This is a genomic window from Thiomicrorhabdus arctica DSM 13458, assembly GCF_000381085.1.
Classification (GTDB): Bacteria; Pseudomonadota; Gammaproteobacteria; order Thiomicrospirales; family Thiomicrospiraceae; genus Thiomicrorhabdus; species Thiomicrorhabdus arctica.
This window is the reverse complement of the sequence record NZ_KB905900.1, coordinates 1-57,671: the sequence shown is the minus strand read 5'-3', so window position 1 is coordinate 57,671 and position 57,671 is coordinate 1. Positions and strand designations below refer to the sequence as shown.

At 43.1% G+C, this 57,671-nt stretch carries 45 protein-coding genes and 2 riboswitches (1 of these 47 running past the window's edge); of the genes, 22 read left to right on the top strand and 23 right to left on the bottom strand.

Features of this window, described 5'->3' with window-relative positions:
* The 4 genes from F612_RS0108765 to trxA all read right to left on the bottom strand — a co-directional run.
* Positions 1-44, bottom strand: partial view of a thermonuclease family protein gene (locus F612_RS0108765; RefSeq protein WP_019557392.1) — the start only. Its footprint begins 766 nt before the window's first position; only the first 44 of its 810 coding nucleotides appear in the window; the start codon lies at positions 42-44; the stop codon falls past the left edge of the window.
* Positions 45-271: 227 nt separating this feature from the next.
* Entirely contained in the window at positions 272-520 is a 249-nt protein-coding gene (locus F612_RS0108760) for a type B 50S ribosomal protein L31 (protein WP_019557391.1), read from the bottom strand.
* A gap of 173 nt (positions 521-693) precedes the next feature.
* Positions 694-1,950 carry a transcription termination factor Rho gene (gene rho, locus F612_RS0108755; protein WP_019557390.1) on the bottom strand — a complete coding sequence of 419 codons (1,257 nt, stop codon included), beginning with the start codon at positions 1,948-1,950 and terminating at the stop codon, positions 694-696.
* A 156-nt stretch (positions 1,951-2,106) separates the two neighbouring features.
* Entirely contained in the window at positions 2,107-2,421 is a 315-nt protein-coding gene (gene trxA / locus F612_RS0108750; protein WP_019557389.1) for a thioredoxin TrxA, read from the bottom strand.
* Between the two features lie 515 nt (positions 2,422-2,936).
* Between trxA and uvrD the strand changes: the two genes are divergently transcribed.
* The 3 genes from uvrD (at position 2,937) to F612_RS0108735 (ending at position 6,767) form a co-directional block, all read left to right on the top strand.
* A complete protein-coding gene (gene uvrD, locus F612_RS0108745) occupies positions 2,937-5,213 on the top strand; it encodes a DNA helicase II (protein ID WP_019557388.1) in 2,277 nt (758 codons plus the stop codon).
* An 8-nt stretch (positions 5,214-5,221) separates the two neighbouring features.
* Positions 5,222-5,911 carry an ABC transporter ATP-binding protein gene (locus F612_RS0108740; protein WP_019557387.1) on the top strand — a complete coding sequence of 230 codons (690 nt, stop codon included), beginning with the start codon at positions 5,222-5,224 and terminating at the stop codon, positions 5,909-5,911.
* A 64-nt stretch (positions 5,912-5,975) separates the two neighbouring features.
* The gene (locus F612_RS0108735) at positions 5,976-6,767 is read left to right on the top strand and encodes an ABC transporter permease (protein WP_019557386.1); all 792 of its coding nucleotides are present in this window, start codon (positions 5,976-5,978) and stop codon (positions 6,765-6,767) included.
* A 37-nt stretch (positions 6,768-6,804) separates the two neighbouring features.
* Here the strand turns inward: F612_RS0108735 and F612_RS0108730 are convergent, their stop codons facing one another.
* Entirely contained in the window at positions 6,805-7,467 is a 663-nt protein-coding gene (locus tag F612_RS0108730; protein ID WP_019557385.1) for a rhodanese-like domain-containing protein, read from the bottom strand.
* 515 nt (positions 7,468-7,982) lie between these two features.
* Between F612_RS0108730 and F612_RS12485 the strand changes: the two genes are divergently transcribed.
* Positions 7,983-9,443 carry a TlpA disulfide reductase family protein gene (locus F612_RS12485; protein ID WP_019557384.1) on the top strand — a complete coding sequence of 487 codons (1,461 nt, stop codon included), beginning with the start codon at positions 7,983-7,985 and terminating at the stop codon, positions 9,441-9,443.
* Positions 9,444-9,589: 146 nt separating this feature from the next.
* Here F612_RS12485 and efpL read toward each other — a convergent pair whose 3' ends face one another.
* From efpL to pgm, 3 genes are all read right to left on the bottom strand, one after another.
* Positions 9,590-10,153, bottom strand: a complete 564-nt coding sequence (gene efpL / locus F612_RS0108720) for an elongation factor P-like protein EfpL (protein ID WP_019557383.1) — start codon at positions 10,151-10,153, stop codon at positions 9,590-9,592.
* 193 nt (positions 10,154-10,346) lie between these two features.
* On the bottom strand, positions 10,347-11,261 hold the full coding sequence (locus F612_RS0108715; protein ID WP_019557382.1) for a patatin-like phospholipase family protein: 915 nt from the start codon (positions 11,259-11,261) through the stop codon (positions 10,347-10,349).
* Between the two features lie 23 nt (positions 11,262-11,284).
* Positions 11,285-12,925, bottom strand: a complete 1,641-nt coding sequence (gene pgm, locus F612_RS0108710; RefSeq protein ID WP_019557381.1) for a phosphoglucomutase (alpha-D-glucose-1,6-bisphosphate-dependent) — start codon at positions 12,923-12,925, stop codon at positions 11,285-11,287.
* A gap of 199 nt (positions 12,926-13,124) precedes the next feature.
* Here pgm and F612_RS0108705 point away from each other — a divergent pair, with 199 nt between their 5' ends.
* The 5 genes from F612_RS0108705 to F612_RS0108680 all read left to right on the top strand — a co-directional run bounded on the left by F612_RS0108705 (position 13,125) and on the right by F612_RS0108680 (position 19,158).
* Positions 13,125-13,433 carry a hypothetical protein gene (locus F612_RS0108705; RefSeq protein ID WP_211209492.1) on the top strand — a complete coding sequence of 103 codons (309 nt, stop codon included), beginning with the start codon at positions 13,125-13,127 and terminating at the stop codon, positions 13,431-13,433.
* 47 nt (positions 13,434-13,480) lie between these two features.
* Positions 13,481-15,628 (top strand): TonB-dependent receptor, encoded by a 2,148-nt coding sequence (locus tag F612_RS0108700; RefSeq protein WP_019557379.1) that lies wholly within the window; start codon positions 13,481-13,483, stop codon positions 15,626-15,628.
* Between the two features lie 142 nt (positions 15,629-15,770).
* Entirely contained in the window at positions 15,771-16,667 is an 897-nt protein-coding gene (locus F612_RS0108695; RefSeq protein ID WP_019557378.1) for a DnaJ C-terminal domain-containing protein, read from the top strand.
* A gap of 186 nt (positions 16,668-16,853) precedes the next feature.
* On the top strand, positions 16,854-17,957 hold the full coding sequence (locus tag F612_RS0108685; protein WP_019557376.1) for a TRAP transporter substrate-binding protein: 1,104 nt from the start codon (positions 16,854-16,856) through the stop codon (positions 17,955-17,957).
* Between the two features lie 208 nt (positions 17,958-18,165).
* On the top strand, positions 18,166-19,158 hold the full coding sequence (locus tag F612_RS0108680) for a 2-hydroxyacid dehydrogenase (RefSeq protein ID WP_019557375.1): 993 nt from the start codon (positions 18,166-18,168) through the stop codon (positions 19,156-19,158).
* 72 nt (positions 19,159-19,230) lie between these two features.
* On the opposite strand, the gene F612_RS0108675 is transcribed toward F612_RS0108680, so the two are convergent.
* Together F612_RS0108675 and F612_RS0108670 are read right to left on the bottom strand one after the other, a co-directional pair.
* Positions 19,231-20,184 carry a ChaN family lipoprotein gene (locus F612_RS0108675; RefSeq protein ID WP_245539532.1) on the bottom strand — a complete coding sequence of 318 codons (954 nt, stop codon included), beginning with the start codon at positions 20,182-20,184 and terminating at the stop codon, positions 19,231-19,233.
* A gap of 187 nt (positions 20,185-20,371) precedes the next feature.
* Positions 20,372-21,598, bottom strand: coding sequence for a malic enzyme-like NAD(P)-binding protein (locus tag F612_RS0108670; protein WP_019557373.1), 1,227 nt, complete (start codon positions 21,596-21,598; stop codon positions 20,372-20,374).
* 309 nt (positions 21,599-21,907) lie between these two features.
* Positions 21,908-21,995, top strand: a riboswitch (cyclic di-GMP riboswitch).
* Positions 21,996-22,040: 45 nt separating this feature from the next.
* On the opposite strand from F612_RS0108670, the gene F612_RS13015 reads away from it, so the two are divergent.
* The 3 genes from F612_RS13015 to F612_RS0108655 all read left to right on the top strand — a co-directional run bounded on the left by F612_RS13015 (position 22,041) and on the right by F612_RS0108655 (position 25,529).
* On the top strand, positions 22,041-22,625 hold the full coding sequence (locus F612_RS13015; protein WP_245539531.1) for an FxDxF family PEP-CTERM protein: 585 nt from the start codon (positions 22,041-22,043) through the stop codon (positions 22,623-22,625).
* A 490-nt stretch (positions 22,626-23,115) separates the two neighbouring features.
* Positions 23,116-23,205, top strand: a riboswitch (cyclic di-GMP riboswitch).
* 42 nt (positions 23,206-23,247) lie between these two features.
* Positions 23,248-23,844, top strand: a complete 597-nt coding sequence (locus tag F612_RS13010; protein WP_019557371.1) for an FxDxF family PEP-CTERM protein — start codon at positions 23,248-23,250, stop codon at positions 23,842-23,844.
* A 494-nt stretch (positions 23,845-24,338) separates the two neighbouring features.
* Positions 24,339-25,529, top strand: coding sequence for an EAL and HDOD domain-containing protein (locus F612_RS0108655; protein WP_019557370.1), 1,191 nt, complete (start codon positions 24,339-24,341; stop codon positions 25,527-25,529).
* A gap of 114 nt (positions 25,530-25,643) precedes the next feature.
* On the opposite strand, the gene F612_RS0108650 is transcribed toward F612_RS0108655, so the two are convergent.
* The 3 genes from F612_RS0108650 to F612_RS0108640 all read right to left on the bottom strand — a co-directional run bounded on the left by F612_RS0108650 (position 25,644) and on the right by F612_RS0108640 (position 32,047).
* Positions 25,644-26,354 (bottom strand): SDR family oxidoreductase, encoded by a 711-nt coding sequence (locus F612_RS0108650; RefSeq protein WP_019557369.1) that lies wholly within the window; start codon positions 26,352-26,354, stop codon positions 25,644-25,646.
* A gap of 120 nt (positions 26,355-26,474) precedes the next feature.
* Complete coding sequence (locus tag F612_RS0108645; protein WP_019557368.1) at positions 26,475-30,236, bottom strand: translocation/assembly module TamB domain-containing protein; 3,762 nt, start codon at positions 30,234-30,236, stop codon at positions 26,475-26,477.
* Complete coding sequence (locus F612_RS0108640) at positions 30,233-32,047, bottom strand: autotransporter assembly complex protein TamA (RefSeq protein ID WP_019557367.1); 1,815 nt, start codon at positions 32,045-32,047, stop codon at positions 30,233-30,235. The genes F612_RS0108645 and F612_RS0108640 overlap by 4 nt, the downstream gene beginning before the upstream one ends.
* Before the next feature lie 408 nt (positions 32,048-32,455).
* On the opposite strand from F612_RS0108640, the gene trhO reads away from it, so the two are divergent.
* Positions 32,456-33,454: an oxygen-dependent tRNA uridine(34) hydroxylase TrhO gene (trhO, locus tag F612_RS0108630; protein WP_019557365.1), complete on the top strand. Its 999-nt coding sequence runs from the start codon at positions 32,456-32,458 to the stop codon at positions 33,452-33,454.
* Between the two features lie 46 nt (positions 33,455-33,500).
* Here the strand turns inward: trhO and F612_RS0108625 are convergent, their stop codons facing one another.
* On the bottom strand, positions 33,501-33,836 hold the full coding sequence (locus tag F612_RS0108625; protein ID WP_019557364.1) for a TfoX/Sxy family protein: 336 nt from the start codon (positions 33,834-33,836) through the stop codon (positions 33,501-33,503).
* 555 nt (positions 33,837-34,391) lie between these two features.
* Complete coding sequence (locus tag F612_RS0108620) at positions 34,392-35,303, bottom strand: LysR family transcriptional regulator (RefSeq protein ID WP_019557363.1); 912 nt, start codon at positions 35,301-35,303, stop codon at positions 34,392-34,394.
* A gap of 140 nt (positions 35,304-35,443) precedes the next feature.
* Here F612_RS0108620 and F612_RS0108615 point away from each other — a divergent pair, with 140 nt between their 5' ends.
* Together F612_RS0108615 and F612_RS12470 are read left to right on the top strand one after the other, a co-directional pair.
* Positions 35,444-36,394: an NADP-dependent oxidoreductase gene (locus F612_RS0108615; RefSeq protein ID WP_019557362.1), complete on the top strand. Its 951-nt coding sequence runs from the start codon at positions 35,444-35,446 to the stop codon at positions 36,392-36,394.
* A gap of 173 nt (positions 36,395-36,567) precedes the next feature.
* On the top strand, positions 36,568-37,479 hold the full coding sequence (locus F612_RS12470; RefSeq protein ID WP_019557361.1) for an SDR family oxidoreductase: 912 nt from the start codon (positions 36,568-36,570) through the stop codon (positions 37,477-37,479).
* Between the two features lie 984 nt (positions 37,480-38,463).
* Here F612_RS12470 and F612_RS0108605 read toward each other — a convergent pair.
* Together F612_RS0108605 and F612_RS0108600 are read right to left on the bottom strand one after the other, a co-directional pair.
* The gene (locus tag F612_RS0108605) at positions 38,464-39,333 is read right to left on the bottom strand and encodes a cupin-like domain-containing protein (protein WP_019557360.1); all 870 of its coding nucleotides are present in this window, start codon (positions 39,331-39,333) and stop codon (positions 38,464-38,466) included.
* Between the two features lie 145 nt (positions 39,334-39,478).
* Positions 39,479-40,411, bottom strand: a complete 933-nt coding sequence (locus F612_RS0108600) for a DUF4145 domain-containing protein (protein ID WP_019557359.1) — start codon at positions 40,409-40,411, stop codon at positions 39,479-39,481.
* Between the two features lie 605 nt (positions 40,412-41,016).
* Here F612_RS0108600 and F612_RS0108585 point away from each other — a divergent pair.
* Positions 41,017-41,940 (top strand): hypothetical protein, encoded by a 924-nt coding sequence (locus F612_RS0108585; protein ID WP_019557357.1) that lies wholly within the window; start codon positions 41,017-41,019, stop codon positions 41,938-41,940.
* Positions 41,941-42,292: 352 nt separating this feature from the next.
* Here F612_RS0108585 and F612_RS0108575 read toward each other — a convergent pair whose 3' ends face one another.
* From F612_RS0108575 to gpmI, 5 genes are all read right to left on the bottom strand, one after another.
* Entirely contained in the window at positions 42,293-43,702 is a 1,410-nt protein-coding gene (locus F612_RS0108575) for an FAD-dependent oxidoreductase (RefSeq protein ID WP_019557355.1), read from the bottom strand.
* A 23-nt stretch (positions 43,703-43,725) separates the two neighbouring features.
* Positions 43,726-48,216, bottom strand: coding sequence for a glutamate synthase large subunit (gene gltB, locus F612_RS0108570; protein ID WP_019557354.1), 4,491 nt, complete (start codon positions 48,214-48,216; stop codon positions 43,726-43,728).
* A 178-nt stretch (positions 48,217-48,394) separates the two neighbouring features.
* On the bottom strand, positions 48,395-49,138 hold the full coding sequence (locus F612_RS0108565) for an endonuclease/exonuclease/phosphatase family protein (protein WP_019557353.1): 744 nt from the start codon (positions 49,136-49,138) through the stop codon (positions 48,395-48,397).
* A gap of 24 nt (positions 49,139-49,162) precedes the next feature.
* On the bottom strand, positions 49,163-50,575 hold the full coding sequence (gene cls / locus F612_RS0108560; protein ID WP_019557352.1) for a cardiolipin synthase: 1,413 nt from the start codon (positions 50,573-50,575) through the stop codon (positions 49,163-49,165).
* A 146-nt stretch (positions 50,576-50,721) separates the two neighbouring features.
* Positions 50,722-52,299: a 2,3-bisphosphoglycerate-independent phosphoglycerate mutase gene (gpmI, locus tag F612_RS0108555; RefSeq protein ID WP_033394639.1), complete on the bottom strand. Its 1,578-nt coding sequence runs from the start codon at positions 52,297-52,299 to the stop codon at positions 50,722-50,724.
* 98 nt (positions 52,300-52,397) lie between these two features.
* On the opposite strand from gpmI, the gene F612_RS0108550 reads away from it, so the two are divergent.
* From F612_RS0108550 to F612_RS0108535, 4 genes are read left to right on the top strand one after another with little or no spacing between them, the layout of a single operon-like run.
* Positions 52,398-52,838, top strand: coding sequence for a rhodanese-like domain-containing protein (locus tag F612_RS0108550; protein ID WP_019557350.1), 441 nt, complete (start codon positions 52,398-52,400; stop codon positions 52,836-52,838).
* A gap of 47 nt (positions 52,839-52,885) precedes the next feature.
* On the top strand, positions 52,886-53,140 hold the full coding sequence (gene grxC / locus F612_RS0108545) for a glutaredoxin 3 (protein ID WP_019557349.1): 255 nt from the start codon (positions 52,886-52,888) through the stop codon (positions 53,138-53,140).
* Positions 53,141-53,162: 22 nt separating this feature from the next.
* Positions 53,163-53,621 (top strand): protein-export chaperone SecB, encoded by a 459-nt coding sequence (secB, locus tag F612_RS0108540; protein WP_019557348.1) that lies wholly within the window; start codon positions 53,163-53,165, stop codon positions 53,619-53,621.
* A 29-nt stretch (positions 53,622-53,650) separates the two neighbouring features.
* Entirely contained in the window at positions 53,651-54,685 is a 1,035-nt protein-coding gene (locus F612_RS0108535) for an NAD(P)H-dependent glycerol-3-phosphate dehydrogenase (protein ID WP_019557347.1), read from the top strand.
* A 100-nt stretch (positions 54,686-54,785) separates the two neighbouring features.
* On the opposite strand, the gene F612_RS0108530 is transcribed toward F612_RS0108535, so the two are convergent.
* Positions 54,786-55,250 (bottom strand): tRNA (cytidine(34)-2'-O)-methyltransferase, encoded by a 465-nt coding sequence (locus F612_RS0108530; protein WP_019557346.1) that lies wholly within the window; start codon positions 55,248-55,250, stop codon positions 54,786-54,788.
* Positions 55,251-55,289: 39 nt separating this feature from the next.
* Between F612_RS0108530 and F612_RS0108525 the strand changes: the two genes are divergently transcribed.
* Both F612_RS0108525 and tyrS read left to right on the top strand, forming a co-directional pair.
* The gene (locus tag F612_RS0108525) at positions 55,290-56,243 is read left to right on the top strand and encodes a dihydroorotate dehydrogenase (RefSeq protein WP_026329694.1); all 954 of its coding nucleotides are present in this window, start codon (positions 55,290-55,292) and stop codon (positions 56,241-56,243) included.
* 54 nt (positions 56,244-56,297) lie between these two features.
* Positions 56,298-57,488, top strand: a complete 1,191-nt coding sequence (tyrS, locus tag F612_RS0108520) for a tyrosine--tRNA ligase (protein WP_019557344.1) — start codon at positions 56,298-56,300, stop codon at positions 57,486-57,488.
* The last annotated feature ends 183 nt before the right edge of the window (positions 57,489-57,671 follow it).

The following is a 57,671-nucleotide window of genomic DNA, read 5'->3' as shown; positions in this document are numbered from 1 at the left end:
CTTGCGCTGATTAAGAGAAGCAGTGAGAGCGTTGTTTTAAACATAGTTCCGATTCTAATGGCTTTTGAGAGGATTACAATGTGTTTGTTCCGTTCTGCACAAAGTCGCCATGATTAAAGCAAGTGTTGCGCCAGGCAGAGGTCGAGTTCTAAGGTATTATTTTCGCAGGGTAAGTTTAGTTTATCTAAATGACGGGCATAAAAAAAGCGCTAACGACAAACTGTCGGTAGCGCTTTTGAATAGAATTTTAGGAAATTTCCTAAATAAACTATTAACGACGAGCGTATTTCTGCTTGAACTTCTCAACACGACCTTCAGTATCGACAAGCGTTTGCTTACCAGTATAGAAAGGGTGAGATGCGCTAGAAACTTCCACACGTACTAGTGGGTAATCGTTACCGTCTAGAGTGATAGTTTCGCCTGAAGTTTTTTCAATGGTAGAACGAGTAATGAAAGTTTCGCCAGTTGAAATATCCTGGAAAACTACATCTTTATACTCTGGATGAATGTCTGCTTGCATAATGACGGTCCAATTAATTAGTTAATTCTGTAAAAGAAAAGCATTATATTCACATAAATAGTAAATGCAAGTTCTTTTGTAATTAAGGTGATTCTAAATGCAGGAGTTTACTGAAATAATCTCCTGCCTAGTTTTAGGTTTAAAGACCTAGGTGGGCTTTAAATGGTTGTTTTTTAGCGTTTCATGGACTCAAATAAAACGGCATTTGTTTTAGACACTTTCATTTGATCAATTAACGTTTCGATTGCATCGACTTCATTTAACGTTTGTAAGAAACGGCGTAGAATCCAAATATTTTGGAGCTCATCGGATGTCGTCAGTAATTCCTCTTTACGAGTACCTGACTTAGTGATGTTGATCGCAGGGAAGACTCGTTTTTCTGCAATACTACGAGAAAGGTGAAGTTCCATATTACCGGTCCCTTTGAACTCTTCAAAGATGACTTCATCCATCTTAGAGCCGGTTTCAACCAAGGCCGTAGCAATAATGGTTAAAGAGCCGCCTTCTTCGATGTTACGTGCCGCACCAAAGAAACGCTTCGGACGGTGTAATGCATTGGCATCCACACCACCCGTTAAGATCTTCCCGGAAGAAGGGACAACCGTGTTGTAAGCACGCGCTAAACGAGTAATTGAATCGAGCAGAATGATGACATCCGTCTTATGTTCCACTAAACGCTTAGCTTTCTCAATCACCATCTCGGCAACCTGTACATGGCGGGTCGCTGGCTCATCAAAGGTAGAAGAAATAACTTCACCTTTAACCGTGCGCTGCATTTCGGTCACTTCTTCTGGGCGCTCATCAATCAATAATACAATCAAATAAGCATCAGGGTGATTCTCAGCGATAGACTGTGCCATCTGCTGCAAAATAACCGTTTTACCTGATTTTGGCGGCGCCACAATCAATCCACGCTGACCTTTACCAAACGGTGCCGCAATATCGATGATACGCGGTGCGATATCTTCGGTACTACCATTACCAATTTCCATGGTTAAGCGTTCAGTAGGATGCAGGGGCGTTAAGTTTTCAAAAGCAATTTTCTTACTTGCAATGGCAGGGTCTTCATAGTTGATGGTTTCAACTTTTAACAGTGCAAAATAACGCTCGCCTTCTTTTGGTGGGCGAATCTTGCCTTGAATTGTGTCACCTTTACGTAATCCAAAACGACGAATTTGGCTAGGAGAGACATAGAGGTCATCCGGGCCAGCCAAATAGGAGCCATCGGCAGAGCGTAAAAATCCAAAGCCATCTGGCAGAATTTCTAATGCACCTTCACCAAAGATGTCCTCACCCTTTTTCGAGTGCGCTTTTAAAATAGCAAAAATAATATCTTGTTTACGTAAGCGAGCTAGATGATCCAGCCCCATGGTCGCTGCTAAATCAAGTAGAGAAGCAGCGGATTGTTTTTTTAAGTCTAATAAATGCATAGTTTTTTGGGTATCTGTAGGATTGTATTAAGGATCTTTGGTTTAGGGTCAGTCTCTTTAAAAAGAGAGAGTCTAAATAATTTTGGATTCGTAAGAATTTCGAAAGGATGGACGGTCATTCCCCTAAGCGTTTATTGCTGGCTTAGGGGGAGCAACCTAAAGGTTGCCGTCTAAAAATGTATTCAATTGCGATTTAGACAGTGCACCTACATGGGTTGCATCAACTTCACCATTTTTGAATAACATTAATGTTGGAATGCCACGAACACCATATTTAGGCGGCGTTGCTGGGTTTTCATCAATATTGAGTTTGGCAACTTTCACTTTACCTTCGTATTCGGTTGCTGCATCATCTAAAATTTGGGCTATCATTTTACAAGGTCCACACCATTCAGCCCAAAAGTCGACTAGGACTGGAATATCTGATTGTAGAACTTCTGTTTCAAAATTAGCATCGCTTGTTGAAATCATAATTTCTCCTGAAATTTTCTGTGTTTCTAGTTGTTTATACTTCTAAAGAATGCACTCATGCTCAATTTACACGTTCTGTTTCAAAGCGTGAAAAGAGGCCGGTTTAGATTCGTTTAGGGATGTTTCTGATGATGAATAGGCTGGTAATTTTTAGATTTTAAAGCCATTCAATTGAATCAATGAATTTTGATTATTTGCAATTATTACATGAACAAATAGAGTAATGCAAGGTTTTTTATATAAAAAAGGGGGGGTGGTTTGGCCCTAGTGTGTGAAGAAACCGTTAAGATAATCCATTTTTTAAATTTTGTTATCGATTTTATGACCTGCTATCGGGCTCTTGCCGTGCTGAGAAGCGGTAAAAATTACTTGAATTACAGAACCCATTCAACAATGGTCAAGTGAGTGACCTTAAATTGCGATAAAATCTGCATCTCATTAAACTTAACTTAAGTTTACCGACTTTTCATTGTGCTAATAATAGCACTGAATACATTGAACCGTTTTGGAACCCCATGGATATTTCTTATATATTAAATGATTTAAACGACGCGCAACGTGAGGCAATTACCGCCGAGAATACGCACGCCCTGATTTTAGCCGGGGCAGGCAGTGGTAAAACTCGGGTCTTGGTGCATCGTATTGCCTGGTTAACCCAGGTCATGGGATTCTCACCTTATAATGTACTCGCCGTCACCTTTACGAATAAGGCGTCGAGTGAAATGCGCGGCCGTATTGAATCATTGATAGGCCAACAGGCTGGTGGCTTAACCATGGGGACCTTCCATGGCATTGCTTATCGACTATTACGCCAGCATCACCAAGAAGTGGGTTTACCACAAAGTTTCCAGATTTTAGATTCGGATGATCAAAAACGGGTCATTAAACGTCTGTTGAAAGCGATGGAGTTGGATGAGAATCAGTGGCCACACAAGCAAATTCAAGCCTTTATTAATGGCGAGAAAGAAGAAGGCCGACGTCCGCATCATATTGACATAGGGCATAACCCTTTTGTCGGTAAGATGGTGCAAGTTTACCAAGCCTATGAAGAGCAATGTCAGCGCTCAGGCCTGGTGGATTTTGCCGAGTTATTATTAAGAGCTCATGAGTTATGGCTGAAAAACCCGCAAGTATTAGCGCATTATCAAGCGCGTTATAAACATATATTGGTCGACGAGTTTCAAGATACCAATAGCTTGCAATATGCCTGGTTACGTGTGTTAGCTGGAGGTTCAGGTAAATTGTTTGTGGTCGGTGATGATGATCAATCTATCTATGGCTGGCGCGGTGCTAAGGTTGAAAATATCCGTCAGTTTGAAGAGGACTTTGCGAATGTCAAACTGGTGCGTCTCGAGCAAAACTATCGTTCGACGGGCACCATTTTAAAAGCCGCCAATGCCTTGATTGCCCATAATACCACTCGTATGGGTAAACAGTTATGGTCTGATGGTGAAGATGGCGAGTTGATTAAAGTCTATGAAGCCTTTAATGAATACGATGAAGCACGTTATGTTTGTGGACAGGTTGAGGCTTGGTGTGAACAGGGTGGTTCACGCAATGAAGCGGCCGTTTTATATCGCTCCAATGCCCAGTCTCGTGTCATGGAGCAAGCCCTGATGCAGGCACAAATTCCTTATCGCGTTTATGGCGGCTTACGATTTTATGACCGCGCGGAAATCAAAGATATATTGAGTTACCTGCGTCTGTTGATTAACCGTGATGATGATGCTGCTTTTGAACGTGCCTATAACCATCCGCCACGTGGTATTGGTCAAAAAACAGCGGAGAGTATTCGAGAAGTTGCCAAACATAATCAAATTCCATTATGGCAAGCCGCTGAGCAATTGGTTGAGCAGGGTTTAACGGCACGCGCTAAAACATCAATTGCCAATTTTTTGGGGCTCATTGAAAGTTTAACGGAAGCCACTTTAGGTCTCGCTTTAGAAGATCAGATGTTAAAGGTCGTCTCGCGCTCGGGTCTGCAAGCCCATTTTGAAAAAGACAGTTCAGAGCAAGGTAAAGGCCGTCTAGAAAACATTGATGAGTTGATTAATGCGGCAGGTCAGTTTAAACAAATGCAATCACAAACCACCGCAGAAGGCCTACCCACAGAAAGCCAAGTGATAACCGATGGTGTCGATGCCATCGCGCAACAAGATGGTACTTTGTTACACACTCCGCAATATGACAATCCATTGGCTGACTTTTTGGCACAAGCCGCGCTAGAAGCGGGTGAGAAGCAAGCCGATGAGTGGGAGTCAGCGGTGCAATTAATGACGATTCATGCTGCTAAAGGGTTGGAGTTTCCATTGGTGTTTATGATTGGCGTTGAAGAGGGTTTATTCCCTTCGCAACGTTCCCATGATGATCCCGCCAGTTTAGAAGAAGAACGTCGCTTGGCTTATGTAGGTGTAACGCGAGCTGAAAAACAGTTGATGATTACTTTTGCCAATCATCGCCGCTTACACGGCACTGAAATCTACCCACAACCTTCACGGTTTATTAAAGAAATTCCAAGCGATTGTGTGGATCTTGTTCGTCTATCGGGTTCGGTTAGACCGACGGTAGCAGGGGGTTACAACACCGGAATGAATGCCAGTTTGCAAGCGGCATTGGATGCAGAAAATGAAACCGGTTTCAGTGCTGGCGAAGCCGTTTTTCACCAGAAGTTTGGGGATGGGACTGTGGTCGACACGGAAGGCAGTGGTGATCATGCTCGTATCAATGTTAATTTTAAAAATGCCGGTTCTAAATGGTTGGTGACCGCCTATGCTAATTTGCAAAAGAAGTAAGCGCGGATATGAAAACGAAATGCATGACAGCAAGTGCCACTATCGACTCTGCTAATACTACGGTTGAATTGCTAAAGGTGAGCAAGTTATTAACGACAGGCGTGTTGAAACCCGTTGACTTAACGATTCAGGCAGGTCAACTGTGGATATTGTCAGGAATCTCGGGTACCGGCAAGTCACAACTGCTGAAAGCCATCGCTGACCTTATTCCACATACTGGCCAGGCCTGGTTGAATGGTCAAGCGCAAGCGGATGTTTGTGCGGAGCAGTGGCGCCAACAGGTGATGTATTTTGCCGCTGAAACGGCTTGGTGGTTAGACACGATTATGGAACATTTTGTAGAGAATCCGAGTTCTCAGCAGTTAGAGGCCTTGGGTTTAGAGCAAAGTATCTTGCAGAAACATCCAGACAGTTGTTCCAGTGGTGAGAAGCAACGTTTGGCTCTGTTAAGAGGTTTAGCGTTTAATCCCAAAGTCCTATTGTTGGATGAGATTACGGCCAACCTCGACCCTGAAAGCACCCTGAAAGTAGAGATCTTTTTACAGCACTATATTCAAACACCTCTTTCGCAATCAGAGCAAACTTCATCCGCACTGCAAAATAAGGGCGCTGCTCGAGCTATTTTATGGATTTCGCATGACGTCCAGCAACATCAACGTTTGGCCCATCCTGAATTACAGTTGGTCTTAAATAAGTGAACTTACCGAAATTAAGACCAGGCCTGGTCGTTTTAAACAGCTGGCAAACGTTAGGATATTTAGTATGATTTTAATCAGTTATTGGGATCTATTGACCCTCTCTTTTTTGGTGTTTCTGCTCGGTGGAGTGCTTTGGTTAAATGGCTTTAGTCAGGTCAAACAGTTGTGGTGGGCGACCCTTAGAATGGCAGCTCAATTGCTCTTTATGGGTGTTTGGCTGAGTTGGGTTTTCTATGCAGAGAATGTGTTATGGGTAGTCCTAGTTGGCCTCGTGATGCTCAGCGCTGCGGGCTATGAAATCTCAAAACGACAGCAGTACCGCTTGAATAAGTTCCATGGTGTGTGGATAGGATTGCTTGCCTTGTCGTTTACCTCGTTAATGCTGTTGATTGGTGTATTGGTCTTTGTGATTCAGCCAGAGCCTTGGTATCAGCCGCAATATCTTATCCCTTTGCTAGGCATGTTATTGGGGAACAGTATGACATCGATCGGGGTCGGATTAGATACGCTGACACGCAGCGCGGTGCAACTGAAGGCTAAAATTGAAGCACAACTCGCCCTGGGGAAAACAGCTAAACAATCTATGCAGTTCATTAAAGAGCAAAGTTTGCATGCCGCTATGATTCCTGTGATTAATATGTTGGTCGCCGCAGGCATTATTTCTCTACCTGGGATGATGACGGGGCAGATCTTAGCCGGAGCAGATCCGGCCGAGGCGGTAAAGTATCAAATTATGATTATGTTGTTGATTGCCACGTCTACCGGGTTAGGGACTCTCATCGCGATCGAGATTGCCAGTCGCCGATTGTTTGATGATCGTCAACGCTTACAACTTGATGTTCTCAGTAAAGCATAAGTTGTCGTTATAAGCGTTTAATCTCGGTAGTGCTTGATCACTTGACTGTCGTCAAGCCTAATGAATTCCATGCCTGCATACCGCCCCGATACCAATGGGTTTTATGGGCAGGATAACCCATGCTCACCAGCGCTTTGATATTAGTCGGCGATTGGCCACACCAAGGGCCATTGCAGAACAATACCAACTCTTTGGCTTTAGAAAAATCCCAGATATTATCTTCAATCGTTGCCCCAAAACGATCCGTTAAAATGCTTTCAACCACAATCGGTTCGTAGTTTGAGGCTTTACGGTAAAGTTGTGTCCAGGGAATATTGACCGCACTGGGGATGGTGCCTTTAGCCACCCAATCAGGCGTTCTAGAATCAATAATCAATAGACCCTTGTCACCCTTTGCAACACGTTGTAAAAAGCCAATCATCTCAATCTCACCAATGGTATGTACCCCAGGTAATAGCTGTATAGGTTGTACGCAAAAGGGCGGGCACTCTCTTGAAGTCAACGCATAGTCATCAATGATTTTGTTCTGGGTATTTTGATTACGCTGGATAGTGACGGGTTTGCCTTGGTGTTGTACGGTTATGGAGCCAATGTCTTGAGTGATATTGACCTTAAACTTGGGTTCAGCTGTTTGGGCGAAAGCCGTACCGCTCACCATGAAGGCAATAATGCAGATGGGCAGAAACTTATGGTGGTTCATGTTTATTCTCCCTTGATAATTATGGACAAGAATGATTTGAACCTTTATTTTAATCTAAAAGAGATTAAACCCACTAGGTTAATAATAATGTTGTTTTATAAGAGAATTTAATGAATGTTTTGAGCGGTGGATGTTTTTATTTTAATTAAAACCTGGCAGGTCTAAGGCTCTACTATGCTTAGCAGGTTAAGACCTTTGTTTTTATCGTTTATAAAGTGAGTGTTATTTTATGCCGTAAACGAACTTTTAGCCTGTATTGCCTAAGATTAGGCAAGGTAAAGCAATCCAATGATCACGGTGATGCAGGGTTTAAAATAGATGCTGAGTCGGCCTTTAAATTTTTTACTGCTCAAATGCGTGCTTAACATACATTCCCATGCTTAATTTTCGTATACAGCGGTATAGGTTTGTGGTCTACTCTTAGACTTAGTCGGTATTTAAATACGCAATTCTGTTTAACGTTTTACAAAGTTTATTAAACTTTTTAGAATCAAATGGTTGAGGATTTTAGAAGAATGCTAAACGTGGTTGTTTTTTTCGGTAAAATTTGGATTAAACCAGGCCTGGTAACGTTGTGGGCGCTATCATTGGTATGTGTTTCTAATGTATTGCATGCACAAGAAAAACCAATTATTCAACCGGATGCTGTTCAGCAAGAGAAGGTGCTTTGGAGTTGGCATGAGGCCTCCATTGAGTTAAATGATACGAGACTCAATTTACAAAAACTGATTCCCGTTCGAGAGCTTAAATCGGTACCAGTAATACAAGCCCGTTTGCTGTGGTTGCCTTCCGAATACGGTGTCTTATCTGCCGAAAAGAAACTGGCTGAGCAATTGGCACGTTATGGCATCGAGAGTTGGTTTGTCGATCTCTATGAACCGCTGTTTTTATCGCCGACACCCAGTGCGGTCGACGAAATACCGACAGAGTGGCTTTCACAGCTAATTGGGTTAGCTCAGACAAGCGCGATACAAGAACAGGTTACCTCAATAAATATCGACTCCGAGCAAACCAAAATAAACCAACCCAAGGCAAGCATAACCGCCTTATGGGTTGTGGCTGCCAATAAAGCAGGGCAACTCGCTGTGCGTGGCTTGCAAGATTACCAGAAAACGCCCCAAAACCATTTAGGATTGATTTTACTTAATCCTAATCTGTACCTAAATACCCCACAGCCCGGTGAAGAGGCTCAATATTGGCCGCAGGTTGCCGCATTAAATTTACCCGTGAGTATTCTGCAAGCCGAGCTGTCGCCATGGCGTTGGCGGGTAATGACTTTAGCAGATTCCTTAGAAAAGGCAGGCAGTGACGTATTTATTCATCTGCAACTCCAAACCCGCGATCGCTTCTATTTTCGTCCAGATGCGCTGCCGGTTGAGCAGCAACAAGCAAGTCAATTAGCCGATAAAATACGTCGAATGCTCTCTTTGCAGTTACCCTATCTGTCAACTGAACGTCACTCTTTAGCGCTCAAACAAACTGATTCTATGCCGGTTGAAGATACTCGCTCAGTCGAACTTCAGGCGTTTAAAGGCGAACAAAACAGACCGCTTAATCTCATGAGTACCACGGGTCAAAAGGTCAGTCTGGAGAACTATAAAGGCAAAGTAGTGTTACTGAATTTCTGGGCAAGTTGGTGTCCGCCTTGCGTTCATGAGATGCCCTCAATGGCGCGTTTAAAAAGTCATTATGCAAACAAAAACGCACAGCAAGATTTTGAAATACTCGCTGTGAACTTGGGGGAAGATTCCACCGAAGTGGAGGCCTTTCTAAAAGCTCATCCTGTCAACTTTCCAGTATTGTTAGATGAAGCAGCTATTGCCGTTAAAGATTGGAAAGTCTTTGCTTATCCAAGCAGTTATCTCATCGATAAAAAAGGGCAAGTACGCCTGGCGTTGTTTGGTGCAACCGAATGGGATGCCAAACAGCATTTACAGAAAATAGAGACATTGTTAAACGAAAAAAGCGCGGATTAATCCACGCTTTTAAAGATGACCAGGCCTGGCACGTACTGCGGCTTTAAAATGTTATGTGAGCGCAGGGTCAAACCCTAAGAGCCAAGTATTCATTCTAAAAAATCGTGATTTGGCCTTCTGGTGATTAAAATTTCGCGGGACGCGTGTTAAGCGCGAGATAAAAACTTACCGGTCAAAGTACTAACCTTCACAATCTCATTCGGTTCAATAAATTCAGGTACCTGAATCTCATAACCCGTTGATAGCTTGGCAGGTTTGGTTCGGCCTGCACCAGAAGACTTTGATCCAGGGTTGGTTTCAACAATTTCTAATTCAACGTTCGTTGGCATTTCGATGGCTAATATTTGGTCATCCCATAAAATTGCAGTAATACCGCCGAGTCCTTCGGTAAGGTATTTTTTCTCATCTTCTAATTCATCAGTATTTAATAGATATTGGCTGTAGTCTTCATTGTTCATGAAAACATAATCTTCACCATCGATATAGGAGAACATGACCTGTACTTTAGGGCAGTCGATCTCTTTTATCATGTCGTCACTTTTAAACGTTTCATCGACTTTTTGTCCAGTTTTCAGATTGTTAAAACGCATTTTATAAAGGGTTGATGCGCCACGTGAAGAGGGGTTGCGAACATCGTAGGTTTTAAGAATGTGGGGAACGCCATTGATATCAACAACGTCGCCTTTTTTAAGTTCACTGACTTTAGGCATGGAGGGAAATCCTTTTATGATTAATAGCGGCAGAATATCTATAAATAACCTCTGTGAGGCGATAGTCTATGTGGCCAATTTTGTGGGTTATTTTCGAGAGTTTGTGTCAGGAATGCAAGCGATCTTTTCGTGGCAAAGGTGTAACGTTAATAGGGCGTGTCACACCGTGTCGTTCTTTTAGATGTTGGCATCATTAGCCGAGGGTGTTTTCGGCCGTTCGATAGCCAAGCTCAATCATCTCATTGATTTTGTTGAACTCCAGCATGCCACAAGCATCGCGGGGGATTTCAATGATGATGTCGGGTGGATAAGCGGCAAGTTGTTGGCGCGCGATACTGCTTTGCATACTATCAAAAGCTTTGTTGCTGATATCAATCATATCCCAATTTAAGGTGGGTTCAGTCTCAGATGTTTCATCGCTGAATCGAGCGAACAGAGAATCGAATAAAGCGGTAACATGATTTAACCAAGAATCCTCATTGAGGTCTGTTTCTATGGGGACGACTGGCAGTTCAGCTACTTTAGGTTTGCCACCAAGATTGACCGCTATGATTAAATCGTTGGTTTGCCCGAAGGTGGGCGCTATGGGCACAGGGTTGAGTACCCCACCATCTACCAGTGTTAAGCCATCTGTGTAGACGGGAGTGAATACCATCGGCAGGGCTGTCGAGGCACGCATAGCATCGAGTAGTGAACCTTTTTGTAGCCAGATCTCCTTCTCATTTTCAATATCAGTCGCGACGGCGGTAAAGGGAATGTTCAGGTCTTCAATGTTAGGATTGCCTATTAGATTTCTAAAGGCGTTGACGAGTTTGTCGCCTTTAATGAGACCACTGCGGTTCCATGCAATGTCACTGAGTGCAATGATATCGGTATTGCTCAACTCTTTAAACCAGGTTTCACATTCATCAAGTTTGCCGGCGGCATAAATGCCGCCAATCAACGCACCTATGGAGCTGCCAGAGATTGATTTTATCTGGTAGTTGTGTGCTTCCAACCAACGAATAATGCCAATGTGCGCCATACCACGTGCACCGCCACTGCCTAACACTAAAGAGACAGTAGTAACTTTTTGCTTGGTTTGAGAGGGGTGTTTTGTCAAGGTCATTGAACTGTTCCTACCAGGTCTGGTTACTGGAGAGCATCTGCGACAATGGCTTTGGCTTCTTCAAGAATTTGATCCAAATGTGCCTGGCCTTTAAAGCTTTCAGCATAGATTTTATAAATCTCTTCAGTGCCCGAAGGACGGGCCGCAAACCAACCGTTTTCGGTCGTGATTTTGAGACCGCCAATCGACGCGCCATTACCGGGGGCATGTGTCAATTTAGCCGTAATGGGTTCGCCCGCTAAGCTATTCGCTTTGACCATCTCGGACGAAAGCGTGCTTAAAATGGCTTTCTCCGCACGGTTGGCTGGCGCATCAATGCGACTGTAAATAGGATCGCCAAACTGTGCTGTGAGTTCTTGATACAACACGCCAGGATCTTTGCCGGTGACGGCCATCATTTCTGCGGCGAGTAAATTAAGGATAATGCCGTCTTTATCGGTACTCCAGGGGCTACCATCAAAGCGTAAGAAAGACGCGCCTGCAGACTCCTCACCGCCAAATCCAAGTGTCCCGTTTTGCAAACCATCGACAAACCATTTAAAACCCACTGGTACTTCTGACAAATTTAGATGATTGGCTTTCGCAACACGGTCAATCATAGAGCTAGACACGACTGTTTTGCCAACGGCGGCCTTGTTCGGCCAGTCCGGACGATGTGTAAATAGATATTGGATAACCACGGCTAAATAGTGGTTAGGGTTCATCAGGCCAACCGATTTGGTGACGATGCCGTGACGATCGACATCTGGATCATTACCAAACGCCAAGTCATAGTTGTCTTTCAGTTTAATCAGGCCTGCCATGGCGTAAGAGGATGAACAATCCATGCGAATTTTACCATCTTTATCAACATGCATAAACGAAAAGGTCGGGTCAACTCGTGGGTTGATAATCGTTAAATTTAAACCGTAAAGCTCGGCAATAGGTTGCCAATAATCAACCGCTGCGCCGCCCATTGGATCGATCGCCAATGTTAAGCCAGCGTCTTTAATGGCTTGCATATTGACGACCTTATCCAGGTTTTCAACATAAGGCATGATTAAATCCGTAGGGGTGACATAATCCGAAGCCATTGCTTGCGTTAACAATAACCGTTTTACTTTAGTCAAGCCTTCCAAAATAATCTCATTGGCACGATCTTGAATCCATGACGTGGCATCGGTATCCGCGGGGCCACCCGTGGGTAAGTTGTATTTAAAGCCACCGTCCTGTGGGGGGTTGTGCGAAGGAGTAATAATCACACCATCGGCGAAACCAGTTTGGCGCCCTTTATTGTAAGTAAGGATGGCATGCGAAATCACAGGGGTAGGTGTGTAGCGACCATTCGACTGAATAATGACATGAACCTTATTGGCGGCAAAGACTTCAATCGCCGTGGCATGCGCTGCTTCAGACAGTGCATGGGTATCCATGCCGATATACAACGGACCATTGGTGTTCTGTAAATCACGGTACTCAACAATCGCCTGGCAAATCCCTGAAATATGGTTTTCATTAAAGGTGGTTTTACTCGAACAACCACGATGTCCAGAGGTTCCAAAACTGACCGCTTGATCAGGGTTGCTGACATCGGGTTTGTGAGTGTAATAGTCTGTCATTAAAAGAGGAATATTTTCTAACAGGGAGTAAGGGGCTTTTTTGCCCGCGAGTGGAGAATTTGCCATGGATGAGATCGCCCTATAAAATTCAGTGAAAAGTATTTTTTAAGTCTGTTGGAATGATTATATACAGGTAGAGGATTAATACTTAATAAAAACAGCCTAAAATAGACTTAAGTTTGATGGGTCTGATTGGAAGGACGCGTGCTTAGTAAGGGTGCGAAATAGCCTCATTTTACGCGAAAGTTGGTTTATAATTCCGTCCATGAATCTTCGCTCTATGTCACTATTTGATGTGTCGCACTTAAATCTTAAGTGGACAGCACCTTTTATTTTACTGTTTGTTTTAGCTCAAACGGTTGGACTATGGCATGCTGAAACTCACCCTTTCCATGAACACACGGTCAGTTGTGACCTGTTTGACCACTTAGCGCAACCCATTGATGATATTGAGCCTTATTCGGCCCAACTCAACGTGCCGCCACCTCTTCTGTCACCCAATAGTACGCTGGTTTCAGTTTATAATTCCGTCTATCAACCTTACACCTACAGCAGAGCCCCACCTTTAGCCTAATTATTAGTTGTTTTTTACCTTACAAATTATAATAATTAGGATTTAGCATGCGATTAAATAAAGCAGTGCTGACGATTTTTTTCGTCAGTGTGTCACTCTCTGGCTTTTCAAAAGCCAATGCAGAGACAGACACAATAACAACTCTATCTGAAGTGACCATTTCAGCTTCTCCCGTTCATGACCATCAAGCATTTGAAGTGCCTTCACAGATTGACCGTTTAACCGCGAGCGATAAATTAGTTCGTGATAGCGGCTCTTTAGGACAAGTCCTTGAAGCCATTCCAGGCGTGAATAATATGTCTGCGGGAGCGCAATCGGGTAAACCTGTGATTCGCGGCTTAACAGGCAATCGGGTCAAAGTTCTTTCGAATGGTCAAAGTACAGATTATCAAGCTTATGGCACGAGACATTTACCGAATACGGACAGTTACTTGGCCGAGTCGATAGAGGTGATTCGTGGTCCACAAAGCGTGCTCTATGGTTCAGAGGCGCTCGGTGGCGTGGTCAATCTCATTCAAGCTCCCATTCCCTATAATCAATCGGTGCAAGGGGAGATCGCCACCGAATATAAGAGCAACAACCAAGAGACTATGTTGGGCGCGAAGGTGGGTGTTGGCTCCGAACAGTTTGGCTTGACGGCTGGAGTGGTAAAACGCACGGGCAGTGATTTTACGGTACCGAATGTTTCGATAGCCAACCCTGCGTCGCTAGGAGGGGCGCCTAATGACCAACCGTTATTTGTGGGTAAAGTGCCGTTTACTAATTTTGATAATCAATCGGCCAATATTGGAGTCGGTTATCAAACAGATTGGGGGATGGTTGAGTTGCGTCATACGCAATGGCGATCTAAGCAAAACTATTTGGGTGTCGAAGAGGTGAATGGACAATTTGAAGCTTTAGCCTCTGGACAAAAATTGCAAAATGACGAGACTCAGCTAAAAACAGAGTTTGAGTTAGGCAATGACTGGGTTTTAAAACCGACTTGGACACATACGCGTAACGCGCGTGAAGCCTCGCATGATTTGCCTTATGAAACCATGGCTCAGGACAAAGGCACCGAAGGCTATTTAGATTTATTGGTCAATCGCGATGATATTAAACTGGCTTTAGAGCATCCTGAAATTGGCGGTTTTCAGGGAGAAATAGGCCTTGAAACCACTGAAAAAACGCAAGTATTGCGTTCAGGACACTTAACGCCTACGGCTGACGTGTCTAAACGTGCCCTCTATCTGTTTGAAGAGGCGGATTATGGCAAGTGGCTTGTACAGTTTGGCACGCGTTACGATTGGCATACGACACAAGTCCCTTTGGGGGGAAACAATCAGCACTTTGTCGATTTAGGTCTGTTTAACGAGCGTAATAACCAGCGTGAATTTGAAGTTATGACCGGCTCGCTGGGAGCAACCTACCGTTTAGATCCCCAATGGAGTCTAGCGGCCAATGTCGCACGTGGTTTTAGAGCGCCGACGATTTTTGAGTTATATGCAGGCGGTGAACATAGCGGAGTGCAAGCCTATCAAATCGGTAATCCTGATCTGAAAGCGGAAACGGCATTGAATACCGACCTTTCATTAAGGTGGCAAACGTCTAAAACGCAAATGGCGGCCACGGTTTACCAGAACTGGATTGATCACTACATCTACTTGGCCAATACAGGTCGTGAACGAGTTTCAGAATCAGGTAACCTGATCCCTGAAATGAAAACACAACAAACCGATGCAATGATTCGTGGTTTTGAATTCAGTTTAAAGCAGCAAATTGACCAGGCCTGGTCAACTGATTTTGCATTAGAATTAATAGAGGGTGTCGACACTCAAAATCATCAATATTTGCCTTTAATGCCCGCGAATAACCTGCGGGTGAATGTACACTATCAGCCCGTGGATTTTGTAGGTCTGCAAAAGCAAAAAGTGAGTTTAGGTTTAAAACTTGCGGCCAGCAAGGATGCGGTTGGCTCATATGAACCCTTTTCACAATATGATAATATGCCATTCGGTAGAGCCTCTACCCAAGCTTACGCTTTATGGGATTTACGCTACCAATCAGAGTTTAGGCTTGATAAACAAAAACTGCAGTTGAGTGCATCTGTAGAGAACCTATTTGACACGGCGTATGTTGATTTCCTGGATACGTACAAAGGTTACACATTAGGCCAGGGACGAAACTTTAAACTCTCCATCCGATTAGGCTTTTAAGCCAATGCGCCACTCATCAGAATGGATGTGTGGCGCATCATATTTTGTTTATTTAAGCACGGTGGCTTGAAATACTCTACTTTACCTCTATTAATATGTCATTATTTACTAAAGTTAAAATCTTTAAAAGAGAAGTTAAGCAATGAGCAAAGATTATTATGCGATTTTGGGCGTTTCTCGCAGTGCGAGTGATGCTGAAATTAAAAAAGCCTACCGTAAAATGGCGGCTAAAGTTCACCCAGACAAACCGACGGGTGATGAGGCCAAATTTAAAGAACTGAGCGAAGCTTATGAAACCTTAAGTGATGCTGAAAAACGCAATATGTATGATCAGTATGGCGCAGATTATCAGCAACGTGGCACAGGTGGTGGTCATGGTGGTTTTGGCGGCGGTCAGGATTACGGCGACATCTTTGGCGATATGTTTGGCGGTGGAGGCTTCGGCGGTGCGCAAGGCGGTTTTGGACAACAACAAGCCCGACCTCAGAAAGGCGCCGACCAAATCGTTAAAATCATGTTGACGTTAGAAGAAGCGATTGAAGGCACTGAACGTACCATCAATGTACAAACAGGTGATTCACGTAGCCAATCGTATTCGTATGATACCCATCCTATTAAGATCAAAATCCCGGCAGGGGTTCTTAAAGACCAAAAAATTCGTGTCAAAGAGAAAGGGTTTAGTGGCGTAAGTGGTGGGCCTGATGGTGACGTTCTGATTGAAATAAATCTGCAGAAACATCCGCACTATGAAGTGGATGGGAAAGACGTTTATTTAGATTTGCCGCTGACACCGTGGGAGGCTGCTTTAGGGGCTAAGGTTGAAATCCCCACGCTTAAAGGTAAGATTAAAATGGGCATTGCGGCAGGCACACAGTCTGGTGCAAAACTTAGAATCAAAGGCCGAGGTTTGGGGAAAGATCCGGGTAATCAGTATGTGATGATTCAAATCCATGCGCCTGAGCCGGTCACCGATGAGCAAAAAGCACTCTATGAAAAAATGGCTGAAACCATGCCATTTAATCCACGTGATGACTTTTAAGATACGTTCTTAACATAATCGGTTTGTAAAAACGGGGGAGCTAATGCTTCCCTTTTTTTATGTCTAAATGGGTGCTTTGAAATTTGGAACTCAGATATAAAGACTTTGTAAGCTAATAAAAACTGATTTAAAGCCCTGTTTTGCATAGAATGTTCTTAATCAATTAGAAAGTAGGATAACAAAGACATGAAACGTAGAGATTTTATAGGCGTCATTGCAGGTGCAACTGCGGCCACAGCCTTAACCGCTTGTGGTAAAGAAGAAGCATCTGCACAATCGGCTTCCTGTGAAGCGCAAAAAACCTATGACTGGAAGATGGTCACCACATGGCCGAAGAACTTTCCAGGTTTAGGGACGGGTGCCAATAATATCGCTAAGTTGATTGGTGATATGTCTGGTGGTCGAATCAATGTGAAAGTATATGGGGCAGGCGAGTTGGTTGGCGCATTTGAGGTGTTTGATGCGGTTTCTAGCGGCAATGCTCAATTAGGCCATGCCGGTGCTTATTATTGGAAAGGTAAAATTCCAAGCGCGGCCTTTTTTTCATCGGTACCTTTTGGTTTAACAGCTCAAGAGATGAATGCCTGGATGTATTACGGCGGAGGTTTGGCCTTATGGGAAGAGGCTTATAAGCCATTTGGCTTGATTCCAAATCCGGGTGGAAATACGGGCACGCAAATGGGTGGTTGGTTTAATAAAGAGATTAATAGCCTAGAAGACCTCAAAGGGTTGAAAATGCGTATGCCTGGCTTAGGGGGCGAAGTCCTTCGACGTGTCGGGGGTATTCCGGTGACCTTACCAGGTGGAGAGCTGTTTCCAGCGATGCAGTCTGGAGCCTTGGATGCGACCGAATGGGTGGGACCTTATAATGATTTGGCATTCGGTTTTTACAAGTCCGCTAAATATTACTATACGCCTGGTTGGCATGAGCCTGGCACGACAATGGAATGTATGATTAATGAAGCCGCATTTAATGAGTTGCCAGCGGATTTACAAAGCATTGTGCGTAATGCCATTAAGGTCGCGAACGCTGATATGTTAGCAGAATATACAGCACGTAATCAGCAAGCATTGCAGACCTTAATCACCAAACATAATGTCCAATTACGTCACTTCCCCGACGCCGTACTTAAAAAGCTTAAAACCATTTCGGAGCAAGTTGTAGAAGAGGAAGCCAAAAAAGATGCGCTTTCGACTAAAGTGTGGGCATCACAGAAAAGCTTTAAAGAGCAAGTCATGCAGTGGACAGAGATTTCAGAGTTGGCTTATTTAAAAGCACGTGCATTATAAATTTGTCGGCAACGATTATTAAAATGGTGTATTCAACCTTTACGAAACATGCCTGGTTTTGCGAGAAGCTCTTAGAGGCTAGGCCTCGCAGAAATGAATGTATCCAAACTTTTTTGGCGTCCTAAAGTAGGTTTATAATGGAGTAAATAGGCGTTTTGAGCAAAATAAACGTATCTAACCAGATAGATTAACCGTGAGAGAAAATCCCATGAAAATCGTTTCCTATAGTTGCAAACCTTATGATAAAAAAGCACTGATCCAGGTCTTTGATGCATCCTGGGACAGTTTATATCTGGACGTGTTATTAGATCTAGATACTCTGGCATATGCGCACGGGGCAGAAGTGGTCAGCGCTTTTGTGAATGATCGTTTAGATGCAAAGGTGCTCAAAATTTTGGCCGAAGGCGGTACGCGCTTGATTGCATTACGTTGTGCCGGTTTTAATCAAGTCGATTTGCAGGCTGCAAGTGATGTGGGGATTTCAGTTGTTCGTGTGCCGGCCTATTCACCTTATGCCGTGGCGGAACACACGGTAGGTTTGATGTTAGCGTTAAACCGTAAACTTTACCGTGCGTATAATCGCGTGAGAGAAGGAAACTTTTCTCTAAATGGCATGTTAGGTTTTGATATGCATGGCAAGACGGTAGGCATTATTGGCGCGGGAAGAATCGGCCGTTTGGTGGGTAAAATGCTGAAGGCATTTGGCTGTCAGGTCTTGGTTTATGACCCATTTGAATGTCATGCCTGTCAAGAGCTTGAGTTAGAACAGGTTGATCTAGAAAGCATTTGGGCCCAGTCAGATATTATTTCATTACACTGTCCTTTAACGCCCGAGAGCACGCATATTATTGATACTGATTCCATTGCCAAAATGAAAACCGGGGTGATGTTGATTAATACCGGACGTGGCGCTTTAATGGCGACGCAGGCTGTCATAGAAGGCCTTAAATCCCAGAAAATAGGTTATTTGGGTTTAGATGTTTATGAAAAAGAGGGGGCTTTGTTTTTTGAAGATCATTCCACTGAAATCATTCAGGATGATATGTTTGAACGTTTGCTAACGTTCCCAAACGTACTGATCACAGGGCATCAGGCCTATTTTACCCAAGAAGCGCTATCGCATATTGCCAAAACCACGGCAGAAAATATAAAAGCCTTTCAAACGAAACAACCTTTAATCAATGCCGTTAAAGTCGAATGATAGTGACTTTAATGGCAGGTTGTCCTTTCTTGTCTTAATATACCCTACCTCTCCAGATTACAAAGAGGTCTTTTAGCGACAGAGTGCTTTTTCGGCTTGGCTAAAGAGTTTTTTTCTGGCTTGTTGTTTATAACGAGAATCTAAATATTGTTCCGGTTGGTTTTGGAGGAGATAAATCACATCTCCCTTTTTTAAATCTTCAACTGAATAGCTTGGTTGAACAGCATTTTCAACCAGTACAGGACTAATGACGGCCACCTTTAATTTGGAGTTTAGGCTTTTCAGAGCCGAAACCGTTCCCAAAGAATACTCGCTATGAAATTGGCCATTGAGGTGCAGGATTTGAGCGTGTGGATTGTCTAACCAGGCCTGGTAGATTGATTCTGCCATGGTATTGTCCCGCGTAAGCTGTGCTAAGTAACTGTTCTCTTTATGTTCGGCCGTCAATTTTCTCGCATCGGCCAAAAAATCCATATAACGTAGACGATATTCGGGCTGATCAGTCAAGGGTTTGCTTGCAATCAAGAGCCGTTCTCTGGGCAACAGCTTGTTTAAGTAAGCAGAACCTTGACGACCAATGCAACGAACAATGTCTGCCGGTGCATTGGCGGCAATGACGGGGATAAAATTCTGTTTGGCAAATTCAATCAATGGGCGATAAGAGCCCGTATAATTCGACCAAGTGGGCGCTTCGTTGATTAAAAATGCTTCGCCAATTTCACTGTCTAAATAGCGATTTAAAATCGATTGTTGATCGCGATTAAACATCTCCATAGAAAGAATTTGCCGCGGATGCAAAATATGCATCTCTGTCATTAATTGCATCTCTAAAAGGTGAGAAGCATGGTTGCCATGCAGCTCGCCGACAAAGACAATATCCTGGTCTTGAAGTTGGATAGCCAGCTGTTTAACCGTTAAGGGCTGTTGCGTTTGGCTATTAATCAGTCGGTAGTCATAAGCGTTCTGCAGAGGTTCAACGGTTAGGGGTCGGTCAGCGGCTACCAAATTCACTGGTCTATTGGTCAAATGATTGGGGAGGCTGCTGCACCCAGTCAGTATTGAACTGACCAATATCGAACATATTCCAAGCAAAGAAAAAAATGGCATCATAAGTAATGACCAGGCCTGGTCGGTTTAGGCCGTAAACTCGTTACGTCAGGCAAAGCAATCTGCGGATTTACCTCTGACGACTCTGCTTGGAGGCCGATCATGTTTAAATCAAGTCCAATTGTGCAACGCCAGAAGCAATGGCGGCTTGGCTAACCGCTTTAGGGATGACATGAATCAATCTAGGATCATTTGGTTTGGGCAAGATATACTCACGTCCAAACACCAAAGCATCACCGCCATAAGCCGCAATGACTTCCGCTGGCACAGGGCTGTGTGCTAATTTTCGTAAGGCGTGAACGGCGGCGATTTGCATGCGTAACGTAATCTTAGTGGCAAAGACATCTAAAGCACCACGGAAGATATAGGGAAAGCCTAAAACATTATTCACTTGATTCGGATAGTCGCTCCGTCCAGTGGCCATAATAAGATCACTTCGAGTTTTATGAGCCAGTTTTGGATCCATTTCAGGGTCAGGATTGGCCATGGCAAAGACAATAGGGTTAACGGCCATCGTACATAACATCTCCTCGGTGAGAATGTCTTTTCCTGACAGACCCAAAAATACATCAGCGTTTTCCATCGCTTCCGCTAAACAAGTTTTATCGGTATCTATAGCAAACGACTGTTTATAGCGATTTAAGTCATTGCGGTTTTTGGATACAATGCCTTGGCTATCCACTAGCGTGATATGCTTTTTCAAAGCACCAAGCTCTACGAGCAAGTTCAAGCAAGCAATCCCAGCAGCCCCCGCTCCCACACAGACAATACGCACATGTTCTAGCTGTTTGTTTTGAATTTCAAGCGCATTCAATAAACCTGCCGATGAGACAATGGCTGTGCCATGTTGATCATCATGAAACACGGGAATATTGAGTTGCGCTTGTACGGCTTTTTCAACTTCAAAACATTGTGGAGCTGCAATGTCTTCTAAGTTAATGCCACCAAATGTTGGCGCGATATTGACAATGGTGCGAATTAACTCAGCCGTGTCACTGCAATCAATTTCGATATCAAACACATCAATATTGGCAAAGCGCTTAAACAACATGGCTTTGCCCTCCATGACGGGCTTGCTGGCCAAGGCTCCTGTATTACCTAAGCCCAAGACTGCGGTGCCATTTGTAATCACGGCAACCAAATTAGCCTTTCCGGTATATTTATAAACATTCGTAGGCTCTATGACAATTTCACGCACCGGTTCGGCCACGCCAGGGCTGTACGCCAAGCTTAAATCCCGTTGGGACTCACAGGGTTTAATAAGTGCCGTTTCGAGCTTTCCGGGTTTTGGAAGGGCGTGGTAGTTCAAAGCCGCTTGGCGTAAATCACTCATTGTGTTCTCGATCGTTAGCGTGAATGTTAAGCTAAGATTGTAAAACAATTAAAAGCTTTTAGCCGTGAATTTTATGATTTAAAAAAGATGAAAATTGTGAGTGATCAGATCATGAATTTTAGCTTAATATATCTGAAATAAAAGCATGACAAGGGTATGCGTGTACTGCACGTTATTCTACTGTCATCTTCTCATTCGTTCATTAGGATCAATAAAAAAGATCTAACAACGTCATTAAATTTTTAAATAACTCTGAGTAATTTTTTATTAGTGTATTTTAGTGTACTAGGGTAGTATAAATACTGAATTTATAGATAAAGCCAAACTTGACGTGAGTTAAGTACGGAAAGCTGCAGATCTTTGAGGGATGTTCCACTAAGATGGCTGGGTTGCAATGCTTAAGTTTGTAAACTTTTTACTCTTAACATTGGAAGAATATATTATGAAAACGTTAAATAAAAATTTAATAAAAGTTGGAATGGTAGCTCCGTTCGTTCTGGCTACTGGCATGGCGAACGCGGCAGCGGTTGATTTTGGACTGCTTAGTGTCGATGGAAAATCTAAATTTCACCGTGTTATTAGCTATGACGTAGACTTGGTCTCCTCCTATGCTGATCAATACTCGTTTCAATTAAATGATCCGCTAAACATTGATGGTTTCTTGTCAAACTGGTTAGCACCTCGTACTTCTACAGGGTCGGCTCGTAGAGTAGCAAGTGATAATATGACGGTTGATTTCTATGAGGATAACGGTACTCCTAACTGGAATCTACGTAGACATTGGGATGTCGCTTCAGGGGATGAAGTGGTATACAACAACAATTTAGTCGCAGGTAACTATCGTATTGATATTGCCGGTGACGTGAGTGGTTCTACTGGTAGCACTTACGTGCTTGATGGTACTGTTTCAGCCGTTCCTGAGCCAAGTACTGTTGCCTTAATGTTAGGCGGCTTAGGGCTAGTTGGTTTTATGGCAAGACGTCGTAAAACAAATGTAGCTGTAAGTTCAAACTTAATGGCAGCTTAAAATCGTTTCATTTGAAATGGCTTAGAAAGAAGACGTTAATCGGATGGATTATGTCGCCATGACCCATTCGTTAAATGGCTAAGTCTCAATTGATTCAAAAAAAGGACAGAGTAAAATATTTTTTGGCTTACTCTGTTCTAACCCCCTCTTTCGTAAAATGTGTATACATTCTTTTTTTGTTTTCCTAAATTACCCATTGAAACACTCTATTCATTTTAAGGTGAATCTCAGGGGTAAAATTTACATAACCTCTCTTTCGAAAGTTCGGCTCAATACATAGATTTTTCCCAGGATATTCGTCAAACGGCTTTTATCGTTAAAACGTGTGGTGAATGAAATTGTCTTTGAATCCGATCAAAACTAAAAAAGATTATGTGCACCTTTTACAAATCATCCTCTATTTAAGAGGGTCATTAACTTATTGAATGCACTATAAGTTATTTTTGTTTGTACGTTTAAATACTAATCTATAACATAGTGCTTGAACTTTATAAGTATAGGCCAATCTTTACGTGAGTAAAGCAACGGAAAGCTACAGGTCTTTGAGGCACAGGTTCGCAAAGATGGCTGAGCTGCAATGCTTAAGTAAGTAAAATTTTACTCTTAACATTGGAATTATATTATGAAAACTTTAAATAAAGCTTTAAATAAAAATATCATTAAACTTGGGTTAATCGCTCCATTTGTTTTTGCAACTGGAATGGCAAACGCAGCGTCCACTGATTTCGGAATGCTTAGCCTAGGTGGAACTGAAAACTTTCACCGCGTTCAAGAATATAATGTTGGTTTGGCTCCATCTTCTTATGCCGATGACTACATGTTTCAATTAGGGAATACATTAAACCTTGATGGTTTGTTGGCTAACTGGTTAGTGACTGACAATGATGGCATTGATAAAGTCCGCAGTGACAACATGACGGTTGATTTTGCCCAATGGAACTCTGGCACATCAATGTGGGATAACATTCAAAGCTGGGGTGTCGCTTCTGGTACTCAGGTAGATTACAACTCCGATTTAGGTGCGGGTAGTTACCGTGTTGCGGTCGCTGGTGATGTATCTGGTACAGTGGGTAGTACTTATGTAATTGATGGTACTGTTAAAGCTGCAACTGTTTCAGCCGTTCCAGAACCAAGCACTTATGCTTTAATGTTAGGTGGCTTAGGTTTAGTTGGTTTTATGGCACGTCGTCGTAAGACAAACCAATCTGTTGTCAGCTAAAAACGTTTATGCTCAATGAGCTTGGGAAGGCTACTGTAACGGAATCGTTTATTTCTCCATGGCTAACCCGTTAAATTCCTAAGTCGAGTTTGAGTATAAAATAGGGCAGAGTAAGCGGTTTGTATTAACTTACTCTGTTCTACACCTCTCTATTCCTATTTCTATCTATATATCACTTTCTTCTAAACGCTAGGTCTATCTGGGTCTTGTTCCTAAGTGTTACTATTATCTCCACTTGTCTGTTTTACCATTCTAAATTTAGCCTTTTAATCTTATATTCATCCTTATGCATTCAATAGAGACCGCAAACGTCTTTCATACCATCCGTTTTTTAAGGTTTTGCAGATACAGTTTCTTGTACACTCGTTTTGTTAAGACGGAGAACGCTGTCATTGGGCTACTCATGAAGTTTGTTCAAGCCCAAAAATAATTATTTACTTTCGCTGCTAACAGGACGATACAATGAGACTTAAAATCAAATAAAGTGATTCGTTATGGAAGCAGCACAAGATGACTATTTTGTTGGCAGGCAGCCTATTTTAGACGGCAATAATCACATTTATGGCTATGAATTATTGTTCCGTGGCGGTTTGACGACAACAGCTGAATTTGATTCTGCCAGTACCGCGACGGCGGTTGTGATTCGTAATGCGATGATGAATGTTGGGTTGAACGAGTTGGTAGGAAATGCAAAGGCCTTTATTAACTTCCCGGAAGCGTTTTTTTTAGAGGCACAAGAACCGATTTTCCATCACGCCCAAACCGTGATTGAAGTGTTAGAAGACGTTCGACCAACGGAAGCCGTGATTACAAGTATTCAATACTTAAAAGAGCAGGGGTATACCATTGCCTTAGATGATTTTATTTTTAAAAATAGGTTCCTGCCTTTTATACAGATGGCCGATATCATTAAATTTGATGTTGAACATGTCAGTCCAGAAAAATTAAAACCTTTATTTGATAAAGTTAAAAATATCGCTAAAGTCATTATTCTGGCCGAACGCGTGGAAACCAAAGAGATGTTTGAACATTGCAAAGCGGCTGGAGCAGACTTGTTTCAGGGCTATTACTTTGCAAAGCCTGAAATTGTGACGGGAAAACAGCTGGGCGTGGGTAAGGTTAATTTAATGCAGCTGTTGGAAAAAATCGTTGATTCTTCGTTGCATTTGGATGATTTAGAAAAGGTGATCGAAAGAGATGTAGGTCTAAGTCTTAAGATTTTAAAAATGGCTGGCCAATACCGAACGGCTAAAATGCCCAATTTTTCAACATTAAAAGAAGTGCTGAGTTTATTCGGGATGAAACGTGTGCAGGCTTGGGCGACCATGATTTCCCTGACGGCGTTAGACGATGTCATTCCCGAAGTCTTTAATTTAGCGCGTTTAAGAGCGATCTTTATGCGTAATGTCGCACAGCATGAAAACTTAACGAATGTCGACAGCTTCTATTTGGCGGGTCTTTTCTCAATGTTAGACGTCATTGTTGGACAAACCTTGGAGCAGGCTTTAAGCCATATTCCCATCAGTGATGGGATTAAAGAGGGTTTACTGAATGGCACGGGAGAATATGCTCGTTTGCTAACCATTGCTGAAAGTTTCGAGAAAAAGAAAGCGGATGAGTTTCAAGAATATGCTCTGTTTTACTTTAACGCGCTCAAAGAGGTGAATTGTCTGGCTAAGGCTTAAAAGATCAACTCACTTATTTGGCTATAATCATTTGCAGTTCTTCAGTGTGATGAGCCTATTGTGCACACTGTTTTTTTCTGATCGATGCCTAGCTTTTGTTTGAGAGACCGTAGATTATCTTGGAAAAGAACCATTATTAATATCCAAACAGATCCCATTAATATATTCAGGCGACTCAGTTGCCAGCCAATAGATTGACTCAGCGACCTCATCAGCCGTCGCAAATCGACCTGCTATCGTGTTTTTCAAGAAAGCCTGTTGTCGGTGTTGCGGGATATTGTCCAGCATATCTGTTTCGGTTGGACTGGGGGCGACGGCATTGACGATAATGGTGCCCTCAAACGCTTTAGAGAAGGACTTGGTGGCATTAATCAGTCCTGCCTTGCTAATGCCGTACCAAATGTCAGGATGGCCAATCTGTCCCGCGATAGAGGCGTTATTCACCACTCTAGGCGTATATTCTGAAGTCACTTTGAGCTTGTCTGCTAACAATTCAATTAACTTCACAGGTGCCATAATATTTAAGGCAAGGGAGTAGTCTCGTTGTGGATCTGTATAGGAGTCATAGGTCTGTTGTTGTAAGAGGCCTGCATTATTAATCAGCACGTCAATTGAATCGATTGAATCAACCAGGGCTGGTAACTCCTCCAAGTCAGTCAAATCAAAAGCGGTGCACGTCACTAATGGGTGGTTTTGGTAATCAAAATGGGATGGATGACTAAAGTCTCTTGCGATAATCTGTACGTGATCACCGGCTTCAACAAACTTTTGTGTTAATGCTAAACCAATGCCTTTATTGCCGCCTGTAATGACTATATGTCTCATGAGTTGTTACTTTTTTTGTCTAAACTGAATAGCCTAAATAATACGTTGTTTATTCAGGGTTGCAAGGAGTTATGTTGGCTATTTTCGTTAACCGATAATGACATTCTGCAGGCCTAATACTTAGCGTTCAAGTCGATAAATGAGATCAACCGAACTGTTGTTGTCGCCGCTATTGGTTTTTAGAAGCCATTTATTGGTCAATTGATAAAAGAACTGCACAGCATTGTTTTGTTGCCCAGTTAAGTCCTTGGCATAACGGACATAAAGCTTATCAGTTAGGCTACGCCCTACCAAAAGACTACTCACTTTCTGTCCTTGCACATCAAAGTAGACATCCTGAATGCCCAACGTACTGGTTAAAGTGTTGAGCACAGGGGTATTGTTTTGAATGCCGAGTTTGTAAAAGGCACTCAACACTTGAGACTCATAATTGGGCTCCTTTGACATATCACCCGCACGTCCAAAGACCATTAAATTAATAATACGCCCTTGTGATAAAGCGGGAGTGGAGTAGAACACAAACTGTGGTTGGCTCGCATTACCTGTGATATTGAGTCGAGCTGTGGTTTGATCCACGACTCTATAGAGGTTCACATTGAGTGTTGGGTTGCCAATCATACCGTTAAAGATAAAACTGGAACCATCTACTTGAATCCGATTTCGTGCATCCAAATTGATATAACCTTCGCGCAACTTAACCTCGCCAAATGCTTTCATTTCCGGTGAGTTTAGCGTTTTAACCAGTTGCAGTTCACCGCCTAAAAACAGTTGAGAATTCTGTACGTTCACTTTTACATTTTGACCAAAACCAATTTTTATATCGTAACTGAGATTAGAAGTGCTATCTTCTTTGGGAACCACTTGGCCTTGTGCATTTATGATGATCTCATCATCGCTGGTGGATGTGCGTTGGTGCAAAGGCATCTCATCCAGGTTTAACTCACTGTCTTGTAATTGTACTTGACCTAGGATATGAGTGGCCCCTTTGGCCAACGTCACTTCCATGTTTGCAGAGGTTATCAGGTGTGCAAAAGGGGTTTTAAGCAACTCAATCGATTGTGTATCAAAGTGGGCCAATAATTTAGGTTGAGTGTCGAGTTGGGTTAATTTGAGTGTTAAATCTGCTCGACGTTTCTCAGTTTGATTCTCTTGTTGCTTCCAAACCCCTTTTGCTTCAATGGCTTGAGGGGTCAGTTGTGCTTGTAACTGAATCGCTTGATTCTTCAAACCGAGTAAAGGCAAATTTAGATCGAGGTCAATATTGGCTTGCGTATCGTGGTGCAGAGTCTTGAGGTTGCCTGACAGTAGACTCTCAATATTCAACTCTGTTTTATTGAGCTCGACGAGTTCTAAAATTCTCCCTTTGAGTGGCCACTGGGTCAGATTAAGATGTATTTTTCCGTTTAATTTAGCATCCGACCAGGCCTGGTTGTTCTTGTTTTCGGCATGAATTTCAGCGTTTAAACGACCGGTTTCATTGATGTTGGCTAGGCTTTTAAGACTGGCTTTTTTAGAGTCTAACTGTATGTCAGTTTGCCAGTTTCTAATGACAAACGGTACTTTGTAACCCTGCTCAGTGACCATCACATCTAGTTGCGGAATTAAGAGCGTTTGTTGCATTGTGAGCTCATTTTTCCAGGTTAAAGAGCCTTCACCATTTAAGCGGCCTTTGAGCGATAGGGTGTCACTTAACCAAGGTTTTATCCAGTCGAAAATGGGAAATGCATTCATTGACCATTTTGCATAATCATTTTGGGCTTGCAGACAGAGTTTAGCCTCAGCATTGTCAACGGATTGAAGGCAAATTTCTTCAGTCTTAATCTGCCTAGGCGCTTTCCATTCAATTTGACGGGGTTGGGCTAACTGCCAACTTCCTGTTTGAGGTTGCTTAATATCAAACCGTCTTAAGATGATACTTTGTTGCTTTAAATTGGGTTTTGCTTCATAGAGCTGGGCATGGAAACTCAGCTCTGGGTGCTGTACCTTCACGTCACTGCTTATGCCTGTTTTAGACGCTTGACGGATGGCACTGATCTTAGAAAATAGTACACGGTTTTCGGCGATGTTAGAGGTCTGTAAGACCGTGTCAGCGGTTATTGCAAAAGTACTCAACGCCAATTTGTGTAAGGGAACTTTTGCATTCAATGTGACTTTTTTGAGCGTCAGTGCCTCTTGGTTGGGTGAATTCGGCAGTGGATACCGTAGATTTTCAGCATCGATTTTTAGAGTTGACCAGGCCTGCTCAAATCCAGAAAAGTCTTTCAGCAAACGACCGTTAGCATTGACCTTGGCGGTGACTTTACCTGACAAAGGGGCATACAACTGGTGTAGTTGATTGAGTTTTGCATTTAAAGAGAGCTTAAATGTTTCAGCCCATTGGCCGTTGAAATCGATCGAGTTATCCCCCAAAGATAGCTTGGCTGAAGGAATCTCGATTCGGCTGAAATCAGGTTTTATAAAAAGTTTCGCCTGAACCTTGCCTGAATAGGCTGCATACGTTAACTGAGCCGATTGAATATTTATCGCATAGTCGGAGTCGGTTACATTGGATTGGGTCGAAGATGCCCCTTTAGTTTTAGCTACTTTATGACGCTGAGTTTTGACAATGCCTTTAAATGCCATCGCTTCGGGTAAACCCGTGACATCAAGTTGTTTAATGCTGAGTTGGCTTGTCAGGGTGTGATAGTCGCTGAGGGTGAAGTCAAACAAGCTATTTATTTGATAGTTCAGTTTTGGGTCTAGCCATTGCAAATTTAACTGTTCAGTCTGTACGGTTGCTTTGGCCGTAAGCATCTCTAAGCTTGGCAAGTTTTGAAGGTTTGCCTGACCCTGAACTTTCAAACCACCCATCTTCTTAAAGTCTGTTTTAAGTTCAAATTTGGTCATGCCAGACGGGTCGTATTCAGTAGAATATTCAAGCTCTGTTAAAGGCTTATCCTTTAGGTTAATGTTTAGTTTGCCTTGGCTGACAAGGACTTTGTTATTTAGGTTAAAACGTAAGCTATTTTGGCCTTGTAACTGATTAATTTGCCATTGTTCGTTCAACTTTGCTTTCAGCTGCTTAAATTGTGAGTCAAGCTGAATTGTGGATTGATCCATTTTAAGCACATGCTCAGAGTGCATAGTATAGGGTTCAATCATCTCCACATTTAAGTGAACCTGTTGTAAACCACCCGAGGCTTGAGTCACCAATTTTAGTGACTTTATTCCTTCTAAACCCAATAGATTAAGGTCTAAATCGGCTTTAAACTTTGTTGCGCTTAACACTTCAAAGCGACTGTTAGCATGCAGTCGATAAGTTTGATACTCTGTTTTAAGGTTTTCCAGAGTAAGCGTCTTGTCTTGCCAGTGAATGCCTGTATCCAATTGTGCGATCTCAATGGCCGGCTTGTTCTCAAGCTGTAGGCTGGCTTGCGTGATACTGATATGATCGACATCAAATAAAACATGATAGCTTTCTAACTGGCTGAAAAATGCAAATGGTTCGGTAGTGCTTGCATCCGTTTTAGGGCGACTGCCGATGAGCTTAATCGTCGGTTTGGTGATGTCAATTTCTTGAAAATCAATATGACGATTGATTAAGGCTGATAGGCGCCACTGCCACTTCATTTGGTCAATATGTAGATGGATGGTAGGGCTATTGAAACGGATATTTGTGAGCGTTAAGCCATCAACTAATTGGCCTTCCGCCGATTCAATCTGCAACTGACCACCGGTGAATTTTTCTAAATAGGGCAGGGCTGTTTTTGCGCTTTGTGGATGCCATAAAAGTAAGGATACGACGATAAGGAACAGAATTAAAATCAGTGCGCTAATACTCAGCGTAATCACCCAAAACCCTTTAAAAAAGGCCGCTGCATGTTTAAGGTTAGGTCGTTTCATAAATCAAACCCTAAAGAAAAGTGTATACGCCAAGGTTGTGCCTTTTCGGACACCGGCCAGGCAATATCTAACTTTGCCATGCCTACAGGTGTATAACCGCGTAAACCAAATCCAGCACCAACCTTTATGTCGCCAGTCTGTCTATTATCAAAAAGTTGTCCTGCATCGACAAAGAGTCCTAAACCAAAATATTGGGTGAGTCGGTAATCGGTTTCAACCGAACCTGAAAGACTATTCCGCGCACCAATAATCGAGTTTGTATCGCTTTCAATACCAATCGACTCAAATTTATAACCCCGTAGATTTTCTCCCCCCAAAAGTGTTAAGTAACTTGCTGGAATGGATTGGTTTTTATCCGCTAAAGTCAGCATGGTTTTTGCACGGAGATGCAAACGCCAAAACTCCGCGAGGGAGAACACTTTACGTGTGCTTAATTCGAGTTGGGCGAATTGCGAATCTGACACGATATTGTCAATACTGACTCTTAAAGTCGCATTGTGTTGATAACCCGCTGTTGGATAGGTCTCGTTATTTACCCAACGGTTTTTAACACTCGAACCGAAAAGCAGTGTTTGGGTTGTGTTAGAGGGATCTTTGGTATAGCGAAAGTCCTCTGACTCGAATGAAATAAAGGGATGAATTAACCATTCGGGGTTAATTTGGTAGCTGTAGCCCGCAGACAATGCCTTCAAAGATCGATTTAATGTGTCTGACTGCGTGGCATCAAATTTTAATCCCATATTCCAATGTTGAGTTGCTGGGTGTTTTCCTGGTATACGATAGTTAAAACTAAGGTTTTGTGCATTTTCACCGAACAAACTATCAATTTGATAATTATGTCCCTGCTGATTGACTAACCGATTTTCAAAACCAAAGAGGACTCGGGCACCTGTGTCAGTGCCATATCCGCCACCCATTTCAAAACGGTGCTTAAGACTGTCCTCTAATTCAACATGAATTGGAATATGTCTATCCTGTTGGTTGGAATATTGGGGTGCGACTCGGATCAATCCGAAGTAATTGCTGTCTATCAGACCTTTTTGCAGGGTCAGAATGCCTTCTTGACGATAAATGTCGCCAGGGGTGAATTCAACATAGCGGTGTAAAAATGCATCATTAATCTGTTTGCTGCCCTGAAAGGTCACTTTACCAAACCGGTAGGGGGCATGGGTATCGAGGTGAAGATAGATATCAACCGCCTTTAGATGCGGATAGACCTTAAATTCACGTTGCGTAAATTCATAGTCCATATACCCCTCATTCACCGCAATATTTGTCAGAGCACTCACCGTATCGGTGTAGTCTTGGTGTGTAAAGATCGCTTTAGGTTTTAACGTAAGCTGAAACTTTTGAAATTGTCGCCAGGCGGACAGGTTTTTACCATCGCCTATAATCTCTAAATCTATTTTTCGAATGCGTACCGGATCACCTAAGTCAATCTTAAAGGTAACACGGGTTAAATTGGGTTGGCGTGTTAGTTGGCTTGTGATTTTAGGCGAATAATAACCTAAGGCTTTGAGGACATTCAGCAGTTCACTTTCGGCTCTTTGGTATAAAAAATCAGTCTGTGCAGGGAAGGCATCATTTTTTAAGTAACTCAGGGGGAGTTCCTGGACTAATTGTTTCGTCAGATCACTGTCTGCCTCTTTATCAAGTTCAACCGAGACTTCTAGTTTTGCTGGCGGTTGAGTGTTCAGTTGAGAGTCATTTTTGGTCGGTTCTGGATTTGTTGCAGATGTAGGGGCTACTTCGGCAAATGAGCTGAATGATAAGAGTGTAAAAAATAAGACTAAGCCTTGTAACCATTTCATAGATTAACGCTGAGATAATGGGAGTGATTGGCCACAAAGCGTTCTATATTATTAACGTGTGCAAATAACATCAATCATCACTTAATTAGGGGTTAGGAGTGTTCTTAGCAAACATCTTCATTTAGCCGTCCATTTTAGCAAAAGTTAGTGTTTTATAATGAATATTAGGCATGCTTTGAATGAAAAATGCAGAAGTGCGTTTTATTTGCGTGATTCAGGATATGACCAGGGCTGGTGGGTTTAAATTCAAAAACGTTTTCATGGGAATCATTAGAATAAAAGATGAGTCTCTATTTTGCTTTTCTCTGGTCACGCACAGACTCAATCCACTCTTCACCCAACTACTCAGGACAAATGCATCAAACCAACGTAAAATACAGGTACTTACGTCAAAGAGCAGGAAGAGTTATGTCTAATGTGGTTGTGTGTGCCTTGTACAAATTCGTCACACTGGAGGATTTCCCAGAAATAAAGGCGCCTTTGCTTAATTTTATGCTGGATAACCATGTTCGCGGCACATTATTACTTGCGCATGAGGGGATTAATGGCACGGTTGCCGGGTCTCGTGATGCCATTAATGCGTTGTTGGCTTTTCTGCAAAATGATCAACGTCTTGCAGGTGTGAGTTTTAAAGAGTCATTTGTTGATGAGATGCCGTTTTTACGCACTCGAGTGAAGCTGAAAAAAGAGATTGTCACCATGGGCGTGGAGGGCATAGACCCTAAACGAGTAGTCGGCACCTATGTGAAACCCAAAGATTGGAACGCCTTAATCAGCGATCCAGGCGTGACCCTGGTGGATACTCGTAATGAGTATGAAGTGCAGGTGGGGACATTTAAAAATGCCTTGAATCCTAATACCGAAAGTTTTCGCAACTTCCCGCAATACGTGAAAAATAACCTTGATCCGAGCAAACATAAAAAAATCGCTATGTTCTGTACAGGGGGGATTCGTTGTGAAAAATCTACCGCGTATTTAAAAGAGCAAGGTTTTGATGAGGTCTACCATCTAGAAGGGGGTATTTTAAAATACCTAGAGGATGTTCCAGAGCAGGAAACCTTGTGGGAAGGTGAATGTTTTGTGTTTGATGAGCGTGTAACCGTCAATCATTCTCTAGAAAGGGGCAATTATGATCTGTGCAATGGCTGCCGTATGCCGATTACCGAACAAGATAAATTAAGCGATCAATATCAACATGGTGTGAGTTGCCCGCACTGTTTTGATAGCACCACGCCTGAGCAAAAAGCGCGATTTGAAGAGCGTCAAAGACAAATGACGCTGGCTGAAAAACGTGGTGAAAACCATATGGGGGCTGATATGGCCGCAAAGATTGCCGAAAATAAAGATAAAAAGAAGCAGCATCGTGCAGAACAGCGCCAAGCATCCCTTAAAAAACAGCATCGATAAGTCAAACTCTGTTTTTCCTAAGGGGTACTCTAACCGCCATTGGCGGTTATTTCTTACGTTGGCTCCGTCCGCGTAAAGCCGCATCAAAAGCGATGATTGCCCACTGTCGGGCAACTTCGCTATCATCATAGATTTCTTCGGGTGCTTGATAGTAACTCATTTTGACGCTTTTACCGTTCTTGTTATATTCAAAAGGCGCAAGGCCTTTATCGGTAAAGTGAGAGGTGGATTGGCTGTCGGCTTTTAAATATAACTCATCATCCGCGACCAGTCCAAACATTAAGCCGTCATGATAAATGCCATAACCACCAAACATACGTTTGGCAGACACTGAACCAAATTCTGAGAATACGGTTTCTAGGTTGTCTACGAATTCACTCATTATCTGCTCTTCCAAGGGTTGTTTCTAACTATTATTACTTGGAAGTAATATGGTGTAAATAAATGGTTTTACCAGGCCTGGTAGGTTTGAATTTTGATGGGGTTTAAGTTGATTCTGATGACTCTTGAGAAGCCTTTCTTCACTTTGTATTTCTAAATTGATTGCATATAGGCTTCTCGTCACTTTATTTGCTTGTCCAAATAAAGTAACCAAACAAAAGACACCCTGCTGACGCCCTCTATTTCACTAAGCTTGTTGGCTAAGATTTCATAACTCGCTTCACTCAGACAATGAAATCTTTTAACGCCACCTACGCTAACTGAAATGACGATTGCTTACAAAAGGGGTGGTCTCCACGTTAGTTTGTCTATTCTTGATTCGGTTTATGTAGTGCTTTTGGATTTGACCTTGCGCTCACATAATATTTTAAAGCCGCAGGACATAGCAGGCCTGGTCGCTTTAAAAGTCCAAGGAGATAGGATTCTCAACTAGGTTAATGTAGTGTAAAAGGGTAGCGTCACCCTTTTACAGTGTTTTACATTAAATTTAGTGGTGTCAGACCCTAGGTGAAAATTGAACGCTTAAAAAATCAACAAATGCTCTTGTTTTTGCAGCTAAGTGTTGTCGGGCGGGATAGAGCAAATAAATTGGGTAACCGAGTCCAAGGTTATATTCTTCCAGTATCGAAACAAGTCGCCCTTTTTCGAGCGCGTCACCGAGTGAATGTTTGTCTATCCACACAATGCCACGACCCTCTTCAGCGACTTGGACCAATACCGTAGAATCATTGATAGAGAGAGAACCATTTATTGAAACCCTCTCATCTCCTTTAGGTCCCTGAAACGACCAAATATTGAACGAACTTTGACTATTTTGATAATAAAGGCAATCGTGTTGAAGTAAATCAGTAGGGGTTTTAGGTGTCCCATTTTTTTTCAAGTATTCAGGGCTTGCGCACACAACCCAACTCATCTCCCCAAGACGCAATCCGATTAATGAGGAATCAGGAAGATGGCCTACACGAATTGCGACATCAATTTGCTCATCAATTAAATTGACCATTCTATCTTCAAGTAAGAGCTGTACATGTACTTGCGGGTAGAGTTCTTGAAATTGCTTTAGTAAAGGAACCAAATGAACACGTCCAATACCCGCAGAGCAAGAAACCGTTAGATTCCCACGTACATGGCCTTCCAACTCTTCAGACAACATTTCGACATTCTCTAGAGCCTCCTGTGCGCGCCTGGCCTCGCCTAATATTTGTTTGCCAGCGGCCGTTAGTTTGAAACTTCGAGTACTGCGTTGAAGAAGTCGAGCGCCAAGTTTTTCTTCCAATGCACTCAGCTGTTTACTCACGGCAGAACGACTCAAACCAGAATTTTGAGCAGCGGCAGTCAAACTTCCATATTGAACAATTCGCGCAAAAAGAACCAGAGCAGGCAAGATATCCAATCGTTGGTTGTTCATTCTAGAGGCCTATTGTTGAGAGAATGGAAACAATGTAGTGCGTTTGCCCTATCTAGTCAAGGGGGACTTCCTTCGTTAATCTTATAGCCCATAAGGTAAATCAATCAAATCGCTACTTAAGGCGCTAATAGGAGAACGATATGAATCATGTCAATCAAGAGCAGATGAGAGCCGTACAAATTCACAGCTACGGAGGCGCAGAACAACTGCAACTGACAAATACTAAAGTACCGGTGCCTGCTGAAGATGAGGTTTTGGTAAAAATTCATGCGGCTGGAGTCAATCCCATTGACTGGAAAGTTCGCGAAGGATATTTGGCAGAACTCTTACCCCACAGACTGCCTTTAACGTTAGGTTGGGATTTCGCGGGACAAGTTGTCTCTGTTGGAAAAAATGTTAAGCAATGGTCTGTTGGCGATGCCGTCTATTCTCACCCAAACCTTTCAAAAAATGGCACATACGCTGAGTATATTACAGTGTCAGCAGATGAAATTGCTGCCAAGCCTAAAACGCTGAACTGGCAGGAATCTGCAGCGGTACCATTAGTCACCCTGACGGCATGGCAAGCCTTGAACGAGATTGGCAAAATTAAAACAGGCGACCGAGTACTGATTCATGCTGGAGCAGGGGGTGTTGGAAATGCTGCTATTCAACTTGCTAAACAGGCAGGCGCAACCGTTTACACAACCTCATCATCTAAAAATATTGATTTTTTGAAGAGCCTTGGTGCAGATGAAGTGATCGACTACATGCAGGAAGATTTTTCTAAATTGAACGGTTTGGATCTTATATTCGATACGATGGGAGGTGACGTTTTAGAAAAATCCTGGTCGACTTTAAAGAAAGGTGGCAACCTTGTTTCAATTGCGGAGATCCCAAACGACGAGCTTGCGATCAAGCATGACGTCAAGGCCAATTTTTGTTTTGTTCAACCGAATTCAGGTCATCTATCGGAAATCGCCAGCTTGATTGATTCAGGGAGTCTAAAGGTTGAAATAGACAGTGTTTATCAGCTAGATGACGTCGTTAAAGCACACAAAAAAAGCGAGTCTAGCCACACTCGGGGCAAAATAGTTCTCCAGATACGATAAGAGCATTAAATACTCCTTTTTAAGGGGGGCTCGGTCTCAGTACCGCTGTGGGTGCGGGGAATACAGTCTTGGAGAATGGGTGAATCCTTTGAGAGCTATACGTGTAAAAGCGATTCATTTCTCTTTTAGTTATTCTCTTTTTCAGTAAATACCCCGCTCAAACGGAGGCGAAAATGAACACTCTAGATAACAAAATATGCATAGTCACCGGAAGCACATCCGGAATTGGATTAGTGACGGCGAAAGAGCTGGCGAAAATGGGGGCAACCACTATTTTGGTTGCAAGGGATGAGGCACGAGGCAAAGCTGCATTGCAAGAGGTGATTCATTATTCAAAGAATATGAACGTCGACCTGCTGCTATGTGACTTTTCTTCGCAGTCTTCTATAGTGGCGTTTACGGACGAAATTAAACGAAAATACAGTCGTTTAGATATTCTTGTTAATAATGCTGGAATGATGAGTCACAATAGAATTGAGACAGACGCAGGCATTGAACTTACATTTGCTGTGAATCACTTGGGCTACTTTTTAGCGACTCACTTATTGCTGGATATGTTAACAAATACGCCTTCATCAAGAATAATAAACGTTGCATCGGATCTTCATTTCAGCGGCAAAGTAGACGTAAATAATCTTATGCATACACACGATTATAACGGCTTCTCCGCTTACTGTGATTCTAAGCTCGCCAACCTGCTTTTCACCTACAAATTGGCCAAATATTTACAGGGGACAAGCACCACCATCAATGCAGTACACCCCGGTGTGGTTGAGACTAAATTTAGTGTTGAAGATAGGAATTCAAATAGGACTTTCCCGATGGGCCGACTCCCCCCTGAGCAAGGAGCGAAAGCACAGATATTCTTGGGTACTTCGCCAGAAGTTCAAGGTGTATCGGGTAAATACTTCAATCAAATGCAGATGGAGAGGTCATCCACATTGTCTTATGACGAGGAATTAGCGGACATGCTATGGCAAAAAAGTTTGGAACTGACAGGGCTTGCCAGTACTTTCGAGACATGTAATCCGAGATATACGCGTAACGAAGACCCCATTGGGTTTTATTGTTCAGATAAACTCTAAATTCTAACTGACCAGGCCTGGTGGATTGTACTTTGAGATTGCTTGAAAGAGTTATTGATGACTATTGAGAAGCCTTTCTAAATTCGATATTTCTTGAGTTATTTTCTTAAAGGCTTCCCGTGACTATTTTGTGTGCCCAAAATAGTCACCACAAAAGGGCACCCCGCTCAATCAATTGGCAATCTCTAAACTCGTTCACTGAAATTCCAGAACTCGCTCCGCTCAAACACCTGGAATTTTTAATCGTTCGCTTCGTTAAGAGCTTTGCACAATTGCTTTCAAAGGGGACTTCGGCGTGGGGTTTTATTGTTCAGATAAACTCAAAATTCAAACTTATCAGGCCTGGTAGGTTCTAAAATAGGCTTCTCGATAAGTTGAGAAGCCTTACTGATTTCCGTAATTCATAATCTATTTTATTATTTAGCTTCACGTGACTATTTTGCGTGCCCAAAATAGTCACCACAAAAGGGCACCCCGCTCAATCAATTGGCATTCCCTAAACTCATTCACTGAAATCCCAGAACTCGCTGGCGCTCAAACACCTGGGAATTTTCAACGTTCATTTCGTTAAGAGCTTTCCACAATTGCTTTCAAAGGGGGCTTCGGTGTGAAGTTTAAGTTTTCAGATAAACTCTAAATTTAAAATGACCAGGCCTGGTCAAATCCAAAAGCACTACAACGACCTAAATCAGAATAGACAAACTCACGTGGAGACCTCCCCTTTTGTAAGCAATCGTCATTTCAGTTAGTGAAGGACGCGTTTAAACACTCCCTGTGTTTGAGCGAAGCGAGTTTAGGGAATGTCAGCGGACAAGCTTAGTGAAATAGAGGGCGTCAGCAGGGTGTCTTTTGTTTGGTTACTTTATTTGGACAAGCAAATAAAGTGACGGGAAGCCTATAGTTGAAATTAAAGGTCTAACAATATCAAAAAGGCTTCTCAACTAGGTTGAGCAGAATAAAAGGGTAGCGTCTCCTTATTTTCATTCAGGTAATGCCAAGTCGCCGATGGGTTTTGCTGATCGCCCGGCGTTCATTGCGATCATTCCATGGCTGGCCAACCAGTCTGCGCATGAGGCCCTCGATAGGACGGATCATCAGCAAGTTGTATAACATCCTGGCAAGGGTGCGTGGTTGTCTGGGGAAGGCGCGCAACGACATCGAGAAACTGATCTCATCGTACTGGACGTAATGCCAGTAACCGGGAGGAATATACAGGACATCACCGTGATTAAGTTCGACCACCTCAGCCCTGATATTTTTCAATGCAGGATATTTCTCAAAGTTAGGTTTGTCGTAGTCAATATCAAACAGACTGCTGAAGGAGAAGGGAACACGATAGAGGTAGCGCGTCTGTTCGGGCGAGACGAGCGTGACACGTTTTTTACCGCCGAAATGACAGAGGAGAATATCCGCCATATCAATATCGAAGTGCATCTGCACCCTGGCGCCTTTACCCGCCATGAATAACACGGGCAATTTCTTAAACAGTTTCAGGCCAATGTCCGGAAACTCAAAATCCTTGCGTAGCACCGGGGTCGCAGCAAGCAGGTTAAAAAAGAACATTCGCAGGTTCTTCTCACCTGCCTGCAATAAACTGATGTACTCCTTAAAGGGCATGGTCACGGCCGCCGCATGCTGGTGCTTTTTGTCGGTAGAACGCTCGCTATCATACAACGGTACCATAGTATCACCGACTGTGGACTTGAAATAATCTACCGACCACTTCTCCCTCGCCGGCCAGTTCTGCGTCAGGTCCTCGATCACGAGCGGCTTCGCCGACTTCTTATACTGACGCAGGAAATCGTCTTTACTGATCGACGCGACCCGATCCACCGGAAAACATTGTATTGCCATGGTTAATTCTTTGTCCTTACTATGCCGTACTATTTATTTTTAAAAACGCCATGTTTCTTACCCCTGACGCCCGCGTAATAGGTGCGAGCTTGCGAGCGTCCTGATTGACGCGCTTGTTAGCATGGTGGCGACATCAATATACAAGCTAACCTTCATCCTGAGTTGTCCTATCACCTAATGTATTTCTTACCGTCTCTTCATCTTCTTGTCTCGCTTTGATCCTTTCTCGCCTAAAAGCTTCTTCTCGTTCCATTTCGATTTTGGCGCATTCTTTGATAGGATCTTTATCCAAAGCTTCTAAATATTTTTCAAATTCTTCTATTGTCTTAATAGTAGCTTTCACATCAGCCTTGGTTGGATCAGCCCTTCCATGCGCAGCCATATTTCTAATTTTTCGAATTTGATCGACCTTCATTCGCAGTTTATCAGGAACATCTATTCCAAACCTTTCTAACCTTCCAGAATGCAATTCCACTACAAATGGACGACGACGAAAATCTAGGCCAACTTCTTGAGCAAATTCTTCTGTGTTCTTTTCGAAATACGACCAAGCCGAAAGTAATGCCCCCAAAGGGTGTATCTTTGCTAGTTCTTGAAGTTTTTCAAGCTCCTGATCGTTTTCTGGTGCACCAAGCTTAAATGTCACTAAATCAATTTCGTCTGCAAACTGAGAAATTATTTCGTCGTAATCCTGTCCGTAATGCTGCTTTAAAACCGACTTAAAGAATTTTTGTGAAATATTCATGTAAAAGATACTAGTTAGCTCATTGGGTGAGCCAAAGCGATGCTGAAGCGCATTACGCTCATCAATTAGAAGTTCAATCTTATTCAAATAGGGAAGAGAGACATTTTTTTCTTTAAGCGCACTCAAGCAACCCCGAATCGTTATTGTCTCTTTTGCATTTTTGTATATAGACTCACCAGAATCTAAGACCAAATCTTTCAAAATTAACTCAACGGCATTTGCAAGATGCAATATTAAAAGCTTTCTATCAAGCTCTTTTTTTCCATTGTAATGCGAAATCGAATGTCCAAGAAGCTCCATTGCGCTTTGAAATAAGGGGGACTCTATCGCCATTTTAGTTCTCGTGTAATTGTAATGCTAACTATTATTAGACTTCCTAAATTTGAGATAAAACGTATTTAAACCATGTCTAATAATGCTGTTTTATCTAAAAAATTAGGGTAGTGTTTATTATTTAATCTGGATTTGAAACTTATTTATAAGTCCTAAAATCCAACCCTAAATTCATTAAGTTAGGTGATTATACATAGTTAATTTTGCAAAGAGGCTGATTGTTCAATAGCTTTTTTAATGCCTGTAAAGTGACCAGGCATGGTTGTTTTTAAAAGCCCATTATTACTCATTTGATAGATACAGAAATAACGTAGAACCCCCTCCCTTTGTTTGAGCGAAGCGAGTTTAGGGAATGTCAGCGGACAAGCTTAGTGAAATAGAGGGCGTCAGCAGGGTTCATTTTTTTGGTTACTCTTTTGTTGAACGACAAAAAAGTAACGGGAAGCCTATAGTTGAAATCAAAGGGCTATCAATATCAAAAGGCTTCTCAATAGCATTAATTAAAATCATTAGCGTTTAGCCTTATTGATTCAGGTTTTTATCAGTAACTTTCAGGTAATAATTCGTTATAATCCAGATATCAAATTTAAATAGATTTAAACTCCTTGAAAAAACAAATACAAAAAATTCATACTTTCTTGAAAACGAATAAGTTAATTTTATCTGCAGAGATAATTATATTGGTCGCTACAGGGTATTTACTTGTAAAGAAAGCTTTTGGATTTTCAGTGTCTGGTTGGCTTCTTAATAACGCTTTAAAGCAAAATGCCGTGGATGTTATTGTCCTTGTATCTGCCACATTGATTGTGATCGCCTTTTTCTTAAAAGTTGTCTCCATGATTCTTGGAAATTTCTCTCTACGGAGTCATTCTTCTATTGAACCAGATCAGATATCCGACTGTATACAAGTTATGAATGATGAAATACATTCACATATAAACAAGTGCCGTCGAAATCCCAGCCCAAAGCTTACTAAACTAGCAGAACAGCACTCGTTTGATGTAAATAACAGACTTATTGTTGAGGCTTTAGCGGAGCATCTTCGTAATTCTATTGAACCAATTAATATAAAAAGAAAAGATCTATTTATTTCACTATACACTTTCAATAAAGACTTAAACATTCTTCAGTATGAACTACATTATGACCATAAAAGAGATCTCATTAATACTAAAGAAATCCCATTGGATAGTAGTGACTATCAAGATTATGAATGTGTTAAGTGCATGAATTCAAAGGCTAACACTATATACGCACCGCATAAAGCTCTGTATACTAAAAGTCATACGAAGAGATATAAAACGGTTAAACAGTATATGGGGTGTAAACTAGCGATCAATGATGACGTATTTGGATTCCTCAATATTGAATTCCATAACTATGAGGTTTTTGATGATGAAGAATCCATGCAAGATTTTATGGAAGAAAATGTATTTCCTTTTAAGCTTCTCATTGAATATCAGTACCTCAAAAAGGAATTCTTTAATTCTTTTTCACAAATTGATGAAAACTGGAGAGTAAGTTCATGATTACATTGAATGAGAATAAAAAGCTTTTTATTGAAGCACAAGAGTTACGTCAAAAGGCACGTGCTAGGATTCATAAAAGTGCTTTAAATTCATATAGCGGCCTTCCAAAGAGAACTGCATTTAAATGTTTTCGAACTACCCTTAAACCAGTAACAAAGGCACCTAATTGTTGTGGGCTTTAATATATAGCCCTTAGCCAAAAGCATAACAACGATACTGCAATTAAACTGTACCTAAACATTATCGGATAAAGGTTTATTTTTAAACCCTATAATAAAAAAGCCCGCGAAGGAAAATCCTTGCGGGCTTTTTTAAAACCTGAAAAACGACCAGGCCTGGTAGGTTGGAAAACTTAAACTTCTAAGAAATCCAAAATCCCTTCACCCGCAGCGCGACCTTCTGCAATCGCTTCAACCACAAGGCTTGAACCACGAACCATATCACCACCCGAGAAGATTTTCGGGTTGGTGGTTTGGAAAGGGAAAAGCGACTTGTCAGAAGCAATCACACCATCCCAGTCATTGACTTGAATATCAAAGTCTTTGAACCACTCTGGCGGGTTAGGCTGGAAACCAAAGGCAACAATGACCGCATCACATGGGATGATGGTTTCAGACCCTTCAATCATCTCTGCACGACGACGACCCTTTTCATCTGGCTCGCCCATGCGAGTTTGAATGACTTTAATGCCTTCGACTTTACCGCTACCGACGATTTCGACCGGCGCTAAGTTGAACTTAAATTCAACGCCTTCTTCTTTGGCATTTTTAACTTCGGCACGAGAACCGGGCATGTTTTCTTCGTCACGACGATACACACAGTAAACATTATCGGCGCCTTGACGAATCGAGGTACGCGTACAATCCATTGTGGTATCACCACCACCGAGAACAACGACTTTTTTACCCGTCAAATTGATGTAGGGTTCTGGCGTCTGTGGCATGTCTAATTCTTTCTTAACGTTACCGATTAGAAAGTCTAAGGCTTTGTGAACGCCCTCAAACTCTTCACCTGGGAAACGACCAGCCATTGGCTTGTAAGTTCCCATACCTAGGAATACGGCATCGTACTCTTCTAGTAAAGTTTCTAGCAGGATATCTTTACCGACTTCGATGTTACAACGGAATTCGATGCCCATGTCTTCCAGGATTCCACGACGACGTAAGACAATGTCTTTGTCTAATTTAAACTGTGGAATACCAAAGGTTAACAAACCACCAATTTCGGGCTGTTTTTCAAATACAACAGGCTTAACACCCGCACGCGCTAGAACGTCTGCGGCTGCAATCCCGGCTGGACCTGCACCGATAATGGCGACTTTTTTGTCGGTCATGACGACCGTGTCCATTTTCGGTGTCCAACCTTCGGCGAAGGCGGTATCGGTAATGAATTTTTCAATCGCACCGATAGTCACCGAACCAAAGTTGGTGTCTTCTAGAGTACACGCTTGCTCACATAGACGATCTTGTGGGCAGATACGACCACACATCTCGGGTAAGACGTTTGTTTTATGTGAAATCTCAGCCGCTTCGATAATGTTGCCTTCCGCGACCAGTTTTAACCAGTTCGGGATGTAGTTGTGCACGGGACAAGCCCATTCGCAGTATGGGGTACCACAGTGCAAACAACGGTCGGCCTGCGCCATGGCATCTTCTAAGACAAAGGGCTTATAGATTTCATTGAATTCTATTTTTCGTTCTTGCGCCGGTTTCTTTTCAGGAAGCTGACGGTTGAGTTCTAAAAATTGTCTAATGTTTGGCATATTTAAATTCCTTCCAGCTTCGGTTAGTCTGCTGCTTTAGCAAATAGGTCAAATAAAGATTCAATCGAAATCGAACGTGATTTAACTAACCAGAAATTACCAATGTGAGCGCTGAAGTTGTTTAAGACTTCCTCTCCCCATGGACTGTTGGTTTTTTCGGCATATTCTGCAATTAAAGACTTTAGGTAAACACGGTAAGCTTCCGTATTAGCCGTATCGATACGCATCACTTCAACCATCTCTGGGTTGATACGATCCGGTAAGGTGTTGTTTTCATCTAAGATGAACGCCATACCACCCGACATGCCGGCACCAAAGTTGACCCCGACTTCTCCTAAACAGACCACTGTTCCACCAGTCATATATTCACAACCGTGATCGCCTAAGCCTTCAACGACCGCAATGGCGCCTGAGTTACGCACGCCAAAACGTTCACCGCCGGTACCATTGGCAAACAATTTACCGCCCGTAGCACCATAAAGACAAGTATTACCGACGATTGGCGTGAATTTAGGGTCAAACGTGCTCACAGAAGGGGGGCGCACCACAATCTCTCCACCGGCCATACCTTTACCCACATAATCGTTGGCATCGCCTTCTAGGTGAAGGTTTAAACCATCGACGTTAAATACACCAAAGGATTGACCAGCAATACCGGTTAGCTTCATGGTGATTGGATTGGCTTTCATGCCGTTATTTCCATAACGTTCTGCAATTTCACCGGCCACACGCGCACCGATCGAACGGCCTGTATTGACGAGTTTAAACGTGAAGGTACCACCCGATTGCGCTTCAATCGCAGGCAGGGTTGCGGTGACCATCGTTTCGGCAATATCGCCTTTATCCCACGGGTTGTTACGTAGAACCTGTACCGTTTGTGGTTTGTCAGCCGGTACGCCGCCATCGGTCATAAATGCACTTAAATCTATGTTTTTCTGTTTGTCAGTCAACGGGTTGTCAATCATTTTTAATAGATCAACCCGGCCAACCAACTCACCCAGTGAGCGCACGCCTAACTTCGCCATCCACTCACGTGTCTCTTCTGCCATAAAGCGGAAGTAGTTCATGACCATCTCTGGCATACCAATGAAGTGTTCTTTACGCAGACGTGGATCTTGGGTTGCAACGCCCACGGCACATGTATTTAAATGACAAATACGCAGGTATTTGCAACCCAACGCAATCATTGGCACGGTGCCGAAACCAAAGGTTTCAGCACCCAGAATCGCGGCTTTAACGACGTCTAAACCGGTTTTCAAACCACCATCGGCTTGTAAGATTACCTGACCACGTAGGTCATTGGCGCGTAAAACTTGATGCGCTTCTGCCAGCCCCATTTCAAACGGGTTACCGGCATATTTAACCGACGTCATTGGACTGGCACCCGTACCACCGTCATAACCAGAGATGGTGATCAAATCGGCATACGCCTTAGCCACACCGGCAGCGATGGTTCCAACGCCCGGTTCGGCCACTAACTTAACGGACACAAGGGCATTTGGGTTGATCTGTTTTAGATCGTAGATCAGCTGAGCCAAATCTTCGATGGAGTAAATGTCATGATGTGGTGGCGGTGAAATCAAGGTGACACCTTGCACCGAATGACGCAGCTTCGCGATCATCATGTCAACCTTATGACCGGGTAACTGGCCACCTTCACCTGGCTTAGCGCCCTGTGCGACTTTAATCTGTAGCACTTCCGCGTTACGTAGGTAATGGGCAGTCACACCAAAACGTCCAGACGCGATTTGTTTAATCTTCGACATTTTTTCCGTGCCGTAACGAGCAGGGTCTTCTGCGCCTTCACCTGAGTTAGAGCGAGCGCCTAAACGGTTCATGGCCGTCGCTAGAGATTCATGTGCTTCTGGCGACAGAGCGCCTAAAGAGATACCAGCAGAGTCGAAACGTTTATAGATGGATTCAACCGGCTCGACTTCACTCAAGTCAACGGCCTGAATGCCGTCTTTAAAGGTTAATAAATCGCGAATCGTCATTGCAGGGCGATTATTGACTAAATCACGGAATTCATTGTATTTAAATTGGTCATTCTTCTGTACCGCTTCACGGATGCTATTCACCACTTCTGGGTTAAACGCATGGTATTCGCCACCGCTAACGTATTTGAACAGGCCACCCTGTTGCAAAGGCTTGCGAGGATTAAACGCTTCCCACGCCAAACGACGCTGATCCAGTTCAAGGTGTTGGAAATCGGTTCCTTGAATACGTGACGGTGTGCCAGTAAAGCAAAGGTCAACAATGGCAGAGGTTAAACCAACGGCTTCAAATAGCTGTGAACCACGGTATGACGCAATGGTTGAAATACCCATTTTTGAGAGGATCTTATACAACCCTTTGTTAATCGCCTTACGGTAGGTGGCAATATATAAGCCCACCGCTTTGGTTTTATCAAGCTCATTGGTTCGACGCATGTCTTGAATGCTTTCATAGGCTAAATAAGGGTATACGGCCGTTGCGCCATAGCCAATCAAGACGGCAAAGTGATGCGAGTCACGTGCCGTACCTGTCTGCACAATAATATTCGTTTCAGGACGTAGTCCTTCTTTAATAAGGCGGTGATGTACTGCCCCCGTCGCCATTGCAGCAGGAATCGTTGTTTTATCTTTTTCAATGCCTAAATCGCTCAAGATTAAGAGCGTGATGTCATCGTGTGCCGCTTTAACGGCTTGATCACAAACAGCTTCAATGGCGGCTTTTAGCCCCATCTCTTCGTGGTTGTAATGTAATGAGATTACTCTGTTTTGATAATCCGAATCTGGCAAAGAGACAAGCTGTTCCATCATGGTTGGCGTCAATACCGGGGAGTTAACCTCTAAGCGACGTGCATGTTCAGGGCCCTCTACAAACATGTTTTGCTCACGCCCAAAACAGGTGTTTAAGGACATAACAATATTTTCACGTAATGGGTCAATCGGTGGATTGGTGACCTGTGCGAACATTTGACGGAAGTAGTCAAAAACAGAACGAGGCTTATGTGAAAACACCGGTAATGGAGCATCGTCACCCATTGAAACGGTGGCTTCTTGACCATCTTCGGCTAACACGCGGATAACGGCATCACGCTCTTCAAAGGTAACCTGAAAGTACTTTTGATACCTATCTGCTGTGTCACGATCCCAGCCTAAGGTTTCATCATTATGTTCAAGCTTTTCTTCAATGTGCATATACCCATCGTCCATCCATTGGCGATACGGTTTTGCATTTTTCAGTTGGTCATCAATCTCTTCTGGTTTGATTAAGGTTCCATTTTCTAAATCGACGGCAATCACTTGTCCAGGCTTTAAACGACCTTTTTCAACGACGTCTTCTGGCGCGTATTGATAAACACCGATTTCAGAAGCGAACGTAATATGGCGATCTTTGGTGATGACATAACGCGTTGGGCGTAAACCATTTCGATCCACACCGCAGATAGCGTACTTACCCGTGTTGATAACCATCCCTGCAGGACCATCCCATGGCTCCATGTGCATAGAGTTATATTCTAGGAAAGCTCTTTTGTCGGCATCCATATGCGGCATGTTTTGCCAAGCAGGCGGTACAAGTAGACGTAACGCCTGGAAGATGTGCATATCACCCATCATTAAGACTTCCATCATATTATCTAATGAGTTTGAGTCAGAACCGGTTTGGGCCACCAATGGTTTTAGGTCCGCTAAATCAGGCAGTAATGGGGTTGCGAATTTACTTTGACGTGCGACCGCCCAGTTACGGTTGGCTTGAATGGTATTGAGCTCGCCATTATGTGCCAGGAAACGGAACGGCTGAGCTAGACGCCATTGCGGAGAGGTATTGGTTGAAAAACGTTGGTGATACGAGATTGAAGAAGAGGCAAAGGTCTCATCTTGTAGATCAAGATAGTATTCAGTCAGCTCTTTCGGCATGACCAAACCTTTATAAGACAGCAGTTGGCTGTTTAAAGAGGCGATATAAAAAACGTGATCGACAGGCTCGATTTCCATCTCTGTTTTACGACGCGCGGTGAACAGCAGGCGGTTGAAGGCTGCTTCTGTCATCTCGGCAGGGGCGTTAACAAACACTTGTTCGATTAAAGGCTCCATTCCAGCGGCTTGAGCACCTAAGACAGCAGAGTCCACTGGCACAGTACGCCAGCCAGCAATAATCAAACCTTTATTGGTTAACTTCTCTTCCAGCACTTTACGTGCGGTCGCCGCTTTATCGGCATCCTGATTTAAGAAAATCATTCCTGCAGCATAAAACTCAGCCAGCTCAAAGCCTGCTTTATCCGCCTCAGCTTTTAAGAAGTTCTGTGGTTTCTTGATTAACAGTCCACAACCATCCCCAGTACAGCAATCGGCTGCAACACCACCACGGTGGGTCATGTTCATAAGAGATTGGATGGCCGTTTGCACGACCCAGTGACTTGCTTTGTCGTCCATATTGGCGATCAAACCAAAACCACAGTTCTCTTTTTCGAACTCTGGAGAGTAAAGGCCTTTTAATTGTAGACCTGGTTGGGCTTGTAAGGGGTTCATATTCAGCTTCCTGTCTGTCATCTAACTTGTAAATAATGCTTGGCGTTGTATCACATTTAGTTTTACAAGGGGGATTCTTTATTTTTGACGCACGCAAATAATAAAAATAGCGCGGAATTATACTTCATATAGGCATTTGTAATCAAATTTTACCATTTTTCGTGGCTGATGAATGGGTTTAGAGTGAGGTAAACGTGGTTATCAGCGGGTTGTGATCTGAAATGGAAGGGACGGATAATGCGTAAGAGTCCGTTAAGTGAAGTCCTCGGTAAAATACGTGGTCTAAAGGTTGGCGGTTTAACGTTTTGATGGCCTGAGGGTTCGCAAGAGGGGCGAGGGTCAGATCCAATTCTTCTGCAGCCGTATTAAGTATGGTCTTCCGTGCTTCATTCCAGGTATTAAAGTCCCCGCTGACAATTAATGGGCCGGGTGTCTGAGAGAGGTGGGACCAAAGCATCTGAAGTTCTTTTTTAAAAATATAATTGGGGACAAAGTTAATCGCATGGATATTAACCAATGTCAGTATTTGTCCGTTTTGGAGGGGATGTTGGGTGATTAAAGCCGTTTTATGTGTGGCAAGCCCCAACTCTCGACTGCGTGTTAAGCATTGCTGATACGGGGTTATTGCATAGTCGGAAGCCGTCATGACACCATAGTGTTTACGCCGAGTTTGGATGTTGGAGGCCATAACAAAGGGCAGGTTAAAAAAGGTTTGCTGTAAATGGTGTGTTGCCGCTTCTTGTAGTGAAAGTATGTGCAGTGTGGGCAAATTTAAAAGGTGCTCAATAGGACGGTTAATGTAGTGCGAGAAATCAATTTTTTGCAGGTTCCAAGTGATTAGAGTGAAGTGGGTTGGCAGTTTTTGAGAGTTGAGGCTTGGGTGAGCATGTTGTGACAAGGGGGTCGTTTTGGGTCGAAGCATAACGCGTGATTCATCCTGAATGGGTTATAAAATAGGCGCAAATAGTCGCATCAGGTTTTCGAAAACACGACGTACTTTGTTACCGTTTGGCTGATAAGAAGTCGAGTCGGTTAAAAGTCCGTCAAACCAGTCGCTGAGTTCTTTGATGAGCGATGGTGAATAAACGAAGTTTACCATTTCATGGTTAATGAAAAGGGAGCGATAGTCTAAGTTGGCTGAACCGACGACCATGACTTCTTGGTCAATAATCGTAAGTTTTGCGTGCAACATTGAAGGCTGATAACAAAAAATTTGGCCTCCAATTTCTGAAAACTCCTGCATATACGAGCTGCGGCCTAAATCAAAAATAATATGGTCGGATGATTCAGGCGTGATGAGCGTCACCTTAACACCGCGTTTGACCGCAATCACTAATGCTTTCAAAATAGCACTGTCAGGAATGAAATAAGGTGTGGCAAGACGAATATGGGTTTGAGCTTGGTTAATGCTATGGAGCATCGCCTCAAAGAGGGCATTGTCCTGGATATCGGGACCAGAAGGAATCGCTTGGATGACTCCGTCATTATGAATGGGTGATTCGCTTGAATGGGGAGGGAGTGTAAGGCGCTCTTCTGTCATGTAAAACCAGTCGTCATTAAATACTTTCTGGTAATGCAACGTGCTTGGGCCTTCAATGCTAAAAAGCAGATCCACCCAAGCCTTCGAGTCATCACTTTTTTTATGGCTTTTATGACCCATGTAGGCGCTCGCAAGATTAATCCCACCCGTTAATAGTTTGGTTTGGTCGAAGAGATAAATTTTTCGGTGATTTCGAAAGTTTATCTGACTGTTAATCAGGGATTGGAATATTGGGTTAAAAAAAGCGTATTGCCCACCCGCTTGCCGGAGTTTTTTGAGTCTTGAGCGGTTTAAATAGAGCGGGAGTGAGCCAATAGAGTCTATTAATAGCCGTACCTCAACCCCTTGCTGTGCCTTTAAAATGAGGGCATCTAGAATAGACAAACCTGTTTGGTCCGGTGCAAAGGTATAGGTTTGTATATGAATACAGGTCTTCGCATTTTGAATCTCCGTCATTAAACAATCAAAAATGGTGGTGCTGTCATGATACCAGTGCACATGATTTCCATAGGTTGCACCTGAAATTTGATTGGCTCCTAATAAGTTGTCAAGCTGTTTTGCCAGTCGGTTGGAAGGTTCTGCAGTCGAAAATGTTGCCATCTCTAATATGGGTTTGCGACTTTCTTTAAAAAATTTCCGAGAGCCAAAAACGAAGTAAAGCAGGGCGCCAAAAAAGGGGAAGAGTATGAGCATCAATGTCCATGCCATTAGGTTCTGAGGTGAACGCCGTTGGTAGAGCATGTGAATCACAGCAGGAATGACTAAAAATATGTACAGTAGATAAAACCAGAGTAGTGAGTGGTCAAGTGTCAGAGTCATCTCTTTTCCTAAGTATAAGTTCTAAGACAAAGCTTAGCATAGTTGGCTTAAGACAATTAGTCCAGTGGAGAAAGTGACTTGTCATGCATTAAAAAAGCCCATTCGTTTAAAACGTATGGGCTTTTTTGAGAGGGCGTGAAAAGGGGTTATGACTTAGAGCAGAGGCTGACGCCTGTCATCTCTTCAGGTTGGGGTATTTCCATTAAATCCAAGATCGTCGGCATAACATCAGGCAGTGATCCACCTGTACGCAGTTGGCAGTTTCGAGGGCCGAAATAGACCAGTGGAACCGGGCAAGTGGTGTGCGATGTTAATGGCTTACCGGTTTTTGGATCGACGAGCATTTCAATATTGCCATGATCCGCCGTGACAATCACTTGGCCATTGTTTTTTTCAATGGCGGCTAAGATTTTCCCAAGCGCTTCATCAACGGCTTCGCAGGCTTTAATGCAAGCATCCATCTTTCCAGTATGGCCGACCATGTCAGGGTTGGCGATATTGCAGATAAAGGTATCATATTTGTCCGAATCAATGGCCTCAACAAGTTTGTCAGACAACTCTCCGACACTCATTTCGGGCTGTAAATCATAGGTTCGTACCTGTGGAGACGGCACAAGAATACGATCTTCACCAAGGTAAGGCGCTTCAACGCCACCGTTTAAAAAGAAAGTTACGTGTGCGTATTTCTCGGTTTCAGCAATACGTAATTGGCGAAGTTTATAGTTTGCAATGACCTCACCAAAAGTATTTTTGAGAATCGTTGGACGAAATGCGACCGTGGCTCCGAAGTTTTCAAAGTTTTTATTGTACTGAGTTAGGGTGACGAAATTCGATAAAATAGGGGTTTTACAGCGGTGAAAATCTCCAAAATCCTCCATAATAAATGCGCTGGTAAGTTGGCGTGCACGGTCAGAACGGTAGTTCATAAAGATAATTGAATCACCATCCTTAACTTTGATCTTCTTGCCCTTCTTGCTAAGAATGGCGGTTGGTTGTACGAACTCATCCGTCTCATTGCGTGCATAGGCCATTTCAACCGCTTCCTTGGCCGATTTAGCTTGGTAATCCGATTGCCCGCAACAGATCACATTGTAAGCTTCTTCTGTACGCTCCCAGCGAGTGTCACGGTCTAAAGCATAAAAACGCCCTGTGACAGATGCGATGCTGCCGCCTTTAATTTCCTTAAGGTGTGCTTCAATCTCTTGGATGTACCCCATCGCACTGTCAGGCGCTGTGTCACGACCATCGGTAAAGATGTGCAGGTAGGTTTTTGCGCCACGTTCAACCGCAAGCGATAAAGACGCTTTGATATGGTTGATGTGCGAGTGGACTCCACCATCAGATAATAAGCCCATAATATGAACGGCATGGCCACGGTCATTGGCGCCATCAATGGCACTTAAAAAGGCATTGTTATTAGCGAAGCGACCTTCATCAATATCTTTTTGAATGCGCGATAGTTCTTGATAAACAACTCGGCCGGCACCTAAATTCATGTGGCCAACTTCAGAGTTGCCCATTTGTCCTGCAGGTAAGCCGACATCCATTCCAGACGTACCGATTAAAGTGTTTGGACGTGTGGCAATTAAGTTATCCCAATTCGGAGTATGTGCTTGCGCAATGGCATTATGCTCAACTTCTTTGCGGTAGCCCCAACCATCTAAAATAATCAGACCTGTTGGGCGATTTTTGATTTGGATTTTTGGCTTAATATCTTGACTCATGTTTTTGGCTACCATAAATAATTAATAAATTCCGTTTATTGTATCTAGTTTCACTGTTAAAATCATCTGGTTTGATTTAATAGCTTAAGGGAAGATAAATGTTTAGTGAATTTGTACAGGAACAAGCGTTATTGTTTGTCGCTTTAGCCGTGGTCATTGCGATGCTGGCATATAGTTATTTAGGGGATCGTTTGTCTGGTTATAAGTCAGTCAATACGGATGAGGCGATACGCTTATTCAATGATGACGCCTACCTGCTAGATGTCCGTACGGCAGCGGAATTCAAGGATGGTTTTATTGGAGAGGCGAATAATGTGCCAGTGACTGACTTGTCTGCAAACATGAATAAGTTGCCAAAAGACAAAGAAAAACCGTTGTTAGTTTACTGTTTGACGGGCGCGCGTTCTGGACGTGCCGCGAGCACCTTGACTAAGGCCGGTTATACGCAAGTTTTTAACTTGGCAGGTGGTATTAACGCTTGGAAATCTGCGGGTTTACCGATCGCTAAAACGAAAGCGAAACGAAACCGAAAAAAGTAAAATCGGCAACCACAATCCCAGTGACGTTGCCGACAAAGGAGAATACGATGGTCGAAACAATTATTTACTGCACACAAACGTGTCCATACTGCACAATGGCGAAACGTCTTTTAGATTCTAAAGGGGTTAAGTATCAATCAATTGATGTCGGTAATGACTCAGCAATGTGGGCCCAATTGACGGCGAAAAGTGGTCGTAAAACGGTTCCACAGATTTTTATTGGTGATCACCATGTCGGTGGGTTTGACGAGTTATCAGCAGCGGATAAACGCGGTGAAATCGACACGCTTTTAAACGCTTAATTTAAAACTTTAAGGAAGAACAATGTCTGAAGCAGCAGAAAAAATATTTTCAATTCAAAAGATTTATACCAAGGATATTTCTTTTGAGTCTCCAAATACGCCAGGTATATTTACCTCAGAATTTCAACCGCAGTTGGCTGTTGACTTGAATGTTGAAAGCAAAAAGTTGGAAGAGGATGTTTACCATGTCATTGTTCGTGTGACAGCGACGACTAAAGTAGAAGAGCACACCGCATTTTTATGTGAAGTTGAGCAGGCGGGAATTTTTACACTAGCTGGATTTAATGAGGTCGAAATGGGTTATATGCTGGGTGCACAGTGTCCTAATGTATTATTCCCTTACGCTCGTGAAGTGGTATCTGATTTAGTCACGCGTGGCGGTTTTCCACAATTGTTGCTAGAGCCTGTTAATTTCGAAAGCATGTATACCGAGCATGTCGAGCAAGCTAACGCGGCTAAAGAAACAGCAACCGAACAATAGAGTGCTTGAAAGAGCGATTGGATAAGCTTATGCCTGAAGTCACTAAAATATCCCAAGTGCCTAGAAAAATAGCGGTATTGGGTGCGGGTGCTTGGGGAACGGCTTTAGCGATTCATTTAGCGAGAGCGGGGCATCAAGTCAGGCTTTGGTCACACAGTGTGGATCAAGCCGAGCGACTCAATGAACAACACGAAAACAGTCGCTACTTACCAGGCATTACTTTTCCAAAATCTTTATCTGTGAGTGCTTCAATCGATCAAGTTTTGTACTCCGCTGAATCCATTTTAGTGGTTGTGCCAAGCAATGCTTTTAGGGATGTTTTAAAGCAGGTCTCTGGTTACATAGGTTCTAAATCCGTGCATATCGCATGGGCGACCAAAGGTTTTGAACCGGAATCACAAAGTTTGTTACATCAAGTGGCTCTGGATGTTTTAGGCGCTGATGCGGGAGTAAGTGTTCTTTCAGGCCCTACCTTTGCCGATGAAGTGGCTAAGGGGTTGCCCACGGCGATGGTCAGTGCTTCCTCACAGGAGTCAGAGGCTCAATATTGGGCAGATGTTTTTCATTTTGGCGCCTTTCGAATGTATACCCAGTCGGATATGGTTGGGGTAGAGGTCGGCGGCGCCTATAAAAACATTATTGCGATTGCGACGGGGTTGAGTGATGGTTTAGGCCTGGGGGCGAATGCTCGGGCGGCTTTAATTTCACGTGGCATGGTTGAGATGATGCGTTTAGGCCAGGCGTTAGGTGGTCAGCCTGAAACCTTAATGGGCTTAGCGGGCATGGGCGATTTGGTTTTAACGTGTACTGATGATTTATCTCGAAATCGGCGTTTTGGATTACGTTTGGCCAAAAGTAATCAAACTGCGCAAGCGGTGATTGATGAGATTGGTCAGGTGGTTGAAGGTGTTAAGGCGGTGGTTGCCGTTAAACAGATTGCATTACGATTGGCTTTGGATTTGCCAATTATGGAGCAGGTCTATCAAATTGTAACTGAGAAAACGTCACCGAAAGAGGCCGCATTGGTTCTTTTGGCAAGATCAGGCAAGTCGGAAGGACCGTGATTTGATGAATTGATTTCGATGGTTTAACCCCCATAAAAAACGACCAGGCCTGGTCGTTTTTTATGGACAGTCGATCTTCATTGTCTTGGTAGCTGCCGTCTCAAAGCGACATGTTAAAGTCAAGTTGACGCCAAGCTTCATACGCCATGACTGAAACGGCATTAGCCAAATTTAAGCTACGGCCGCCGGGAGTCATCGGAATCGTTAAACGCTGTTCTTCCGGTAAGTTGTTTATAATCTCTGCTGGCAAACCACGAGTTTCCGGGCCGAACAAGAAAGCGTCGCCGTTTTCAAATTTGGGTTCGGTATAATAACGTCTGGTTTTGGTGGTTAGCGCAAAAACACGATTTGGCTGAACGCTGGCCAAACACTCTGTCAGGCTTTGGTGTTCACGCACATTGGCGAGTTCAGCGTAATCGAGTCCGGCACGACGTACTTTTTTCTCACTTAAATCAAAAGAGAGAGGGTGTATCAAGTGTAAATGCGCGCCCATATTGGCGCTAAGACGAATTAAAGCCCCTGTATTTTGCGGGATTTCGGGTTCATAAAGAATAATGTGCAACATTTGCGCGCCTTCAGTAAAAATAACCCTAAGGTTAAGTCTGTGATTGATTTATCAATAAATATGTGTGGAATTCATTTTAATTCGCCGGTGGCCATGGCCTCGGGGAATGCAGGGTATGGCATAGAATACCAGTCTGTTTCAGGCTTTTCCAATAGAGATGTCGGTGCGGTGTTTTTAAAGGGCACAACATTAGAGCCAAAATTAGGCAATAAGCCAGACAGAGTCATGGAAACGGCCTCAGGGTTATTGAATTCAATCGGCTTGCAAAATCCCGGCGCACTTTCGGTCATTAATGACTATTTGCCTAAGTTAGAGATGAGTCAGTCGCAGTTTATTATCAATGTCTCGGGTTCAAGCATTGAAGAGTATGCTGAGATCGTCCGCTTGTTCGACCAGACCGCTTTACCAGCGATGGAGATTAATATCTCTTGCCCTAACGTCAAAAAAGGTGGTGCGGCTTTTGGTAATGATCCGGATATGGCGGCCAGAGTGGTAGAAGCCTGTCGTGCTAATACCTCAAAGCCTTTGATTGTTAAATTGTCGCCCAACCAAACGGATATTGCTGAAGGCGCTCGCCGAGTGATTGAAGCTGGAGCGGATGCACTATCTGCCATTAATACTATGATGGGGATGCAAATTGATATCCACAGCCGCACGCCAACCTTAGGCAATAACCAAGGAGGCCTGTCAGGGCCTGCGATTAAACCGATTGCCTTGTTGAAAGTGCATCAAGTTTATCAAGTCGCTAAGTTGCATAATATTCCTATTATTGGTTTGGGTGGTATTGCGAGTGCGGAAGATGCTATAGAGTTTTTCTTAGCCGGTGCGTCCATGGTGGCCATTGGAACAGCGATTGCCAAAGACCCTTTGTTAGTTAAAAAGGTAAATGCCGGTATAACGCAGTATTTAAAAGCGAACGGTTTGACCTCAGTTTCGCAATTAACCGGTCAATTAATCCTAAATACCGACACCGTATTGTGCGGCAGTCTTTAACCTAGTAACCAGATATTCCATACAGAATTCAATAAAAAGATTAGATAATTAAATATGAAAACAGTCGCAGAACAACTCGCCATTATTAAACGTGGCGCTGAAGAACTTTTAGTCGAAAAAGAGTTAATTGAAAAGCTTGAGACAGGCAAACCATTACGTGTAAAAGCGGGGTTTGATCCTACGGCAGCAGATTTGCACCTAGGCCATACGGTTTTGATCAATAAACTGAAGCAGTTTCAAGACCTAGGCCATGATGTCCTATTCTTGATTGGTGACTTCACCGCAATGATAGGTGATCCAACCGGTAAAAGTGTGACTCGACCCGCGTTAACGGCTGAAGAGATTGCAATCAATGCGGAGACCTATAAAGAGCAAGTCTTTAAAATTCTAGATCCAGCTAAAACCACGGTTATGTTTAACTCAGAGTGGATGTCTAAAATGTCTGCAGCAGAGATGATTCAGCTGGCAGGTAAGATGACCGTTGCTCGTATGTTAGAACGTAATGATTTTGGTGATCGCTATGCAGCCAACACACCCATTGCCATTCATGAGTTTTTATACCCTCTAGTGCAGGGCTACGATTCCGTGGCGATGGATGCTGACATTGAGTTGGGTGGCACGGATCAGAAGTTCAATCTATTGATGGGACGTACGTTACAAGGCCATTATGGTAAACCTCAGCAATGTACTCTGACGATGCCCATTCTAGAAGGTTTAGATGGTATTCAGAAGATGTCTAAGTCTTTAAAGAACTATATAGGGATTAAGGACGAGCCAAACGATATGTTTGGTAAAGTGATGTCCGTTTCTGATGACTTGATGTGGCGTTATTATGAATTATTGAGTTTCGAAAGCTTGGAAGCGATTCAAGGTTTAAAAGAGACGGTAGCGAGCGGTGAAAATCCACGTAATGTTAAGGTGAAGTTAGCGTTAGAGTTGATTACCCGTTTCCATTCAGAAGAATCAGCAAGCCGTGCACTGCAAGATTTTGAGACTCGATTCAGTAAGAATGCCATTCCCGAAGATATTGATGAAATCGTTATTGAAGGTGAAATGCCTTTAGCAAATATTCTCAAAGAAGCAGGACTGGTCGTTTCAGTGTCTGATGCACATCGTATGACAAAGCAAGGTGCCGTTAAGATTAATGGTGAGAAAGTTGAAGATAGCCGACAGCTAATGCCGGCTGATACGACAGCTGTTTATCAGGTAGGTAAACGTAAGTTTGCTAGAATTACTATTAAGTAGCCTTTTTGGCTCTAGACAGTACACTGTTTAAAGTAACCAGGCCTGGTTACTTTAAACCAAGCCAAAACACCGCATTCATTGCGGTGTTTTGGGTTTCAGTATTTAAATATTTGATTTCGGTCGCTGAATTAAGATTTATAAAGTGATTGATCGCTGTTTTAAACTGCGTAAAAATCCCCAAAA

Coding starts and splice junctions, on each gene's coding strand:
- efpL (WP_019557383.1), bottom strand. CDS start 10,153: ATGCCTAAAGTCAGTGAACTTAAAAAAGGCGACGTTGTTGATATCAAT.
- secB (WP_019557348.1), top strand. CDS start 53,163: ATGTCTGAAGCAGCAGAAAAAATATTTTCAATTCAAAAGATTTATACC.
- F612_RS12485 (WP_019557384.1), top strand. CDS start 7,983: ATGCTAAACGTGGTTGTTTTTTTCGGTAAAATTTGGATTAAACCAGGC.
- tyrS (WP_019557344.1), top strand. CDS start 56,298: ATGAAAACAGTCGCAGAACAACTCGCCATTATTAAACGTGGCGCTGAA.
- F612_RS0108575 (WP_019557355.1), bottom strand. CDS start 43,702: ATGCCAAACATTAGACAATTTTTAGAACTCAACCGTCAGCTTCCTGAA.
- F612_RS12470 (WP_019557361.1), top strand. CDS start 36,568: ATGAACACTCTAGATAACAAAATATGCATAGTCACCGGAAGCACATCC.
- grxC (WP_019557349.1), top strand. CDS start 52,886: ATGGTCGAAACAATTATTTACTGCACACAAACGTGTCCATACTGCACA.
- F612_RS0108715 (WP_019557382.1), bottom strand. CDS start 11,261: ATGACCTTGACAAAACACCCCTCTCAAACCAAGCAAAAAGTTACTACT.
- F612_RS0108705 (WP_211209492.1), top strand. CDS start 13,125: ATGAATCTTCGCTCTATGTCACTATTTGATGTGTCGCACTTAAATCTT.
- pgm (WP_019557381.1), bottom strand. CDS start 12,925: ATGGCAAATTCTCCACTCGCGGGCAAAAAAGCCCCTTACTCCCTGTTA.
- F612_RS0108740 (WP_019557387.1), top strand. CDS start 5,222: ATGAAAACGAAATGCATGACAGCAAGTGCCACTATCGACTCTGCTAAT.
- cls (WP_019557352.1), bottom strand. CDS start 50,575: ATGACTCTGACACTTGACCACTCACTACTCTGGTTTTATCTACTGTAC.
- gpmI (WP_033394639.1), bottom strand. CDS start 52,299: ATGAGTCAAGATATTAAGCCAAAAATCCAAATCAAAAATCGCCCAACA.
- F612_RS13010 (WP_019557371.1), top strand. CDS start 23,248: ATGAAAACTTTAAATAAAGCTTTAAATAAAAATATCATTAAACTTGGG.
- F612_RS0108640 (WP_019557367.1), bottom strand. CDS start 32,047: ATGAAATGGTTACAAGGCTTAGTCTTATTTTTTACACTCTTATCATTC.
- F612_RS0108700 (WP_019557379.1), top strand. CDS start 13,481: ATGCGATTAAATAAAGCAGTGCTGACGATTTTTTTCGTCAGTGTGTCA.
- F612_RS0108625 (WP_019557364.1), bottom strand. CDS start 33,836: ATGAGTGAATTCGTAGACAACCTAGAAACCGTATTCTCAGAATTTGGT.
- F612_RS0108670 (WP_019557373.1), bottom strand. CDS start 21,598: ATGAGTGATTTACGCCAAGCGGCTTTGAACTACCACGCCCTTCCAAAA.
- F612_RS0108655 (WP_019557370.1), top strand. CDS start 24,339: ATGGAAGCAGCACAAGATGACTATTTTGTTGGCAGGCAGCCTATTTTA.
- gltB (WP_019557354.1), bottom strand. CDS start 48,216: ATGAACCCCTTACAAGCCCAACCAGGTCTACAATTAAAAGGCCTTTAC.
- F612_RS13015 (WP_245539531.1), top strand. CDS start 22,041: ATGAAAACGTTAAATAAAAATTTAATAAAAGTTGGAATGGTAGCTCCG.
- F612_RS0108680 (WP_019557375.1), top strand. CDS start 18,166: ATGAAAATCGTTTCCTATAGTTGCAAACCTTATGATAAAAAAGCACTG.
- F612_RS0108565 (WP_019557353.1), bottom strand. CDS start 49,138: ATGCTTCGACCCAAAACGACCCCCTTGTCACAACATGCTCACCCAAGC.
- F612_RS0108550 (WP_019557350.1), top strand. CDS start 52,398: ATGTTTAGTGAATTTGTACAGGAACAAGCGTTATTGTTTGTCGCTTTA.
- F612_RS0108535 (WP_019557347.1), top strand. CDS start 53,651: ATGCCTGAAGTCACTAAAATATCCCAAGTGCCTAGAAAAATAGCGGTA.
- trhO (WP_019557365.1), top strand. CDS start 32,456: ATGTCTAATGTGGTTGTGTGTGCCTTGTACAAATTCGTCACACTGGAG.
- F612_RS0108605 (WP_019557360.1), bottom strand. CDS start 39,333: ATGGCAATACAATGTTTTCCGGTGGATCGGGTCGCGTCGATCAGTAAA.
- F612_RS0108530 (WP_019557346.1), bottom strand. CDS start 55,250: ATGTTGCACATTATTCTTTATGAACCCGAAATCCCGCAAAATACAGGG.
- F612_RS0108600 (WP_019557359.1), bottom strand. CDS start 40,411: ATGGCGATAGAGTCCCCCTTATTTCAAAGCGCAATGGAGCTTCTTGGA.
- trxA (WP_019557389.1), bottom strand. CDS start 2,421: ATGATTTCAACAAGCGATGCTAATTTTGAAACAGAAGTTCTACAATCA.
- F612_RS0108645 (WP_019557368.1), bottom strand. CDS start 30,236: ATGAAACGACCTAACCTTAAACATGCAGCGGCCTTTTTTAAAGGGTTT.
- F612_RS0108650 (WP_019557369.1), bottom strand. CDS start 26,354: ATGAGACATATAGTCATTACAGGCGGCAATAAAGGCATTGGTTTAGCA.
- uvrD (WP_019557388.1), top strand. CDS start 2,937: ATGGATATTTCTTATATATTAAATGATTTAAACGACGCGCAACGTGAG.
- F612_RS0108695 (WP_019557378.1), top strand. CDS start 15,771: ATGAGCAAAGATTATTATGCGATTTTGGGCGTTTCTCGCAGTGCGAGT.
- rho (WP_019557390.1), bottom strand. CDS start 1,950: ATGCATTTATTAGACTTAAAAAAACAATCCGCTGCTTCTCTACTTGAT.
- F612_RS0108730 (WP_019557385.1), bottom strand. CDS start 7,467: ATGAACCACCATAAGTTTCTGCCCATCTGCATTATTGCCTTCATGGTG.
- F612_RS0108685 (WP_019557376.1), top strand. CDS start 16,854: ATGAAACGTAGAGATTTTATAGGCGTCATTGCAGGTGCAACTGCGGCC.
- F612_RS0108760 (WP_019557391.1), bottom strand. CDS start 520: ATGCAAGCAGACATTCATCCAGAGTATAAAGATGTAGTTTTCCAGGAT.
- F612_RS0108735 (WP_019557386.1), top strand. CDS start 5,976: ATGATTTTAATCAGTTATTGGGATCTATTGACCCTCTCTTTTTTGGTG.
- F612_RS0108620 (WP_019557363.1), bottom strand. CDS start 35,303: ATGAACAACCAACGATTGGATATCTTGCCTGCTCTGGTTCTTTTTGCG.
- F612_RS0108615 (WP_019557362.1), top strand. CDS start 35,444: ATGAATCATGTCAATCAAGAGCAGATGAGAGCCGTACAAATTCACAGC.